This is a genomic window from Aeromicrobium sp. (assembly GCF_050700635.1).
Taxonomy (GTDB): Bacteria; Actinomycetota; Actinomycetes; order Propionibacteriales; family Nocardioidaceae; genus Aeromicrobium.
In genome coordinates this window covers 1-46,821 of the sequence record NZ_JBOHDT010000172.1, presented here as the reverse complement: position 1 = coordinate 46,821, position 46,821 = coordinate 1, and the positions used below count along the sequence as shown (strand labels likewise).

54 protein-coding genes and 1 pseudogene are annotated in these 46,821 nt (G+C 68.1%); 43 read left to right on the top strand and 12 right to left on the bottom strand.

Translation table 11 applies throughout. From position 1 onward, the window contains the following. From ACRDPN_RS13560 to prmC, 4 genes and pseudogenes are all read left to right on the top strand, one after another. A pseudogene (locus ACRDPN_RS13560) lies at positions 1 to 219 on the top strand (glutathione peroxidase); the annotation flags it as partial. A 115-nt stretch (positions 220 to 334) separates the two neighbouring features. Continuing rightward, complete coding sequence (gene rpmE, locus ACRDPN_RS13555; RefSeq protein ID WP_431448955.1) at positions 335 to 541, top strand: 50S ribosomal protein L31; 207 nt, start codon at positions 335 to 337, stop codon at positions 539 to 541. 111 nt (positions 542 to 652) lie between these two features. Next, complete coding sequence (gene prfA / locus ACRDPN_RS13550; RefSeq protein ID WP_431448953.1) at positions 653 to 1,717, top strand: peptide chain release factor 1; 1,065 nt, start codon at positions 653 to 655, stop codon at positions 1,715 to 1,717. After that, positions 1,714 to 2,547 (top strand): peptide chain release factor N(5)-glutamine methyltransferase, encoded by an 834-nt coding sequence (prmC, locus tag ACRDPN_RS13545; RefSeq protein ID WP_431448951.1) that lies wholly within the window; start codon positions 1,714 to 1,716, stop codon positions 2,545 to 2,547. Before prfA ends, prmC begins: the two co-directional genes overlap by 4 nt. Before the next feature lie 3 nt (positions 2,548 to 2,550). Here prmC and ACRDPN_RS13540 read toward each other — a convergent pair whose 3' ends face one another. Then, the gene (locus ACRDPN_RS13540; RefSeq protein WP_431448949.1) at positions 2,551 to 3,189 is read right to left on the bottom strand and encodes a TetR/AcrR family transcriptional regulator; all 639 of its coding nucleotides are present in this window, start codon (positions 3,187 to 3,189) and stop codon (positions 2,551 to 2,553) included. 156 nt (positions 3,190 to 3,345) lie between these two features. On the opposite strand from ACRDPN_RS13540, the gene ACRDPN_RS13535 reads away from it, so the two are divergent. From ACRDPN_RS13535 to ACRDPN_RS13465, 15 genes are all read left to right on the top strand, one after another. Further along, the gene (locus ACRDPN_RS13535) at positions 3,346 to 3,828 is read left to right on the top strand and encodes a hypothetical protein (RefSeq protein ID WP_431448947.1); all 483 of its coding nucleotides are present in this window, start codon (positions 3,346 to 3,348) and stop codon (positions 3,826 to 3,828) included. Between the two features lie 31 nt (positions 3,829 to 3,859). Next, on the top strand, positions 3,860 to 4,501 hold the full coding sequence (locus ACRDPN_RS13530; RefSeq protein ID WP_431448945.1) for an L-threonylcarbamoyladenylate synthase: 642 nt from the start codon (positions 3,860 to 3,862) through the stop codon (positions 4,499 to 4,501). Further along, the gene (locus tag ACRDPN_RS13525; RefSeq protein ID WP_431448943.1) at positions 4,501 to 5,622 is read left to right on the top strand and encodes a glycosyltransferase family 4 protein; all 1,122 of its coding nucleotides are present in this window, start codon (positions 4,501 to 4,503) and stop codon (positions 5,620 to 5,622) included. The genes ACRDPN_RS13530 and ACRDPN_RS13525 overlap by 1 nt, the downstream gene beginning before the upstream one ends. 211 nt (positions 5,623 to 5,833) lie before the next feature. Continuing rightward, on the top strand, positions 5,834 to 6,073 hold the full coding sequence (locus tag ACRDPN_RS13520; RefSeq protein ID WP_431448941.1) for an AtpZ/AtpI family protein: 240 nt from the start codon (positions 5,834 to 5,836) through the stop codon (positions 6,071 to 6,073). Between the two features lie 9 nt (positions 6,074 to 6,082). Continuing rightward, positions 6,083 to 6,517 carry a hypothetical protein gene (locus tag ACRDPN_RS13515; RefSeq protein ID WP_431448939.1) on the top strand — a complete coding sequence of 145 codons (435 nt, stop codon included), beginning with the start codon at positions 6,083 to 6,085 and terminating at the stop codon, positions 6,515 to 6,517. After that, positions 6,514 to 7,344 carry a F0F1 ATP synthase subunit A gene (gene atpB, locus ACRDPN_RS13510; RefSeq protein WP_431448937.1) on the top strand — a complete coding sequence of 277 codons (831 nt, stop codon included), beginning with the start codon at positions 6,514 to 6,516 and terminating at the stop codon, positions 7,342 to 7,344. Before ACRDPN_RS13515 ends, atpB begins: the two co-directional genes overlap by 4 nt. Before the next feature lie 67 nt (positions 7,345 to 7,411). Next, positions 7,412 to 7,663 carry a F0F1 ATP synthase subunit C gene (locus ACRDPN_RS13505; RefSeq protein ID WP_431448936.1) on the top strand — a complete coding sequence of 84 codons (252 nt, stop codon included), beginning with the start codon at positions 7,412 to 7,414 and terminating at the stop codon, positions 7,661 to 7,663. A 12-nt stretch (positions 7,664 to 7,675) separates the two neighbouring features. Then, a complete protein-coding gene (locus tag ACRDPN_RS13500; RefSeq protein WP_431448934.1) occupies positions 7,676 to 8,233 on the top strand; it encodes a F0F1 ATP synthase subunit B in 558 nt (185 codons plus the stop codon). After that, on the top strand, positions 8,233 to 9,033 hold the full coding sequence (locus tag ACRDPN_RS13495; protein WP_431448932.1) for a F0F1 ATP synthase subunit delta: 801 nt from the start codon (positions 8,233 to 8,235) through the stop codon (positions 9,031 to 9,033). The genes ACRDPN_RS13500 and ACRDPN_RS13495 overlap by 1 nt, the downstream gene beginning before the upstream one ends. A gap of 52 nt (positions 9,034 to 9,085) precedes the next feature. Next, positions 9,086 to 10,726 carry a F0F1 ATP synthase subunit alpha gene (gene atpA / locus ACRDPN_RS13490; RefSeq protein WP_431448930.1) on the top strand — a complete coding sequence of 547 codons (1,641 nt, stop codon included), beginning with the start codon at positions 9,086 to 9,088 and terminating at the stop codon, positions 10,724 to 10,726. 163 nt (positions 10,727 to 10,889) lie between these two features. After that, entirely contained in the window at positions 10,890 to 11,831 is a 942-nt protein-coding gene (locus ACRDPN_RS13485) for a F0F1 ATP synthase subunit gamma (protein ID WP_431448928.1), read from the top strand. A 47-nt stretch (positions 11,832 to 11,878) separates the two neighbouring features. Beyond that, entirely contained in the window at positions 11,879 to 13,321 is a 1,443-nt protein-coding gene (gene atpD / locus ACRDPN_RS13480; RefSeq protein ID WP_431448926.1) for a F0F1 ATP synthase subunit beta, read from the top strand. Next, positions 13,321 to 13,698 (top strand): F0F1 ATP synthase subunit epsilon, encoded by a 378-nt coding sequence (locus ACRDPN_RS13475; RefSeq protein WP_431448924.1) that lies wholly within the window; start codon positions 13,321 to 13,323, stop codon positions 13,696 to 13,698. The genes atpD and ACRDPN_RS13475 overlap by 1 nt, the downstream gene beginning before the upstream one ends. Positions 13,699 to 13,727: 29 nt before the next feature. Continuing rightward, positions 13,728 to 14,174, top strand: coding sequence for a DUF2550 domain-containing protein (locus ACRDPN_RS13470; protein WP_431448922.1), 447 nt, complete (start codon positions 13,728 to 13,730; stop codon positions 14,172 to 14,174). Between the two features lie 93 nt (positions 14,175 to 14,267). Continuing rightward, positions 14,268 to 14,396: a hypothetical protein gene (locus tag ACRDPN_RS13465; RefSeq protein WP_431448920.1), complete on the top strand. Its 129-nt coding sequence runs from the start codon at positions 14,268 to 14,270 to the stop codon at positions 14,394 to 14,396. Positions 14,397 to 14,398: 2 nt separating this feature from the next. Here the strand turns inward: ACRDPN_RS13465 and ACRDPN_RS13460 are convergent, their stop codons facing one another. Further along, positions 14,399 to 14,995 carry a cob(I)yrinic acid a,c-diamide adenosyltransferase gene (locus ACRDPN_RS13460; RefSeq protein ID WP_431448918.1) on the bottom strand — a complete coding sequence of 199 codons (597 nt, stop codon included), beginning with the start codon at positions 14,993 to 14,995 and terminating at the stop codon, positions 14,399 to 14,401. Between the two features lie 43 nt (positions 14,996 to 15,038). On the opposite strand from ACRDPN_RS13460, the gene ACRDPN_RS13455 reads away from it, so the two are divergent. Then, on the top strand, positions 15,039 to 17,012 hold the full coding sequence (locus tag ACRDPN_RS13455) for a protein meaA (RefSeq protein WP_431448916.1): 1,974 nt from the start codon (positions 15,039 to 15,041) through the stop codon (positions 17,010 to 17,012). Between the two features lie 10 nt (positions 17,013 to 17,022). On the opposite strand, the gene ACRDPN_RS13450 is transcribed toward ACRDPN_RS13455, so the two are convergent. Continuing rightward, positions 17,023 to 17,802 carry an isocitrate lyase/PEP mutase family protein gene (locus tag ACRDPN_RS13450; RefSeq protein WP_431448914.1) on the bottom strand — a complete coding sequence of 260 codons (780 nt, stop codon included), beginning with the start codon at positions 17,800 to 17,802 and terminating at the stop codon, positions 17,023 to 17,025. A gap of 217 nt (positions 17,803 to 18,019) precedes the next feature. Here ACRDPN_RS13450 and ACRDPN_RS13445 point away from each other — a divergent pair, with 217 nt between their 5' ends. After that, on the top strand, positions 18,020 to 18,436 hold the full coding sequence (locus ACRDPN_RS13445) for a hypothetical protein (RefSeq protein WP_431448912.1): 417 nt from the start codon (positions 18,020 to 18,022) through the stop codon (positions 18,434 to 18,436). On the opposite strand, the gene nucS is transcribed toward ACRDPN_RS13445, so the two are convergent. Together nucS and ACRDPN_RS13435 are read right to left on the bottom strand one after the other, a co-directional pair. Further along, positions 18,433 to 19,107, bottom strand: a complete 675-nt coding sequence (gene nucS, locus ACRDPN_RS13440) for an endonuclease NucS (RefSeq protein WP_431448910.1) — start codon at positions 19,105 to 19,107, stop codon at positions 18,433 to 18,435. The genes ACRDPN_RS13445 and nucS overlap by 4 nt on opposite strands. 1 nt (position 19,108) lies before the next feature. After that, positions 19,109 to 19,516, bottom strand: a complete 408-nt coding sequence (locus ACRDPN_RS13435) for a hypothetical protein (protein ID WP_431448908.1) — start codon at positions 19,514 to 19,516, stop codon at positions 19,109 to 19,111. An 82-nt stretch (positions 19,517 to 19,598) separates the two neighbouring features. Between ACRDPN_RS13435 and ACRDPN_RS13430 the strand changes: the two genes are divergently transcribed. From ACRDPN_RS13430 to ACRDPN_RS13415, 4 genes are all read left to right on the top strand, one after another. After that, positions 19,599 to 20,771, top strand: coding sequence for a 3-hydroxyacyl-CoA dehydrogenase NAD-binding domain-containing protein (locus ACRDPN_RS13430; protein WP_431448906.1), 1,173 nt, complete (start codon positions 19,599 to 19,601; stop codon positions 20,769 to 20,771). 81 nt (positions 20,772 to 20,852) lie between these two features. Further along, entirely contained in the window at positions 20,853 to 21,224 is a 372-nt protein-coding gene (locus ACRDPN_RS13425) for a hypothetical protein (protein ID WP_431448904.1), read from the top strand. A gap of 15 nt (positions 21,225 to 21,239) precedes the next feature. Beyond that, positions 21,240 to 21,509, top strand: a complete 270-nt coding sequence (locus tag ACRDPN_RS13420; RefSeq protein WP_431448902.1) for a hypothetical protein — start codon at positions 21,240 to 21,242, stop codon at positions 21,507 to 21,509. Further along, a complete protein-coding gene (locus ACRDPN_RS13415; protein WP_431448900.1) occupies positions 21,509 to 22,300 on the top strand; it encodes an alpha/beta hydrolase in 792 nt (263 codons plus the stop codon). Before ACRDPN_RS13420 ends, ACRDPN_RS13415 begins: the two co-directional genes overlap by 1 nt. A gap of 3 nt (positions 22,301 to 22,303) precedes the next feature. Here the strand turns inward: ACRDPN_RS13415 and ACRDPN_RS13410 are convergent, their stop codons facing one another. Then, entirely contained in the window at positions 22,304 to 23,533 is a 1,230-nt protein-coding gene (locus tag ACRDPN_RS13410; protein WP_431448898.1) for a DivIVA domain-containing protein, read from the bottom strand. Positions 23,534 to 23,593: 60 nt separating this feature from the next. Further along, positions 23,594 to 24,931: a crotonyl-CoA carboxylase/reductase gene (ccrA, locus tag ACRDPN_RS13405; protein WP_431448896.1), complete on the bottom strand. Its 1,338-nt coding sequence runs from the start codon at positions 24,929 to 24,931 to the stop codon at positions 23,594 to 23,596. A gap of 136 nt (positions 24,932 to 25,067) precedes the next feature. Here ccrA and ACRDPN_RS13400 point away from each other — a divergent pair, with 136 nt between their 5' ends. Continuing rightward, positions 25,068 to 25,892: an alpha/beta fold hydrolase gene (locus tag ACRDPN_RS13400; RefSeq protein ID WP_431448894.1), complete on the top strand. Its 825-nt coding sequence runs from the start codon at positions 25,068 to 25,070 to the stop codon at positions 25,890 to 25,892. A gap of 1 nt (position 25,893) precedes the next feature. Here ACRDPN_RS13400 and mce read toward each other — a convergent pair whose 3' ends face one another. Then, positions 25,894 to 26,334 carry a methylmalonyl-CoA epimerase gene (gene mce, locus ACRDPN_RS13395; protein ID WP_431448892.1) on the bottom strand — a complete coding sequence of 147 codons (441 nt, stop codon included), beginning with the start codon at positions 26,332 to 26,334 and terminating at the stop codon, positions 25,894 to 25,896. A 101-nt stretch (positions 26,335 to 26,435) separates the two neighbouring features. Here mce and ACRDPN_RS13390 point away from each other — a divergent pair, with 101 nt between their 5' ends. The 7 genes from ACRDPN_RS13390 to ACRDPN_RS13360 all read left to right on the top strand — a co-directional run bounded on the left by ACRDPN_RS13390 (position 26,436) and on the right by ACRDPN_RS13360 (position 32,388). Continuing rightward, positions 26,436 to 27,623, top strand: a complete 1,188-nt coding sequence (locus ACRDPN_RS13390) for an acetyl-CoA C-acetyltransferase (protein ID WP_431448890.1) — start codon at positions 26,436 to 26,438, stop codon at positions 27,621 to 27,623. Between the two features lie 4 nt (positions 27,624 to 27,627). After that, entirely contained in the window at positions 27,628 to 28,569 is a 942-nt protein-coding gene (meaB, locus tag ACRDPN_RS13385) for a methylmalonyl Co-A mutase-associated GTPase MeaB (protein WP_431448887.1), read from the top strand. 84 nt (positions 28,570 to 28,653) lie between these two features. Further along, positions 28,654 to 28,812, top strand: a complete 159-nt coding sequence (locus ACRDPN_RS13380) for a hypothetical protein (RefSeq protein WP_431448884.1) — start codon at positions 28,654 to 28,656, stop codon at positions 28,810 to 28,812. 22 nt (positions 28,813 to 28,834) lie between these two features. Next, positions 28,835 to 29,389 (top strand): PH domain-containing protein, encoded by a 555-nt coding sequence (locus ACRDPN_RS13375; RefSeq protein WP_431448881.1) that lies wholly within the window; start codon positions 28,835 to 28,837, stop codon positions 29,387 to 29,389. Between the two features lie 30 nt (positions 29,390 to 29,419). Beyond that, the gene (locus ACRDPN_RS13370; RefSeq protein WP_431448878.1) at positions 29,420 to 30,328 is read left to right on the top strand and encodes a co-chaperone YbbN; all 909 of its coding nucleotides are present in this window, start codon (positions 29,420 to 29,422) and stop codon (positions 30,326 to 30,328) included. A gap of 36 nt (positions 30,329 to 30,364) precedes the next feature. Continuing rightward, positions 30,365 to 31,438 carry a hypothetical protein gene (locus ACRDPN_RS13365; protein ID WP_431448875.1) on the top strand — a complete coding sequence of 358 codons (1,074 nt, stop codon included), beginning with the start codon at positions 30,365 to 30,367 and terminating at the stop codon, positions 31,436 to 31,438. An 8-nt stretch (positions 31,439 to 31,446) separates the two neighbouring features. Next, the gene (locus tag ACRDPN_RS13360; protein ID WP_431448872.1) at positions 31,447 to 32,388 is read left to right on the top strand and encodes a hypothetical protein; all 942 of its coding nucleotides are present in this window, start codon (positions 31,447 to 31,449) and stop codon (positions 32,386 to 32,388) included. 5 nt (positions 32,389 to 32,393) lie between these two features. Here ACRDPN_RS13360 and ACRDPN_RS13355 read toward each other — a convergent pair whose 3' ends face one another. Then, a complete protein-coding gene (locus ACRDPN_RS13355) occupies positions 32,394 to 33,293 on the bottom strand; it encodes an NUDIX hydrolase (protein ID WP_431448869.1) in 900 nt (299 codons plus the stop codon). 44 nt (positions 33,294 to 33,337) lie between these two features. On the opposite strand from ACRDPN_RS13355, the gene ACRDPN_RS13350 reads away from it, so the two are divergent. Together ACRDPN_RS13350 and ACRDPN_RS13345 are read left to right on the top strand one after the other, a co-directional pair. Continuing rightward, positions 33,338 to 34,039: a lytic transglycosylase domain-containing protein gene (locus ACRDPN_RS13350; RefSeq protein ID WP_431448866.1), complete on the top strand. Its 702-nt coding sequence runs from the start codon at positions 33,338 to 33,340 to the stop codon at positions 34,037 to 34,039. A 58-nt stretch (positions 34,040 to 34,097) separates the two neighbouring features. Beyond that, positions 34,098 to 34,370, top strand: a complete 273-nt coding sequence (locus ACRDPN_RS13345; protein ID WP_431448863.1) for a DUF2277 domain-containing protein — start codon at positions 34,098 to 34,100, stop codon at positions 34,368 to 34,370. On the opposite strand, the gene ACRDPN_RS13340 is transcribed toward ACRDPN_RS13345, so the two are convergent. Then, positions 34,355 to 35,686 (bottom strand): DUF222 domain-containing protein, encoded by a 1,332-nt coding sequence (locus tag ACRDPN_RS13340; protein ID WP_431448860.1) that lies wholly within the window; start codon positions 35,684 to 35,686, stop codon positions 34,355 to 34,357. The two genes, ACRDPN_RS13345 and ACRDPN_RS13340, sit on opposite strands and share 16 nt — an antisense overlap. A gap of 217 nt (positions 35,687 to 35,903) precedes the next feature. On the opposite strand from ACRDPN_RS13340, the gene ACRDPN_RS13335 reads away from it, so the two are divergent. From ACRDPN_RS13335 to ACRDPN_RS13320, 4 genes are all read left to right on the top strand, one after another. Then, a complete protein-coding gene (locus tag ACRDPN_RS13335) occupies positions 35,904 to 36,290 on the top strand; it encodes a nuclear transport factor 2 family protein (protein WP_431448857.1) in 387 nt (128 codons plus the stop codon). Between the two features lie 76 nt (positions 36,291 to 36,366). Further along, on the top strand, positions 36,367 to 37,047 hold the full coding sequence (locus ACRDPN_RS13330) for an SDR family oxidoreductase (RefSeq protein ID WP_431448854.1): 681 nt from the start codon (positions 36,367 to 36,369) through the stop codon (positions 37,045 to 37,047). Then, the gene (locus ACRDPN_RS13325) at positions 37,044 to 38,153 is read left to right on the top strand and encodes an S-adenosylmethionine:tRNA ribosyltransferase-isomerase (protein ID WP_431448851.1); all 1,110 of its coding nucleotides are present in this window, start codon (positions 37,044 to 37,046) and stop codon (positions 38,151 to 38,153) included. Before ACRDPN_RS13330 ends, ACRDPN_RS13325 begins: the two co-directional genes overlap by 4 nt. Positions 38,154 to 38,219: 66 nt before the next feature. After that, entirely contained in the window at positions 38,220 to 38,630 is a 411-nt protein-coding gene (locus tag ACRDPN_RS13320) for a hypothetical protein (protein ID WP_431448848.1), read from the top strand. A gap of 27 nt (positions 38,631 to 38,657) precedes the next feature. On the opposite strand, the gene ACRDPN_RS13315 is transcribed toward ACRDPN_RS13320, so the two are convergent. Both ACRDPN_RS13315 and ACRDPN_RS13310 read right to left on the bottom strand, forming a co-directional pair. Then, a complete protein-coding gene (locus tag ACRDPN_RS13315) occupies positions 38,658 to 39,704 on the bottom strand; it encodes a hypothetical protein (RefSeq protein ID WP_431448845.1) in 1,047 nt (348 codons plus the stop codon). 97 nt (positions 39,705 to 39,801) lie between these two features. Further along, the gene (locus ACRDPN_RS13310) at positions 39,802 to 40,542 is read right to left on the bottom strand and encodes a maltotransferase domain-containing protein (RefSeq protein ID WP_431448957.1); all 741 of its coding nucleotides are present in this window, start codon (positions 40,540 to 40,542) and stop codon (positions 39,802 to 39,804) included. Positions 40,543 to 40,670: 128 nt separating this feature from the next. On the opposite strand from ACRDPN_RS13310, the gene ACRDPN_RS13305 reads away from it, so the two are divergent. From ACRDPN_RS13305 to ACRDPN_RS13290, 4 genes are all read left to right on the top strand, one after another. After that, on the top strand, positions 40,671 to 41,450 hold the full coding sequence (locus ACRDPN_RS13305) for an enoyl-CoA hydratase/isomerase family protein (protein ID WP_431448842.1): 780 nt from the start codon (positions 40,671 to 40,673) through the stop codon (positions 41,448 to 41,450). Positions 41,451 to 41,734: 284 nt separating this feature from the next. Next, positions 41,735 to 44,458 carry a hypothetical protein gene (locus ACRDPN_RS13300; RefSeq protein ID WP_431448839.1) on the top strand — a complete coding sequence of 908 codons (2,724 nt, stop codon included), beginning with the start codon at positions 41,735 to 41,737 and terminating at the stop codon, positions 44,456 to 44,458. Between the two features lie 310 nt (positions 44,459 to 44,768). Next, positions 44,769 to 45,854, top strand: coding sequence for a hypothetical protein (locus ACRDPN_RS13295; RefSeq protein ID WP_431448836.1), 1,086 nt, complete (start codon positions 44,769 to 44,771; stop codon positions 45,852 to 45,854). 227 nt (positions 45,855 to 46,081) lie between these two features. Then, on the top strand, positions 46,082 to 46,821 hold a 740-nt coding region (locus ACRDPN_RS13290; RefSeq protein ID WP_431448833.1), incomplete at its 3' end, for an electron transfer flavoprotein subunit beta/FixA family protein.

Below are 46,821 nucleotides of genomic sequence, written 5' to 3'. Positions count from 1 at the left end.
GTCACCTTCCCGCTGTTCGCCAAGGTCGACGTCAACGGCCCCGACGCCCACCCGCTCTACCAGTGGATGCGTTCGGAGCAGAGCGGTCTCGTCGGCGACAAGATCCGGTGGAACTTCACCAAGTTCCTCATCGATCCCGAGGGCAACGTCGTGAAGCGCTACGGCACCACGACCACGCCCGACCAGATCGCCGACGACATCGAGGCCCTGCTGCCGTAGCAGGAATATCGCGGCGCCGGATTTCGCTGTAGCTGGTGCCAGATGGCAGAATGCATCCTTGGTTCTGGTTCACGGTCCGCGACGCGGATCGACCCAGCGCCCACGAGAGGACTCCATGAAGCGCGACATCCATCCTGAGTACATCGAGACCCGGGTCACGTGCACCTGCGGCAACTCGTTCACCACCCGGAGCACCGCCACCGAGGGCGTCATCCACTCCGAGGTGTGCTCCGCCTGCCACCCGTTCTACACGGGCAAGCAGAAGATCCTCGACACCGGCGGCCGCGTGGCCCGGTTCGAGAAGCGGTACGGCAAGAAGTAGCTTCGTCGTCAGTTGAGGCCGATTGCGGCCGAACGCCGACGGCGGGTTGAGCGCCTCACGCCGAAGGCGTCCGCTGCGAAGCCACGGCGGACTGTCACGGAGAGGATGTCCATGTTCGAAGCCGTCGAGTCGCTCGTCGAGGAGCACGCCGCGCTCGAGCAGCGGATGGCCGACCCGGCCGTGCACGCCGATCCCGTGCAGGCCAAGAAGGTCGGGCAGCGGTACGCCGAGCTGACCGCCGTCATCCGCACCTATCTGGAGTGGCAGCAGGCGCAGGGCGACCTCGAAGCCGCGCGTGAGCTGGAGCTGGACGACGAGGTGAGCGCCCTGGCTCTGCGTGTGTCCGAGCTCGCCGAGCGGCTCCAACACCTGCTCGCACCGCGCGACCCGTCCGACAGCAAGGACGTCATCGTCGAGATCAAGGGCGGTGAGGGTGGCGAGGAGTCGGCTCTGTTCGCCGGCGACCTCCTGCGCATGTACACGCGGTTCGCCGAGCAGCGCGGATGGCGCACCGAGATCCTCGACGCCACCGAGTCCGCCCTGGGCGGCTACAAGTCAGTCACCGTCGGCGTGCAGGCGAAAGGCACGCCGGAGCCGGGCGAGGCGCCGTACGCACTCCTGAAGTTCGAGGGCGGCGTGCACCGGGTTCAACGCGTTCCGGTCACCGAGTCGCAGGGCCGGATTCACACGTCCGCCGCCGGCGTCTTCGTGATGCCCGAGGCCGAGGACGTCGAGGTCGCGATCCACGACGCCGACCTGCGGATCGACGTGTTCCGCTCGTCCGGACCGGGCGGCCAGAGCGTCAACACCACCGACTCAGCGGTGCGCATCACGCACGCGCCGACCGGCATCGTCGTCAGCTGCCAGAACGAGAAGAGCCAGCTCCAGAACAAGGAGCAGGCGATGCGGATCCTGCGGGCTCGGCTGCTCGACGCCGCACAAGCCACGGCCGATGCCGAGACCGCCGACGCCCGAAAGTCTCAGGTGCGCACGGTCGATCGCTCCGAGCGGGTCCGCACCTACAACTTCCCCGAGAACCGCATCTCCGACCACCGCACCGGCTTCAAGGCCTACAACCTCGACGCGGTGATGGACGGTGCCCTCGACGACGTCATCGGCTCCCTGGTCGAGGCCGACCTCGTCGAGCGACTGGCGAGCGTCGAGTCGAGTACGTGAGTACTCGCGCACTCTTGGCGGACGCCGAGGCCGTGCTCACCGACGCCGGTGTCGAGTCGGCCCGAGTCGACGCCGAGCTGCTGATGGCGCACGTCACCGGTGTGCCACGCTCCCTGCTGATCACGGCAGCACGGCTCAACGACCTGCAGCGGCGGTCTTTCCTGGAGCTCGTCGATGCGCGAGCCCGGCGCGTGCCGTTGCAGCACCTCACCGGCTCGGCGGCCTTTCGATTCGTCGACCTCGAGGTGGGGTCGGGTGTCTTCGTCCCTCGCCCCGAGACCGAGGTGCTGACCGGGTGGGCGGTCGAGGAGGCGACAAGGAATGCCGATCCACGAGTGGTCGATCTGTGCACCGGCTCCGGAGCGATCGCGCTCGCGATCGTGCACGAGGTGCCCGGCGCTCATGTCCACGCGGTCGAGCTCGATGAGCCGGCGTTCGGGTGGGCCCAGCGCAACCTGTCCGGAACGGGTGTCGATCTACGGCTGGGTGACGCCGCCGAGGCCTTCGGCGACCTCGACGGTCAGGTCGACGTCGTGGTGTCCAACCCGCCGTACATCCCGCTCGACGCATGGGAGAGCGTCGCGCCCGAGGTGCGCGACCACGACCCGGCGCTCGCGCTGTGGTCGGGCGAGGACGGGCTCGACGCCGTGCGGATGATCGAAGCGACCGCGTGGCGGCTCTTGAAGCCCGGGGGAGTGGTCGGCGTCGAGCACGCCGATGCCCAAGGTGAGTCGGCACCTGCTGTCTTCAGCCGGAGATGGGCAGACGTGCGCGACCACGTCGATCTGGCCGGGCGGCCACGATTCGTGGCGGCGCGCAAGCCGCGCTGACGCTCAACCCCACCGGCCGAGCGCGACCCGCGTGACGAGCGCGGCGAGACTGGCCGGCGTCCACGCGTCCGGGCCAGGCTCCTGGCGCAGCAGCAGGGACGCGTTGTCCTCGGCAAGGCTCGCGAAGTTCGACGCCACCACGAGCGCCTCGGCGTCGCTGAGGTCCTTTCCCTGAGGAGAGAGGGCTCGAACCAGTGCGGCAATCTGCTCGACGAACGTCGCACGGGCCGCCTGGTAGCGGCTCTCGATGGCCGGCGGCATGAAGCGCTGGGCATCGACGACGACCCGCCACGACATGGGGTTGCCGAGCACGGCGACGAAGAACGCCTCGTAGGACGCCGCGACCGTCTGCCCCAGGTCCTGCACGTCGTCGATGGACAGCGCGGCCTGTGTGGCAGCCATCAGACGCTGCTCCTCGCGATCGAGCAGGGCGCGCAGCACGTCGTCCTTGTTGGCGTAGCACTCGTACAGCACCGGCTTGCTGACGCCGGCCTTGGCGGCGATCGCCGCCATGGTCGTGCCCCGGTACCCCTCCGAGTCCCACACGGCGAGTGCCGCGTCGAGGACGAGCGGCCGACGGACGGCGGGGCCGAGATGGGCGGCGCGAGCCGGCGTGGTCGCGGGTGCCGAGTCGCGTGACATCGGGTGGTCTCCTTCGTTTGACAGGCCAGGGGTCACTGCCTATCGTTGCTCAATCCTACCCGTGGGTAGGAAAGACGGGCAGCAACGCGGATCGGCCCATGCACCGGGTCCGTGAAGTGACTGATTGTCGCCACCCTCGTACATAGGATGACGGCCATGGGCGATCTGGCACTCATCGGAGCCGCCATCGCCTTCGGCATCGGGTCCGCCATCCTGCCGGTCATCCTCAACGCCGAGGTCTACGTCATCGGCATGGGAGCGTTCGTTCCCGACAACCTGTTGTTCTTCACGATCCTGTCACTCGGCGTGGGCACGGTGCTGGGAAAGGCGTTGGTGTTCGAGCTGGTGCGCCGCGGCTCGACCAAGGTGCGCCAGACCGTCGAGCGCAAGCCACCGCGGAACGCCTTCACGGCAACGATGCGGACCATCGGCGATCGACTGCTGAAGCTCATCGACCGTCCGTACCTGGGCGCCGCCACCGTGCTCGCGTCATCCTTGACCGGCGTTCCGCCACTCGCAGTCGTGACGGTGCTGGCCGGCGCCTCACGCCAGCCGCTCTCGCTGTTCCTCCTGATGGTCTTCGTCGGACGAACCGCCCAGTTCCTGGCGCTCGCCTACCTCGTCCACGGCGTCACCTGAACCTCCCGGGTGACGTGACTAGGGTGTTCAGGTGAGATTCGACAGTGCGGCGGAGTCCGAGCGCCAGGCCGGCCTCGACGCTGCGCAGGAGGCGATCCAGCGAGGAGAGCTCGTCGTCCTTCCCACCGACACCGTGTACGGACTGGCCGCCGACGCGTTCTCGCACGAGGCCGTCCAGCGACTCCTGGATGTCAAGGGACGGTCGCGACAGATGCCGCCGCCCGTGCTCGTGGGCGCCCCCACCACGCTCGAGGCGCTCGCGACCGACATCCCGTCCTGGTTGCGCACCATGACGACGTCGCTGTGGCCCGGCCCGCTCACGGTCGTCTGCCGCCAGCAGCCCTCACTCACCTGGGACCTCGGTGAGACCCACCAGACGGTCGCGGTGCGCATGCCCGACGACGTCACCGCCCTCGCCCTGCTCAAGGTCACCGGTCCGCTTGCGGTGAGCAGTGCGAACATCACCGGCGAGCCGGCAGCCGAGTCGGTCGACGACGCCCAACGCATGCTCGGCGACGAGGTCGCGGTGTACCTCGACGGTGGCCCGAGCCCGTCCGGCGTCCCGTCGACGATCCTCGACACCACGTCGCCCACCCCGCGAGTGCTCCGCCAGGGCGCGGTCGACCTCGAGACACTGCACTCGTTCAACAACACCATCGAGGCCGAGAGCTAGTGCGCGAGTACCTCGTCGTCTTCGGCATCTCCCTCGGTGTCACGTACTTGCTCGCGTCGATAGCCCGCGTGCTCGCGCACACCTTCGGCGCCGTGGCCAAGGTCCGTGACCGCGATGTGCACGCCGTCCCGACGCCGTACTTCGGCGGTCCGGCGATGCTCGGTGGACTCATCGCGGCCTACCTCACCGCCACCCACCTCCCGTTCCTCTCCCGCTCCGAGAGCTCGGTGTTCAGCGATGCCAGGGCGGTGATCATCGGGGGAGTGGTCATCTGTCTGGTCGGCGTCATCGACGATCTCTTCGAGCTCGACGCGCTCAGCAAGTTCGCCGGCCAGGTGCTCGCCGGGGTGGTCGTCGTCGCCCTCGGGGTCAAGTTCTTCTACCTGCCGCTCTACGGCAGCGTCCTCGGCCTCGATCAGGCACAGTCCGCGATCTTCACCGTGCTGCTCATCGTCGCCACCGCCAACGCGGTCAACTTCGTCGACGGCCTCGACGGGCTGGCCGCCGGCATGGTCGCCATCGGCGCGATCGCCTTCTTCGCGTACGCGTTCGTGCTCGCAGTCGAGAACGGTGAGTCCCGCGCCATCGCGGCGGCCCTGCTCACAGCCGCCCTCGCCGGCGCCTGCATCGGTGTGTTGCCGCACAACTTCTTCCCGGCCCGCATGTTCATCGGCGACTCGGGCTCGATGCTGATCGGATTCGTGCTGGCCTGCTCGTCGATCAGCCTCACCGGACAGTTCCCCGCCACCAACATCTCGGAGGGCATCGGCGGTGCGCAGACGACGTTCCTGACGTTCCTGCTCCCGCTGATCCTCCCGGTCGCGATGCTGCTCGTCCCGTTCCTCGACCTGGCGCTCGCCGTGGTGCGGCGAACCCGCGCCGGTCGCTCCCCGTTCAGCCCGGACAAGATGCACATCCACCACCGGCTGCTGGAGATCGGACACTCACACCGCAACGCCGTGCTCGTCATGTACTCGATCGCCGGACTGGTCGCCTTCGGCACCGTGTTCGTGAGCCTCGTGAGTGGCTGGGAATCGATCGTCGGCTTCGTCGTGTTGGCGGCACTGACCGCCGCTTTCGTGTTCCTCCTGCCGCGGTGGCGACCCATCAAGAGGACCTGACCGCCAGACCGGTTTCGGGCGCAGGGGCGGCTGTCAAGAGCCCATGGCGCTCGTGATAGTTTTCACGTACTTCGCGCCACTGCTCATCGACCCCGAATCGCCAAGGACGGCCGCCGAAAATGACGACCGACGCACCCCCTCGTACCGTCGCCACGACGGGCCTTGAGAGCGGAGTCTCGTCGGTCATTCCAGCAGCTACCAGGAGCGCCCGATGGACGACGACCCCTCCGATGGGCAGCAGCCCGAGGACGGTCCGTCCCTCGGCGGTCGCGACCTCCTCACGCTCGGCAGCATGCTCCTCGGTTCCGTCGTCACGGGTGTTGTGGTCGGCCTGCTTCTCGACTCCTGGTTGGGCACCTCACCGGTCCTTGCGTTCGCCGGCACGATGCTCGGCATCGTCGCGGCCGGTGTGGGCTTCTGGCTTCGAGTCCGCACGTTCCTACGGGGCTGAGGCAGCCCCATGAACGACATCACACCGATCCATGACGGCGCCACACCCATGCCGCCCGCGTCGTTCGGTCGCGCCGTTCACAACCAGCGCCGCGCCGGCCTTCTTGCCCTCGGCCTCGTCGTGGCTGCCGTGTGGATCAGCATCCCGCTCGGCGAGTGGCGTATCGGCCTCTTCCTGGCCGGCGGATTCGTACTCGGCCTGCTCAACCACGTGCTCACCGAGTACGCCATGCAGAAGGCCATCGCCTCCGGCAACCCCATCACCCGGCAGGCCTACGCCTCCAGCTCGTTGTGGCGCCTCGCCGTCATCTCGATCATCGCGTTCGGGGTGGGGGCGATCTACTGGCCGGACGGCGCGGCCGTGATGTTCGGCCTGGCGATCTTTCACATGATCGCCCTGATGCTGACTGCCATTCCGCTGCTGAGAGAGGTGCGAAAGGGATGATCCGAAACCCGGTCACCGCCGAGTCCGAAGAGGGCGGCAGTGCCATCGAGATCGGCCACCACTCCACATGGGAGATCGCTGGGTTCACCGTGCATGCCGACACGATCACCTCCACGATCATCGCTGGTGGCGTCGTCATCTTCCTCGGCCTGCTGCTCCGACGGAGCGCTTCGAACGAGGTCCCCGGCAAGCTCCAGCTGGCGTGGGAAGCACTCGTCATCTGGGTGAACGACCAGGTCGAGAGCACTCTCGGCCGACTCAACCCCTTCGTCGTGCCGCTGGCGGCTTCGCTTTTCGTCTTCATCTTCGTGGCCAACCTGCTCGAGGTCATCCCCACCGACCACAAGGCCCCGCCTCCCACGGCTGACGTCAACCTGACGTACGCGCTCGCTCTGATCGTGATCATCGGCGCAACGGTCTACGGCATCCGGGAGCGCGGCGTGAAGGACTATGTGAAGGGCTTCACCGAGCCTTACGCGATCATGACTCCGTTCAACATCCTCGAGGAGATCGCCAAGCCGATCTCCTTGGCGCTTCGACTTTTCGGCAACATCTTCGCGGGCGGCGTCATGCTGAGCATCATCGCCATGCTGCCGTTCTGGCTGACACCGCTTCCGACGGTTCCGTGGAAGCTCTTCGGCATCTTCATCGGTGCGATTCAGGCGCTGATCTTCGCCCTGCTCACCATCTTGTACTTCGGCATGGCGGCACAGGGCCACGGCACCGGCGACCATGACGACTCGCCGTCCGCTGACGAGACCGATGAAGATGCGGACGAGAAGTCGTCCGCTGGGGCCAAGACCGAGAAGCAGCTGCAGCCCGCCTGAAACATCCAACTTCACAGACCTGCACAGTCATCATCGGAGAAACCGGTGGTGGGAGCCAAGGAGAGACATGGCAGTAGACAACACCGCAGTCACGACCGCCGGCGCAATGGTCGGCGGTGGCATCGCCCTCGGCGGCGGCGCCATCGGCGCGGCCATCGGTGACGGTCTGGCCGGCAGTTCGACCATCCAGGGCATTGCTCGTCAGCCGGAGGCTCAAGGCCGCCTGATGACGATCTTCTTCCTGACAGTCGGACTGTGTGAGGCGATGTACTTCATCAACCTGGCCTTCATGGCGCTGTTCGTCTTCGCCCTGGCCTGAGCCGTGAGTCACGTGATCCAATACGTCACTGCCGAGGAAGGCGGTGGCGAGAGCAACTTCCTCGTACCCAACATGACGTTCGTCTTCGAGCTCATCTCGTTCGCGATCATCATGTGGGTGATGTGGAAATACGTCCTGCCGCCGATCAACAAAGCGATGACCGAGCGCCAGGAGAAGATCAAGGCGCAGTTCGACGAGGCCGCCCAGGCGAAGGCCGATGCCGAGAACACCGAGTCCGAGCTGAAGGCGCAGATGGCCGACGCGCGGGCCGATGCCTCACGGATCCGTGAGGAGGCTCGCGAGCAGGGCGCGCAGATCATCGCCCAGCATCGTGAGCAGGCCCAGATCGAGGCCGAGCGCGTCACGTCGAACGCACACGCGCAGATCGAGGTCGACCGTGCGCAGGCGTTGTCACAGCTGAAAGGCGAGGTCGGCACCATCGCCACCACGCTGGCCGGCCGCATCGTCGGGGAGTCCCTCGATGACGACGAGCGTCAGAAGCGATCGGTCGAGCGGTTCATCGCCGAGCTCGAGGACGAGTCCGACACGAAGAACAAGAAGGGCAGCTGATGCGGGGAGCCTCGGCCGGTTCGCTCACGGAGGTGCTCGACGCCGTCGAGCGGTCCTCGGGAACCCTGAGCACGGTCGGCGACGAGTTGTTCTCCGTCGCCGCCGCACTCGACGTCACGCCATCGGTGCGCCGCGTCCTCACCGACCCGGCCACCGAGGCCGACGCCCGCTCCGGTCTGGCCGCCGCGGTGTTCGGCGACAAGATCGATGTCGCAACCCTCGGCGTCGTCGACGTCGCCGCCCAGCATCGCTGGGCGTCCGGGCGGGACCTTCCCGACGCCCTCGAGGTCGCCGGGCTGGCCGCGCACGTTGCCGCGGCCGATCGCGACGGCTCGCTCGACACCCTCGAGAACGAGCTCTTCGAGGCCCAGCGCATCATCGACGACGCCCGCGAGCTGCGCGGCGTGCTCGGCGATCGCACGATCGCCGCCGATCACAAGCGCACGCTCATCGACTCGATCTTCGGCGGCAAGGTCTCAACGGCGGCCCTCGCGCTCATCCAGCAGGCCGGCGCGACGCGTACCGGATCGTTCGACGCCGTGCTGGCCGGGTTCGCCGACGAGGTCGCGGCCCGACGCCGGCGCCTGCTGGCCGAGGTGCGCAGCGCCTACGAGCTCGGCGCTGCCGAGCTCGACCGACTGGCGGCTGCACTCACCGAGAGGTACGGCAGGGAGGTCCACCTCAACGTCATCGTCGACCCGACGATCGTCGGTGGTCTCCGTGTCGCCATCAACGACGACGTCATCGACGGCACGGTCTCCGGCCGCCTCGAGGACGCCCGACGAGAGCTTGCGGGCTGACCCGCACCACAGACACCACTGATACGAACGACACAGAAGGCAGGCAGAACACATGGCGGAACTCACGATCAGTCCGGACGAGATCCGTGACGCGCTGCAGGCGTTCGTGGCCGACTACAAGCCGAGCGCGACCTCGACCGAAGAGGTCGGCCACGTCTCGGACGCGGGCGACGGCATCGCCCACGTCGAGGGGCTGCCCTCGGCGATGGCCAACGAGCTCCTCGAGTTCGAGGACGGCACGCTCGGCCTCGCACTGAACCTCGACGTCCGCGACATCGGCGTGGTCATCCTCGGCGAGTTCTCCGGCATCGAGGAGGGCCAGACGGTCCGCCGCACCGGCGAGGTGCTGTCGGTGCCCGTGGGCGACGCCTACCTCGGCCGCGTCTGCGATCCGCTGGGCAACCCGATCGACGGGCTCGGCGAGATCAAGTCCGAGGAGCGTCGCGCCCTCGAGCTGCAGGCGCCCAGCGTCATCAACCGCAAGAGCGTGCACGAGCCCCTGCAGACCGGCATCAAGGCGATCGACTCGCTGACGCCGATCGGCCGCGGCCAGCGCCAGCTGATCATCGGCGACCGCCAGACCGGCAAGACCGCGATCGCGACCGACACGATCATCAACCAGAAGGAGTACTGGGACACCGGCGATCCTGCGAAGCAGGTCCGATGCATCTACGTCGGCATCGGCCAGAAGGGCTCGACCATCGCCGCCGTACGCGGTGCCCTCGAGGAGGCCGGCGCGCTGGAGTACACCACGATCGTCGCGGCTCCCGCGTCCGACTCCGCGGGCTTCAAGTACCTCGCGCCGTACACCGGCTCGGCCATCGGCCAGCACTGGATGTACCAGGGCAAGCACGTCCTGATCATCTTCGACGACCTGTCGAAGCAGGCCGAGGCCTACCGTGCCGTGTCACTCCTGCTCCGCCGCCCACCGGGCCGCGAGGCCTACCCCGGCGACGTCTTCTACCTGCACAGCAGGTTGCTCGAGCGTTGCGCCAAGCTCAGCGACGACCTCGGCGCAGGCTCGATGACGGGCCTACCGATCGTGGAGACGAAGGCCAACGACGTGTCGGCCTACATCCCGACCAACGTCATCTCGATCACCGACGGTCAGATCTTCCTGCAGTCCGACCTCTTCAACGCCAACCAGCGCCCGGCCGTCGACGTCGGCATCTCGGTCTCGCGCGTGGGCGGTAACGCGATGACCAAGTCGATGAAGTCCGTCACCGGATCGCTCAAGGTCGAGCTCGCGCAGTACCGCGCGATGGAGGCGTTCGCCATGTTCGCCTCCGACCTCGACGCCGCGTCCAAGGCCCAGCTCGCCCGTGGCCAGCGCCTCATGGAGGTGTTCAAGCAGGGTCAGTACAAGCCGTTCCCGGTCGAGCAGCAGGTCGTCTCCATCTGGGCGGCCACCAGCGGCAAGTTCGACCCTGTCCCGGTGCAGGACGTCAGCCGGTTCGAGCAGGAGTTCCTCGAGTACGTCAAGTTCCAGCACGAGGGCATCTTCGACGCCATCCGCGAGTCCGGGAAGTTCGAGGACGACAACGAGAACGCCCTCGAGGATGCCTACAAGTCCTTCCTCAACCAGTTCGAGACGAGCGAGGGCGAGCGCATCAAGGCTGGTCACGAAGAGTTCGACGCCCTCGAGGACGAGGACGTCGAGCAGGAGCAGATCGTCAAGCAGAAGCGGGGCTGAAGTGACCACCACCGAGAACTACGAGGCGCCACCGGCGCCCAGGCACGCGCCTCGCGGCGTTGTCCTCGGTCGCAGGGCGTCCAGCCCAGCTCCCTCGTCCGCCTTGCGATGCACGCACCTGAACGCCGCTGGCATCCACGTCGCTCTCGGTGGTGATCACTGAGTGGCCGTCTCCCTGCGCGAGTACCGCGCCAAGATCAAGTCGACGCAGTCGATGAAGAAGATCACGCGCGCCATGGAGCTGATCGCTGCGTCCCGCATCATCAAGGCTCAGCAGCACGCGGCGGCGGCGGAGCCGTACGCCCGCGAGCTGACCCGGGCCGTGTCGGCGGTGGCCACGTTCGCGGACGTCGATCATCCGCTGACCACCGAGAAGGACGATCCCAAGAAGGCGGCGGTCCTGGTCATCTCCAGCGACCGTGGCCTGGCGGGGGCGTACTCCTCGAGCGTGCTCAAGGAGTCGGAGCGTCTCGCCGAGAAGCTGCACTCCGAGGGCAAGGAGGTGGAGTACTACCTGGCCGGCCGCAAGGCGGAGGGTTACTTCAGGTTCCGCCAGCGCGACTACGTCACGTCCTGGAGCGGTTTCTCCGACCGGCCCGAGTACGCCAACGCCCGCGAGATGGGCGACATGCTCGTGGCGGCCTTCAACGCCGGCCTCGACGAACCGGTCGAGGGCGGCACCGCCGACCAGGAGCGGGCGGTCGACGAGCTGCACATCGTGTTCACCCGGTTCAGGTCGATGCTCACCCAGGAGCCCGACGTCATCCGGCTCCTTCCGCTCGAGGTCGTCGAGGGAACCGAGGAGCCCGACCCTGACGAGGTGCTCCCTCTGTATGAGTTCGAGCCCTCGGAGACCGAGGTGCTGGACGCGCTGCTGCCCAAGTACGTCAACAGCCGTATCTACTACTGCCTCCTGCAGGCGGCCGCCTCCGAGCTGGCGGCCCGCCAAAAGGCGATGAAGTCCGCCACCGACAACGCCCAGGACCTCATCGAGAAGTACACCCGCGTCGCCAACCAGGCCCGTCAGGCCGGCATCACCCAGGAGATCAGCGAGATCGTGGGTGGCGCCAACGCGCTCGCCGACGCCAAAGCCCAATCCGAATAGCCCCGTACGAATAGCCCAGTCCGAATAGCACTGAGTGAGTGAGAGACATGACTGCCACCACCGAAGAGAAGCAGACCACCACCGGCCGCGTGGCCCGCGTGATCGGGCCGGTGCTCGATATCGAGTTCCCCAGCGACGCGATGCCCGACATCTACAACGCGCTGACCGTCGACGTCGAGATCGCGGGTGAGACGGAGACCTTGACCCTCGAGGTGGCGCAGCACATCGGTGACGGCATGGTCCGTGCCATCAGCCTGCGGCCCACCGACGGCGTCGTGCGTGGCACCACCGTCATCGACCTCGGAGGGCCGATCAGCGTCCCCGTGGGCGACCAGACGCTCGGCAAGGTGTTCAACACCACCGGCGAGGTGCTCAACCTCGAGGAGGACGAGACCTTCGAGGTCGAGGAGCGCTGGGGCATCCACCGCAAGGCCCCGGCGTTCGACCAGCTCGAGGCCAAGACCGAGATGTTCGAGACCGGAATCAAGGTCATCGACCTTCTCACCCCCTACGTGCTGGGCGGCAAGATCGGTCTGTTCGGTGGCGCCGGTGTGGGCAAGACCGTGCTCATCCAGGAGATGATCGCCCGCGTCGCCAAGGACCACGGTGGTGTGTCGGTGTTCGCCGGAGTCGGCGAGCGCACCCGCGAGGGCAACGACCTCATCACCGAGATGGACGAGGCCGGCGTGCTCGGTCAGACCGCGCTCGTCTTCGGCCAGATGGACGAGCCGCCGGGAGCGCGCCTGCGCGTGGCGCTGTCGGCCCTGACGATGGCCGAGTACTTCCGCGACGTCCAGAAGCAGGACGTGCTGCTGTTCATCGACAACATCTTCCGGTTCACGCAGGCCGGCTCGGAGGTCTCGACGCTGCTGGGCCGCATGCCTTCGGCCGTGGGATACCAGCCGACGCTGGCCGACGAGATGGGCGTGCTGCAGGAGCGCATCACGTCAACGCGTGGTCACTCGATCACGTCGCTCCAGGCCATCTACGTGCCGGCCGACGACTACACCGATCCGGCTCCGGCCACCACGTTCGCGCACCTCGATGCGACCACCGAGCTGAGCCGTGAGATCGCCTCACTGGGCATCTACCCGGCCGTGGACCCGCTGACGTCGACCTCGCGCATCCTCGACCCGCGCTACATCGGCGACGACCACTACACCACGGCCAACCGGGTGAAGGGGATCCTGCAGCGCAACAAGGAGCTGCAGGACATCATCGCGATCCTCGGTGTCGACGAGCTCAGCGAGGAAGACAAGACGATCGTGTCCCGCGCGCGTCGTCTGCAGCGCTTCCTGTCCCAGAACACCTACGTGGCCAAGCAGTTCACCGGTCTGGAGGGCTCGACCGTCCCGATCGACGAGACCGTCGACGCCTTCACCAAGATCTGTGACGGCGAGTACGATCACGTGGCCGAGCAGGCCTTCTTCATGTGCGGCGGTCTCGACGACGTCGACAAGAAGTGGGACGAGATCCAGAAGGGCCTCTGATGTCAGACCCGCTGCAGGTCGAGCTCGTGGCCGCCGACCGGGTGGTCTGGTCGGGCGAGGCGACGATGATCATCGCCAGGACCGCCGAGGGCGACCTCGGGGCCTTGCCCGGCCACGCGCCGGTCCTGTCGATCCTGCTGCCGAGCGTCGTCGAGATCACCACCACCGACGGCGAGCAGGTGCGGGCGGCGGTCGAGGACGGGTTCCTGTCCATCGCCAACGATCGGGTGTCGATCCTCTCCGAGGACGCCTTCCTCGCTGACGAGATCGACGTGGACGCCGCGCGGGCCGAGGTCGAGAAGCTTCAGGGTGAGGACGACTCGCTGGCTCTGCAGCGCGCCGAGGCCAAGGTACGCGCCGCGGAGAAGACGTCCTGACTCGTTGAGAGCGAAGGGAGGACACCTCAGTGCCGATCTGGCTGTGGCTCGTCGACTCCCTCGCGCTCATCGTCGTTCTCGCCGCACTCCTGGTGCTGGCGCTTGTCGTCCGTAGACGACTGGTCGCCCGGAGGGGTGGCACGTTCGACCTCAGCATCAATCGTCGCGACGAGGCGACCTCCAAGGGATGGACGCTCGGGGTCGGCGCCTTTCGAGGCAACACCCTCGAGTGGTACCGCACCTTCTCGTTCGCGTGGTGGCCGCGCTACCGGTTCGTTCGCGGCGACATCGCGATCGATGGGAGGCGTGATCCGCTCGGACCGGAGGTCTACTCCGTGCACACCGGACACGTGATCGTCACGGTGCGCCACCCGTCTGGTGTGCGGCAGATGGCCATGAGCCCGAGCGCGCTGACCGGTCTTCTCGCGTGGCTTCATTCATCGCCGCCAGGTCACAGCGTCAACAACGTGCTCTGAGAATCCTGAAAGATTGACGCAGAACCCTCAGGCAAGGAAGAATCGGGCCCGGTCGGGGGGTCACGTTGACGCCCCTGGGAATTGGAGTTCATCGTGATCAAGCGCATTGCAGTCGCCGCGTTCGTATCTGTCGTCACTGCGCTCGGTGTGGTTGCCCCAGCAGCCTCCGCGCACTCCGCCAACGCCGCCACCTACTACCACGTGGACATCGACTGGGAGTGACGTCACCCGTCCGACTCGACCGGCGCTGACCTTTCACCGCCGGGTACCCACAGCACGTCCCCGTCCTCGCGGTTCGCATACCGCGCGAGGATGAATAACAGATCACTGAGCCGGTTGAGGTACTTCGCCGTCAGCACATTCATGGTGTCGCCGTACTCGTCGAGTGCGGCCCAGGCCGACCGCTCCGCGCGACGTGTCACCGTGCGGGCCACGTGCAGCTCGGCCGCAGCCTGAGTCCCTCCGGGCAGGATGAACGACCGCAGCTTCGTCAGTGACTCGTTGTAATGGTCGCACCAACCCTCGAGCCGCTCGATGTAGTCGGGCTCCACCCGCAAGGGTGGGTACTTCGGGTCCTCAACCACGGGGCACGACAGGTCGGCGCCCACGTCGAACAGGTCGTTCTGCACGTGCGTGAGCACGCCCACGACGTCGTCGGGCAGGGTACCGAGCGCAAGCGCGACGCCGAGATGGCTGTTCGCCTCGTCGACGTCGGCGTAGGCGCCGATCCGGAGATCCAGCTTCGACGTCGTGCTCATGTCGCCGAGATTCGTCGTGCCGTCGTCGCCCGTACGTGTGTATATGCGGGTGAGGTTGACCATAGTGGCGAGTCTAGGCGGCGCTGAGGCGGGTAATCTGGCCGCTATGCCTGACAAGCCCTGGGTGATGCGCACGTACGCCGGACACAGCTCCGCCGCCGAGTCGAACGCCTTGTACCGCCGCAACCTCGAGAAGGGTCAGACCGGGCTCTCCGTCGCGTTCGACCTTCCCACCCAAACCGGCTACGACCCCGACCACGTGCTCTCCAAGGGAGAGGTCGGCAAGGTCGGTGTCCCGATTCCCCATCTGGGCGCCATGCGCCGGTTGTTCCAGGACATCCCGCTCGACACGATGAACACCTCGATGACCATCAACGCCACCGCGATGTGGCTGCTCGCGATGTACGAGGTCGCAGCCGAGGAGCAGGGTGCTCCGCCGTCGAGCCTGTCGGGGACGACGCAGAACGACATCATCAAGGAGTACCTGTCGCGCGGTACGTACGTGTTCCCCCCGGAGGCGTCGCTGCGCCTCACGACGGACATGATCGCCTACACGGTCAAGGAGATCCCCAAGTGGAACCCCTTGAACATCTGCAGCTACCACCTGCAGGAGGCGGGCGCGACGCCCACGCAGGAGCTCGCCTACGCACTGTGCACCGCGATCGCCGTCCTCGACGCTGTCCGGGACTCCGGCCAGGTGCCCGAGGACGAGTTCGAGCACGTGGTCGGTCGCATCTCGTTCTTCGTCAACGCCGGCGTGCGGTTCATCGAGGAGACCTGCAAGATGCGGGCGTTCGCGCAACTGTGGGACGAGATCACCCGGGAGCGCTACGGCGTCGAGGACCCCAAGATGCGTCGTCTGCGCTACGGCGTGCAGGTCAACTCGCTCGGCCTCACCGAGGCCCAGCCCGAGAACAACGTCCAGCGCATCGTGCTGGAGATGCTCGGTGTCACGCTGAGCAAGAACGCGCGTGCCCGAGCCGTGCAGCTGCCCGCCTGGAACGAGGCGTTGGGTCTGCCGCGCCCGTGGGACCAGCAGTGGTCGCTCCGCCTGCAGCAGGTCCTGGCCTTCGAGTCCGACCTGCTCGAGTACGACGACATCTTCGAGGGCTCCCACGTCATCGAGGCCAAGGTCGCCGAGCTGGTCGAGGGCGCGAAGGCCGAGATCGACCGCGTGCAGGCGATGGGCGGAGCGGTGGCGGCGGTCGAGTCGGGCTACATGAAGGGAGAGCTGGTCGCCTCGCACTCGGAGCGCCGGGCCCGCATCGAGGCCGGCGAGATGAAGGTCATCGGCGTGAACTCCTATACGGAAACTGAACCGTCTCCGCTGACGTCCGACCTCGACACCGCCATCCAAGCGCCTGACCCCGAGGCGGAGCGGGCGGCGATCGCCGACATCGAGACGTGGCGCTCGGAGCGGGACCAGCCAGCCGTCGACAAGGCGCTGAAGCGGCTGCAGTCCGAGGCGAAGACTGACACCAACCTGATGGAGGCGACGCTCGACTGCGTACGAGCCGGCGCCACGGTCGGTGAGTGGGCCGGCGCGCTGCGGGAGGTGTTCGGGGAGTACCGCGCACCTACCGGCATCACCGGCGGTGTCGGCGTCGCCGAGGCCGGCAAGGAGCTCACGGCAGTGCGCGAGCGGGTTGCCGCCACCGGAAAGGAACTGGGCACCCGGCTTCGTTTCCTGGTCGGCAAGCCGGGCCTTGACGGTCACTCCAACGGCGCCGAGCAGATCGCGGTCCGCGCCCGCGATGCCGGCTTCGAGGTCATCTACCAGGGCATCCGGCTCACGGCGGCGCAGATCGTCGCCGCGGCCGTGGCCGAGGACGTCCACTGTGTCGGGCTGTCGATTCTGTCCGGGTCCCACATGGAGCTCGTGCCGGAGGTGCAGAAGGGCCTGGCCGAGGCGGGGATGGGCGACGTGCCGGTCATCGTGGGCGGCATCATCCCCGACTCCGATGCGCGGGCTCTGGAGAGCCAGGGCATCGCCGCCGTGTTCACGCCAAAGGACTTCGGCATGACCGACATCATGGCGCGGATCGTCGAGGAGATCCGCAAGGCCAACGATCTGTCTTAGACCTAGAACGTCAGGACAAGCTGCGGAAGTCGGCCGGCAGGCCGCCGCCACCCGCGACCGACGTTGCGAGGTCCTGCAGAGCCATCAGCGCGACCGACTGGCTGAACGGGCCGAACGAGACGCGGGCGACACCTAGCTCGGCCATGCGCGCCGGCTGGACGCCGCCGGGGACGGCGAGCAGCGACAGCCGGCCGGGTCCGAACGCGTCGACGAGCGTGGTGGTCTCGTGCTCGCTGACTCCGCCCGGGACAAAGACCACCGGTGCCCCGACGTCAAGGAACGCCTGACCCCGCTGCACGGCGTCGCCGAGGACGTCCGCGCGCGGACGGTCGCCGGCGAGCAGGAACGCATCGGTGCGGGCGTTGAGGACGAAGTCGGACAGGCCCTCGTCTACTGCGGCTTTGATGACAGCCTCGACCGCGGCGACGGCCTCGGGCAGCGGATCCATCCGGTCCTCGAGATTCATGCCCACCGCTCCGACGCCGATCGCGTGCCGCGTGGTCTCGGCCGGGTCGCCGTAGCCGGCTTCGAGATCGGCCGTGACAGGAAGTTCGGTTGCGGCCACAACCCGCTGGACGACGTCGAGCATGGCGCCTCGACTGATGTGTTCGCCGTCCTCGAAGCCGAGCGACGCGGCGATCGAGTGGCTGGCGGTCGCAAGCGCCTGGACTCCGGGCACGTTGGCCACCACGCGTGCGCTGGTGACGTCCCAGACATTGACGAGGCGGAGCATGGCGGGAGGGGCATGGAGGCGGCGCAGGGTGGCGGCCTTGTCCTGGGTCGTCGGCACACGGGCCACCCTAGGGCGTACCTCCCCTTCCGGTCCGGGCTCGCGGCACGGCGAATCCCGACCGGCGGCGTTCTCGTCGGTCGCCGCACAACCCCGGTGCGCCTCCCTCCTCCGCCTTGCCGGATTCGGGTCCGCCGCACCGCTCCCTGATCCGAACCCGAAGGGGAGGCACACCCTAGGACCCGTCACTGTCAAGACCGACGGATAGGCTCAGCGTATGCAGGGGACAACCATCGGCGCGCGTCATGTCTCGGCGGTCGTGCTGGGTGTCCTAGCCATCACGATGACTGCCTGTGCGTCGGACGAACCGGCCGACGTAACCGTCAAGCTCGAGATGAGCGTGCAGGCCGACGAGAACGCCAAGGCGCGCACCGGGACGTTGACCTGCCCGGGCGAGACGGCCAAGGAGAGAGACATCTGTGCTGCCCTCGACGTCGTTGCGCCCGCAGTGTTCGAACCCGTTCCCCTCGACGAGGCCTGCACGGCCATCTACGGCGGTCCTCGCACGGCTACCGTGACGGGTTCCTATCAGGACGAGCCCGTCTCCGCGATCTTCAACCAGGAGAACGGCTGCGAGATCGCCCGGTGGAACCAGATCAAGCCGGTCCTGAAGGCCCTCGGCCTCACGACCTAGAACAACCTCAGGCTCGGATCGTCGATGCCGCGCAGCTCGTCGTAGTTGACGACGACGCACTCGATACCCCGGTCCTTGGCCAGCGTGCGCGCCTGCGGCTTGATCTCCTGGGCCGCGAACATGCCCCGCACCGGCGCCAGCAGCGGGTCGCGATTCATCAGGTCGAGGTAGCGGGTCAGCTGCTCGACGCCGTCGATCTCGCCGCGACGCTTGATCTCCACGGCGACCGAGCCGCCAGACGCGTCCTTGCAGAGCAGGTCGACCGGACCGATGGCGGTCATGTATTCGCGGCGCACGAGGCGCATGCCGACCCCCAGCTTGGTCGTGTGCTCGGCGAGCAGCTCCTGCAGGTGCTTCTCGACGCCGTCCTTCTGCAGACCGGGATCGACACCCAGCTCGTGGGCCGAGTCGTGCATCACCTCGTCAAGCCGGATGCGCAGCGTGTCGTCGGACTTCGTGGCCGACACCGTCCATTCGGTGACGCCGTTGATGGTTTCCTCGCGCAAGGTGCACGGAGGACTCATCCAGTTGAGCGGCTTGTACGAGCCACCGTCGGAGTGGACCAGTACCGAACCGTCGGCCTTGACCATGATGACGCGGGTGGCCAGGGGAAGGTGGGCGGTCAGGCGACCGGCGTAGTCGACCTGACACCGCGCGACGACGAGCCGCAACCTACTGTCCCGACGAAGAGGGGACCCGCTCGAGCGTTCCGAGGTTGAAGACCAAGGTCTCGTCCTCGACGGCGCCCTCGTCGGTGTTGCCGTCGTCGCCCTCGAGCGCGACTGTGCCACCGTCGAGCGTGTACTTGCCGACCCGGAAGTTCTCGACGTCCTCGAAGTCCTCGACGAACGTGCCGTCGGCGCGGAAGTGGACCGTCCACTTCGCGTCCGGGTCCTCCCAGTCGCCGACCAGGTCCGATGCCTGCTCGGGCACACCGCTCGTGACCGGGGCCGAGGCGGAGGCGCCCTTCGACGGGCCTGCGGTTTCGGAGGGCGACGACGTGGCTTCGTCAGAGCTTTCGCCGTTAGTGCCGCAGCCCGCGAGAGCGACCAGCAGGGCAGCCGCTGTGGCGATCCTCATACGCATTTCACGGATCTCCCGATGTCGACAGTGACGCTGTGACGATAGTGTGTCACGACCCCCCACCCCAAGGAGTTAAGGCATGCAGGAGATCGTGGACCGATTTTTCGGGACGGATCGGGGGGCCGAGATCGCTCGTATCCTTTTGCTCCCGTACCTGAACCACGCCGCCACGATGTATGCCAGCGAGTACGCCACCCGCGACGACATCGACGCCGCGATGCGCTTCGGATGTGGCTACCCGATCGGGCCCCTCGCACTCATCGAGGCGCTCGGGCCCGACGTCGTGATCTCCGGGCTGGAGAAGCTGCACGCGGACACCGGTGATCCCTTGCACGCTCCCGCGCCGGTTCTCGGCGAGCTGGCTGTCGCTCCGTCGTCCGATGACGCCGCGGTGCCGCAGCTGCGGCACGAGATCTCCACGGTCGGGGTCGTGGGCACCGGCACCATGGCCGCCGGCATCGTCGAGGTGTTCGCCAAGGCCGGCCACGACGTCGTGTTCGTCGGTCGATCCGATGAGAAGGTCGATGGGGTCGTCGCCCTCATCACCAAGAACCTCGACAAGGCCATCGCCAAGGGAAAGCTCGACGACGACGCCAAGGAGGCCGTGCTCGGGCGGCTGACCGGCGCCATCAGCAGGGAGTCGCTGGCCGACGTCGACATCGTCGTCGAGGCCATCGCCGAGGACATGGACGTCAAGTGCGAGTTGTTCACCGACCTCGACCGCATCGCCAAGCCCGGCGCCATCCTCGCGACGACCACGTCGTCCTTGTCGATCTCCGAGCTCGCTGCTGTCACCAGCCGTCCCGAGGACGTCGTGGGCCTTCACTTCTTCAACCCGGCGCCGATCATGAAGCTGGTCGAGGTGGTTTCCGCGCCGACCACGAGTCCCGAGGTCGCCGAGACGGCGAAGGCGCTCAGTGGCAAGGTCGGCAAGCATCCGGTCTCGTGCACCGACCGCGCCGGCTTCATCGTCAACGCCCTGCTGTTCCCGTACCTCAACGACGCCGTCAGGCTGTACGAGGCTGGCAGCGACTCCCTCGACGAGATCGACACGGCCATGAAGCAGACCAAGCTCCCGATGGGCCCGTTCGAGCTGCTCGACGTCGTGGGCAACGACGTCTCGCTGGCCATCCAGCAGACCCTGGTGGGGGTGTTCGGGCACGCCGGATGGGAGCCCGCACCGACTCTCGTCCGGCTTGTCGATGAGGAAAAACTCGGTCGCAAGACCGGCGAAGGCTTCCACACGTACTGAGCTGGATCCCGACGATTCCGGTAACCCCAGGGTTCCGGCCTCGTTATCATGCGAGAGGGAGCATGACAGGAGCAACAGCACATGACCCGAACCGACACCGTGGTGGCCAGCAGCCGCTACGTGCGGATCGCCGTCATCACGTTCTTGGCAGCCGTTCTGCCGATGCTCCTCACGGTCGAGCTCCTCGCCGCACATATCGGCCAGACGACGCGTGAGGTCGTCCAGGCGAGCGAGTGCCGGGGCGATGGATGCGAGCTCTCGGCCGTCGTTGTCCGCACGGTGACCGAGCTCGAGGACCGGGGCCTGAACTGCCGTTCCAAGCCGGCACTCACCGACACCATCGTCTTCGAGTGGAACAACGACGACGTCGAGGTGATCGACTTCGCCGCCGCGCTCGAGGCGTCGTCGAACAGCGCAGGATGGGTCCGTCAGTACTGCCTTCCACCGGGGTAAACGTAGGATCGAGGCATGCCTCGTCGCCGTGCAGTCCATCCCGCGCAGCGTCATCTGCGCCCGACAGCCGAGCGGATCGTCGACAAGCGCGACGGTCAGTGGTACGTCCGGCCCATCACCGGCGCGACGTCCACGAAGACCTACACCTGTCCCGGCTGCCTGCAGGCCATCACGCCGGCCACTCCCCACACGGTCGCCTGGCCGGTTGAGAAGTCGCTGCTCAGCGCCGATCCCATCGACGAGCGCAGGCACTGGCACACAGCCTGCTGGGCGAGGAAGCACTGATGACTGACGCCGACCAGGCCATCCGGGGCAACTCCATCCTTCCCGCGCGTCGCGAGCCACTGACGTTGCAGACCGCCGACGGCGTCGACCTCGTGGGCGAGCTGGCCCTGCCCGCCGACCGCGACCCGGTGGCCACCATGATCTGCCTGCACCCGCTGCCGACCCACGGCGGGATGATGGACAGTCAGCTGTTTCGCAAGGCGGCCTACCGGCTCCCGGCGCTGGCCGGCATTGCGGTCCTGCGGTTCAACACCCGCGGAACGTCGAGTGTCCAGGGCACCAGCGGAGGAGAGTTCGACAACGGGGGAGCGGAGAAGTACGACGTCGCCGCGGCCATCGAGTATGCCGAGTTCGCCGACCTCCCGCATATCTGGTTGGTCGGCTGGTCCTTCGGCACCGACCTGGCGCTCATGCACGGACTCGACCCGGCCGTCGAGGGTCTGGTGCTGTTGTCGCCGCCACTGCGGTTCTCCGCCGACGAGCACCTGGCCGCTTGGGCCGAGTCCGGCAAACCGGTGACGGCTCTCGTGCCCGAGCTGGACGACTATCTGCAACCTGGTGATGCGCGTGACCGCTTCGCGGCGATCCCCCAGGCCGAGGTGATCGGTGTCGACGGCGCCAAGCACCTGTGGGTCGGTGATGCCGAGCGGGCCCTTGACGAGATCACGGCACGGCTCGCACCTCAGGTGACGACGCCGTTGCCGCGCACGTGGGACGGACCCATGGAGCGGGCCGACCCCTCCCCCTACCGCGATCGAACGGTGGCGGCGTTCTCCGACGTGCCCCGCTGACGGTCAGTCGTTGGAGGACGGCTTGGCCGAGACGTCGTCCTTGTCGTCGACAGGCTCCAGCACTGCCGTCGTCTCAGCAGGTGCCGGCTTCTCAGCGGTCCGCGCAACCGGCTTCTCCTCGACCGCGTCCTTGGTCGTCTTCTTCTTGTCCGTCCTGTTCGCGGCCGCCTTGTCGTCGCCCTTGTCCTCCAGCACCGTGCTCGGGGCGAACGAGGCGACGATGTCGCGCAGCTGACCCATCTGGCTGAGGATGCCTTCACGCTTACGCTCGAGGTCCTCGACCTCGGCGCGGAGGTTGCGTGTCTCCCGCTCGACACTGGTGGTGGCGGTGGCTCTCAGGTGGTCGGCCTCGGCATGTGCGTTGGAGACGATGGCACTCGCCTCGGTCTTGGCGCTATCGACGATGCGGGCGGCCTCGGCGCTCGCGGAGTCGCGCGACTTCGTGGCCTGTGACATGAGGTCACGTGCACGCTCGTCGGCCGCGGCGGCGCGAGTCTCGGCGTCGCCCACCAGCTTCGCCGTCTGCTCGCTGGCTGCGACGTGGTTGTCGGAGGCCTCGCGCGCGAGCCGCTCCTTCTCGACGGCGAGCACGCGGCGAGCCTCGGTGACCTCGCGGTCGGCGGCGGCGCGGGCCTGCTCGACCTCGCGGGATGCGCCCAGACGCATGTTCTGCACGTCCTGCTCGGCGGCGAGACGGACCTGGGAGGCCTCGCGCTCGACCTGGGCGCGGAGGTCCTCGGAATAGGCCGTAGCCTCGGCTTTCTTGGCCTCGGCCTCCTCGAGCAGGCTGCGGCGCTTGTCCTCGAGCTCGGTGACCGCCCGTGTGCGCAGCTCCTCGGCGTCCTTGGCGGCCGCCGTGCGCAGCAGGCTCGCCTCCTCCTCGGCCTTCTTGACGAATTCCTCGGCCTCGCGGGCGGCACGCGTGCGGACGTCCTCGGCCTCCCGCTCCGCCAGCTGGAGCAGCTGGGCGGCGTGACCACCCAAGGTGGTGTACGACGGCTTGTCGACGGAGTCGGCTCGCTCCTTGAACTGGCTCACGGTCTCGCGGAGCTCGCTGACCTCGTTTTCCAGGGACTTGACACGATCGGCGGCACCACTGAGCTCACTCGCCTGGTTGCGTACCCAGGCATCGACGGCGTCGCTGTCGTAGCCGCCCCGGCGGGCCAGGGGAAAGGTGGCTTCCGCCGAGTTCTTGGCGGCATCGAAGATGGACAATCCGGACTGCTCGGACATGGGTTACCTCTGCAGGGTGGGTCGGTGTGGGTCAACCATACTCGGCGTCTGAGGCCAGGTTCAGACGCCCCGGAAGCGGTTGATGGCCTCCAGGTGAACAGCCCGCTTTTCCTCGTCCCGCACGCCGAGGCCCTCCTCCGGGGCCAGCGCGAGGACGCCGACCTTGCCTTGGTGGGCGTTCTGGTGGACATCGAGCGCGGCCTGACCGGTCTCGGCCAACGGGTACACGCGCGAAAGCGTCGGATGGATGAGGCCCTTGTCGATCAGTCGGTTGGCCTCCCACGCCTCGCGGTAGTTGGCGAAGTGCGAGCTCTTGATCTGCTTGAGGTTCATCCAGAGGTAGCGGTTGTCGTACTCGTGCATGTAGCCCGAGGTCGACGCGCAGGTGATGATCGTGCCGCCCTTGCGCGCGACGTACACCGAGGCGCCGAAGGTCTCTCGGCCCGGGTGTTCGAAGACGATGTCGGGGTCCTCGCCGCCGGTGAGCTCGCGGATCCTCTTGCCGAAGCGCTGCCACTCTTTGGGGTCCTGGGTGTTCTCGTCCTTCCAGAACTTGTAGCCCTCGGCCGATCGGTCGATGACGTGCTCCGCGCCGAGGGAGTGCACGATCTCGACCTTCTCGGGCGAGGAGACGACGCACACCGGGATGGCGCCGCCGTTGAGGGCCATCTGGGTGGCGTAGGAGCCGAGGCCTCCCGATGCGCCCCAGATCAGCACGACGTCGCCCTGCTTCATGTTGGCGCCGTTCTTGGACACCAGCTGGCGGTAGGCGGTGGAGTTGACCAGGCCGGGGCTGGCCGCCTCCTCCCAGGTGAGGTGGTCAGGCTTGGGCATGAGCTGGTTCGACTTGACGACGGCCAGCTCGGCGAGGCCGCCGAAGTTCGTCTCGAAGCCCCAGATGCGCTGCTGCGGATCCATCATCGTGTCGTCGTGGCCGTCGGGGCTCTCCAGCTCGACCGACAGGCAGTGTGCGACGACCTCGTTACCGGGCTTCCAGGCGTTGACTCCCGGGCCGGTGCGGAGCACGACGCCGGCGAGGTCGGAGCCGACCACGTGGTACGGGAGGTCGTGGCGCTTGCTGTAATCAGACAGGCGCCCGTAGCGCTCGAGGAACCCGAAGGTGGGCACCGGTTCGAAGATCGAGGTCCAGACGGTGTTGTAGTTGATCGCGCTGGCCATCACGGCGACCAGGGCCTCGCCCGGCGCGAGCTCGGGAACCGGGACCTCGTCGAGGTGCAGGCTCTTGCGCGGGTCCTTCTCCTTGGTCGGTATGTCCGCGAACATCTCGGCCTCGTCCTTGTGGACGGTGATGCCTTTGTAGGTCTCGGGGACCTCGATGGCGGCGAACTCGTCGTCGGGGGTGTCGCCGGCCTGGATGGCGTCAAGAATGTTCTGCACGTGGCGTCCTTCGTTCGGGGTCCCAGCGATGTTACTGGGGGTTAACATCAGCGGCTACACAGACCTGTTGTGATTCCGACCTCACCTGACCCGCCTCCAGCGCCCTGCCATTCCAGCGCCCTGCCATCATGGCCCCGTGCAGCTTGACCAGCAATTCACCTGGCGTGAACGACGGATCGCCTGGGGTTGCAGTGGCTCGGGTCCGGCCGTCGTCTTCTGCCATGGCACGCCCTGGTCGTCGGCGTTGTGGGAGCCGTTCGCCAATGCTCTGGCCGACACGTTCACCGTGTACCTCTGGGACATGCCCGGCTACGGCGCCTCCTCCAAGGACGCCGATCATGCCGTCGACCTGGGCGTTCAGAGCGAGGCGTTCGCGGCGCTGGTGAGCCATTGGGAGCTCGAGCGACCCCACGTCATCGCGCACGACTACGGCGGCGCGGTGTCACTGCGAACGCTCCTCCTGCACCAGGCGACGTTTGCGTCGCTGTGCCTCGTCGACGTGGTCGCGCTACGCCCTTGGGGCTCCCCGTTCTTCACCCTCGTCAAGGAGAACGCGGACGTCTTCGGTCAGCAGCCAACAGCGGTGCACCAGGGAGCGCTCGAGGCCTACATCTCCGGCGCGAGCCACCAAGGACTTCGTCCTGAGGAGATGGCCATGCTCGCCGGACCGTGGTTGGACGACGCGGGTCAGGCAGCGTTCTACCGTCAGATCGCCCAGGCCGACGAGCGCTTCACGGCCGAGCTCGAACCGTTCCTCGACGGCATCACCATTCCCACCCACATCGTGTGGGGCGAGGACGACACCTGGATCCCGGTCGATCGGGCACGTCGCCTCCACGAGGCCGTGCCCTCGAGCACACTCACCGTGGTGCCGGACGCCGGCCACCTCATACAGCTCGACGCACCCGTGGCCTTGGCCACCGACCTGCGTCGCTGGTTGTCCGCCGTCACCGGCTCGTGATTCAGTGCGGCGTGGCCGGCTCCACGAGCTCGACGAGCACCCCGCCTGCGTCCTTTGGGTGGACGAAGTTGACGCGGCTGTCGGAGGTGCCGCGCTTCGGGTCGTCGTAAAGCAGTCGCACGCCGCGCTCGCGGAGGGTTGCGGAGACGGCGTCGATGTCGGTGACCCGGTAGGCGAGCTGCTGGATGCCCTGGCCGTTGCGGTCGAGGAACTTGGCGATCGTGGAGTCGTCGCTGAGCGGCGCGAGCAGTTGGATGCACGAGCCGGAGTCGCCGACGGCGAGCATCGCCTCGCGGACACCCTGCTCCTTGTTGACCTCCTCGTGCACGGAATGAAGACCGAACGTGGAGGCGTAGAACTCCAGTGCCTTGTCGAGGTCGGGCACGGCGATGCCCACGTGGTCGATCGCGACGAGGAGGTGCTCGGGGACCTGGTTCATCATGCACAGCAGCGTAGAAGGGGGTAACCGTGCTCACTCCGGGTGGGTGTGCGGCAACCCGCTGAGTACGATGGCCCCCACAGTCTTCGAAGGAGTGTTCCGTCATGTCCCAGTCCGTGATCGTCGCCGGTGCGCGCACCCCCATCGGCCGTCTGCTCGGCGGCCTGAAGTCGCAGTCTGGCTCCGACCTCGGCGGACACGCCATCCAGGGCGCGCTCGAGAAGGCCGGCGTCAGCGGCGACCAGGTCGACTACGTGATCATGGGGCAGGTGCTCCAGGCGGGTGCGGGCCAGATCCCCGCACGTCAGGCGGCCGACAAGGCCGGCATCCCGCTGAACGTCCCGGCACTGACCATCAACAAGGTGTGCTTGTCCGGCCTCAACGCCATCGCGCTCGCCGACCAGCTCATTCGCGCCGGTGAGCACGAGATCATCGTCGCGGGCGGCCAGGAGTCGATGACCCGGGCTCCGCACATGCTGCTCGGCTCCCGCGAGGGCACCAAGTACGGCGACACCGCGCTCACCGACCACATGCAGGCCGACGGCCTGTGGGACGCCATCACCGACCAGGCGATGGGTGGTCTCACCGAGTCGATCAATGCAGAGAAGCAGAAGTTCACCCGCGAGGAGCAGGACGCCTTCAGCGCCCGCTCGCACCAGCTCGCCGCCGAGGCCCAGAAGAACGGCGTGTTCGACGATGAGATCGTGTCGGTCGAGATCCCGCAGCGACGCGGCGACGCGATCGTCGTCAAGGACGATGAGGGCATCCGCGGCGACACCACCGCAGAGTCCCTCGGCAAGCTGCGTCCGGCGTTCTCCAAGGAGGGCACCATCACGGCCGGGTCGGCCAGCCAGATCTCCGACGGCGCGTGTGCTGTCGTGGTCATGAGCAAGGAGAAGGCCGAGTCGCTCGGACTCACGTGGCTCGCCGAGATCGGCGCCAGTGGCCAGGTCGCCGGACCGGACTCGTCGCTGCAGTCGCAGCCGGCCAACGCGATCGCCCAGGCATGCGAGAAGGAGGGCATCTCGCCCTCCGACCTCGATCTCGTCGAGATCAACGAGGCCTTCGCCGCCGTCGGCATCGCCTCGACTCGCGAGCTCGGTGTGAGCGAGGACATCGTCAACGTCAACGGCGGTGCCATCGCGCTCGGTCACCCGATCGGCATGAGCGGCGCCCGCCTCGCGTTGCACCTCGCGCTGGAGCTCAAGCGTCGCGGTGGCGGCGTCGGTGCGGCAGCGTTGTGCGGCGGCGGCGGCCAGGGCGACGCCCTGATCGTCCGCGTCCCGGCCTAGTCGGTTGGCCGTCGACCTGAACGTAGGCGAGCTGGTCGCCGGCGCCCGGCGGGGTGAGGCCAGGGCCGTGGCCCGCCTCATCTCGCTCGTCGAGGACGAGTCTCCGTCTCTGCGTGACGTGAGTGCTGCGCTCGCGCCGCACACTGGCCGGGCCCACATCGTCGGCCTCACCGGCCCCCCGGGTGTGGGCAAGTCGACATCGACGTCGGCTCTGGTCACCGCGCTACGCGCCAAGGAGCGACGGGTCGGGGTGCTGGCGGTCGACCCGACGTCGCCGTTCTCCGGCGGCGCCCTGCTCGGCGACCGCGTCCGCATGCAGGAGCATGCGACCGACGACGACGTCTACATCCGGTCGATGGCCACTCGCGGCCATCTGGGCGGTCTCGCGGGTGCCGCGCCGCAGGCGCTGCGAGTGCTCGACGCCGCCGGGTGCGACGTGATCCTCGTTGAGACGGTGGGGGTCGGTCAGTCGGAGGTCGAGATCGCCGGCCTGGCCGACACCACGCTCGTGCTGGTCGCGCCCGGCACAGGGGATGGCATCCAGGCCGCGAAGGCGGGAATCCTCGAGATCGGCGACATCTTCGTCATCAACAAGTCCGATCGCGAAGGCGCCAACACGACGCGGCGCGAGCTGCGCAACATCGTGGCGATGCGCGAGTCCGACTGGAAGGCACCGATCGTGCTGACGGTGGCGACCACGGGGGAGGGCGTCGCCGAGGTCGTGACCGAGATCGAGCGGCATCGTGAGTACCTGGCCGGCGGTGAGCTCGATCAACGGCGGCTGGCTCGCGTGCGGCGCGAGATCGAGGCGATGGCACTCGCGTCGCTGCATCGGCGGATGGGCGATGTCACCGGGGACGCCCGTCTCGGCACGCTTGCGGCCGACGTACTGGCTGGACGCTCCGATCCGTTCGCCGCGGCCGACTTGCTGGTCGAACATCTCTAGGGCGCGTCTCCCTAGGTCTCGCTGGCGCCACCCCGACGGCGCGCCTTTGGCGCGTACTGGGCCTGATCAGGTAGAACAGAAGGCGTGTTCAAGAAGGTTCTCGGTCTGCTCGTCATCGGTTTCATCGTGTATTACCTCCTGACCGCGCCCGCCGGCGCTGCCGACGCGGTCACCGGAGCGTTCGATGCGGTGATCGAAGCGTTCGGCCAGGTGGGCATCTTCGTCGAGCGGCTCGCCACCTAGGCGACGCCATGATCGAGTACCCGTGATCGGCTTCCTGTTCGACCGTCTGCCCGATCAGGACATCGACAGCCACCTCCTCTCCATCGAGGGCGAAGAGGTCATCGACATCGTCCGGCATCACCAGATCGTCTACGCCCAGCCGTTCGTGGAGGCCCTCGGCATCATTCCGCTCTGGCTGCTGGCCGTGCTGGGTCCGATCGAGCTCGGCTGGCTGTTCATCCTGCTCGGCGTCGCACTCGGCCTGCACGCGCTGTACATCACGATGCGCGAGCGTCGGGACCTGTTCGTGGTCACCAACATGAGAGTCTTCCGGGCGACCGGCGTCTTCTCGGTGCGCATCGCCACCATGCCGATCACGCGCATCCTCGACATCACCGTCGAGAAGCCTCTCATCGGACGCTTTCTCGGCTACGGGCACTTCATCTTCGAGTCCGCCGCCCAGGCGCAGGGTCTGCGCAAGATCCGGTTCATCCCCGATCCGGACCAGCGTGACCTCACCATCCAGCGGGTCGTGCAGCGCTCGGGACTGCGCGGCCCGCGCACGTCCATGGATCGACAGATGATGGAGGGTCGCTGAAGCACTAGGGACGGTTCATAGAATGGCGACATGACCTTCTCGCGTCCTGGCGCCGTTGACCTTTCCGCGCTCTCCCAGCCGAGCGGCGCCCCACAAGCGTCGGCGCAGCCCCCTGGGCAGTACGTCGTCGACATCACCGAGCAGAACTTCCAGTCCGACGCCCTCGAGCCGTCCATGGAGCACGTCGTCGTCCTGAGCCTCTGGTCTCCCCGATCACCGCAGAGCCAGTCGTTCAACGCCCTGCTCGGCCAGATCGTCCACTCCTACGAGGGTCGACTCACCTTGGCGCAGGTCGACGTGGACGCCAACCCGGCCATCGCCCAGGCTCTCGGCGCCCAGGGCGTCCCGCTCGTCGTTGGCCTGGTGAAGGGTCAGCCGGTCCCGTTGTTCCAGGGCACGGCCGACGAGGCGGACGTGCGCCAGTACTTCGACCAGCTCCTCACCGTTGCCGAGCAGAACGGCCTGACCGGACGTGCTGCGGCTCCTGCAGAGGACGACGCATCGACGGCCGAGGAGGAACCTGCCGACGATCCTCGGTTCGCGACCGCGGATGCGGCGTTCGCGGCCGGCGACATCGACGCCGCTGTGGCTGAGTACGAGAAGCTGCTCAACCAGTACCCGGGCGACACCGAGATCGCCGAACGGATGGCCGGCGTGCAGCTCATGGGTCGCACCCGCGACGCCGACCTCACGGCCGCGCGAGCCGCAGCCGCCGACGCACCCGACGACCTCGACGCCCAGCTGCTCGTCGCCGATCTCGACGTGAGCGGCGGACACGTGCAGGACGCGTTCGACCGGCTCATCGAGCTGGTGAAGCGGCTCGACGGCGACGACCGCGAGCGTGTACGTGAGCGGCTGCTCGAGCTCTTCACCGTGGTCGGGGCCGCCGACCCCCGCGTGGCTGGTGCTCGTCGCGCTCTGGCATCGGCACTCTTCTAGCCTGAATCTCTGAACATCCGCGGGTAGGGTCTGGTTGTGCGGAGCAAGGTGGGCTGGGTCGTCACGGTCGTGGGCGTGCTGAGCGCCGTCGCCGGCCTCGCCGTCATGATCGTCCTCGGCCCGGACAGTCGTTTCACCACCGGCCCCCACCAGATCGACACCGAAGGCATCGCCGTCGTCACGGCCCCGAAGGTCATCTCCTGGAAGGGCGTGCAGGTCGACGTCCTCGCCGAGGTTCCCGTCAACAAGCCGGTGTTCGTCGGCCTCGGCAACAGCGTCGACGTAGAGAACTACGTCAAGAGCACCCGCCGCCTGGAGGTCACGTCGTTTTCGACGCCGTGGACGGTGAAGGTCCGGAACGTGGAGGGCCGAGATGGTCTTTCCGGCGCCCCGACCGCCCTCGACTGGTGGATCGCCAGCTCGGCCGGACTCGGGGGTGCTCGGATCAGCGCCCAGCTCCCGGACGAGACGGTCTCGGCGGCGATCTTCTCGGTCGGCGCCTCCAACCTCCAGGGCCTGAAGGTCAGCTATGCGTACGGCGTCAAGGGCGGGTTCGCCAAGGGCCTCGGACTGCTGTTGCTGGGCCTCGGCGGTGTGTGGGGCGGCGGTCTCATCCGTCGCGCCGAGGGATTCTGGGACGAGGTGGAGGAGGAAGGAGTCAGGGTCGTGGCCCGGCGACGGACTCCTGAAGAGCTCGAGGATGGCGGGACGGAATCGGATGTCGAGGAGATCGAGGAAGTCGTCTACCTCTACGTCGACGAGGACGGGGTCGAGCACGAGATCTCCGCCGAGGAGGCCGCCGGGTACGAGGTCGTCGAGGTCGCCGTCCAGGGCGAAGAGCCGGGGCTGGAGCCCGAGCCCGAACCCGAGCCGCCACGTTCACGCGCCACGGCCGGAGTGCTGACCGCAGCCGACATCATCGCTGAGCTCGACGAGCCCGAGAACGAGCCGGAGCCAGAAGCGCCCCCTGCGACCGACCAGCGACGGGTGGTCTACGTCTATGTCGATGAGGCCGGGGTCGAGCACGAGGTCGCGGAGGACGAGCTGGACCAGTTTGAGGTGGTGGACGAGCCGGACAAGCCGGCCGAGCCGGACAGGCGGGACGAATGATGCGGCGCGTGCTCGCAATCGTCCTCGCCGTGACGCTGCTCTCGGCGTGCACGGCGATCCCGGCGGAGCGCAGCGACATGACGCTGTCGAAGCGCGCGGCGGCAGAGTCCGACGTGGACGCGATCTTCGACCGATACCGCGCCGTTCGGAACACCGCGATCGGCCTGCTCGATCCCAAACCGCTGTCCACCGTCGAGAGCGGACCGGTCCTCGCGATCGACAGCGGGTCGTTCGAGGTCGCCCAGCGCCTCTCGACCACGCAGGACGAGGAGTCGCAACAGCTGGTGATCACCGATGTGGAGACGCCGTCGTTCTCGAAGTACCCGCTGTGGTTCATGGCGACGGCCTACGATGCCGCGGCCAAGGTGAACCGCGTCCAGATCTTCCAGCGCGACTCCGCCGTCGACCCTTGGCTGCTGGTGGCAGCACCGCAGACCGTGGTCTCGACGCAGCTGCCCGAGCTACGGAAGGATGGCGATGGGTCGGCACTGGCCGTGGACCCGTCGAGCACCGCCGGGATGGCGATGTCACCGCAGGAGGCCGCCGAGGCGTACGCCCAGGCCCTGGGCAGCACGAGTCCGTCCGAACAGGTCGAGCAGGACGACTTCATCCGCCAGATGCGTGACGCGTTCGATGCCAACAGCGAGCTCGAAGGCGTCTCCGTGACCCAGGACTGGGCCGCCGAGGAGGTCGAGCACGCGCTGCGGACCGACGACGGTGGCGCCCTCGTGTTCGTGACGCTGCTGCGACTCGACACGTACACCGTGGAACCCGGGTCCACCGTGTCGTGGCCGGCCGGGTCACCGCAAGAGGCCTTCCTTGCCGAGGGCATCTCCTCCACCGGCAAGCTGCGCTACTACCACCAGGTGCTCCTGTACTTGCCCGGTGGCGAGAAGCGTCCTCGGGCGCTCGGCCAGTACGGAGGTGTCGTCGGCGCCGACGCCGACTGACGCGCCTACTCCGGAGCGAGGGGCGCCTCGCGGTAGCCCGGGAGGTCGCCGGCCCCGACGGCCGCCAACAGCTCGACGGCAGCAGCGGCGGCATGCTCGCGCACTGCGTCGGGGTCGCACCACTCGACGCCAACGATCTCCGTGGGCTGGAGGTCCATCTGATCGGCAAACGTGGCGTCGACCCGTCCGAGGTCGAACAGGAACACGCAGGCGTCGTCCCAGCCGCGCCACGCCGGCAGCCAGTTGACCGTGAGCAGCTCGCCCACCGTCACCGTGACGCCGAGTTCTTCGTGGAGCTCCCGGACGAGCCCGGCGGAAGGAGCCTCGCCGACCTCGATGACCCCACCGGGCAGGTCCCATTCGCGTTTGTACGTGAGTCGGCAGAGCAGCACGCGGCCGTTCTCGTCGCGCAGCAGACCCTGGGCGATGATGCGCTTGGTCGGCAAGCCGGCGTTGAGCAGGGCGATGAACCCTTCACGGCTCGTGGACGGGGGATCGCCCGCCAGTCTGGCGAGAAGGGCCCGGTCGGGATCGTCGCCGGCACCGCGCACGATGCCCTCGCGACGCAGGCCGCCGATGGACGCCGCGCGGATGTCGTCGATGCGCTCGACCGGGACGCGCGCCTCGATACGGGTGAATCCGCGCTCGTCGAAGGCATGGTCGACGACGAGTCGAAGGGCCCGCGAGGCGGTCCAGAGGGCGTGGTCGCCGCTGCCCGTGTTCCAGCGCACCGAGGTGGTGTGACCGCCCTCGTCGCGCAGGGCGATCGTGCCGACCCGCTCGCCGTCGACGACGACCGCCCAGGCGGGGGGCTCCTCAGAACCGGAGGTCGGCTCGAGGACGAGGTCGTCATCGGTGAGGTTCACCGGGCGGTTCCACACCATGGACGGACGGTTGGCGGGCATGGCCCCGAGCCTAGATGTTGATCCGCAGAGCCACACTGGACGACATGTCGCGTCGTCTGGCAGTCGTGCTCGTGTCGATGGCTGCGCTCGCTGCGTGTGGCAGTCCTGAGCCGCAGCCGAGTCCGCAGCCGTCGCCGCTGCCGGACGTCAATCTGCCGGTTGCAGCGTCGTCTGCACCCGTGAAGGATGCCCGCGTCGACGCCCGCTGGCTGCGCGAGACAGCAGCTGCCACCAGGATCCCGACGCGCGCCCTCCGGGCCTACGCCATCGCGGAGGCGACGATCGGCTCGGACGATCCCGACTGCGGTCTGTCGTGGAACACCCTGGCCGGCATCGGCCGGACGGAGTCGGTCCACGGTGCGGTAAACGGTTCGCGTGTCGGAGACGACGGGGTGGCGCGGCCCGACATCCGCGGCATCCCGCTCGATGGCGACGGCGTGCGGCGGATCACCGATACCGACCGGGGTGAGCTGGACGGCGATCGCCGGTGGGATCGTGCCGTCGGGCCCATGCAGTTCATCCCGACCACGTGGGCCCGTTGGGGCGCCGACGGCGACCGTGACGGGCGCAACAATCCCCAGGACATCGACGACGCCAGCCTCGCGGCCGCTGCCTACCTCTGCGACGCCGGGAAGTCGCTGGATTCCGGCGACGGGTGGGTGCGCGCCGTGATCACCTACAACAACAGCGCGGAGTACGCGCGAACGATCTCCCGCACGGCCACGAGGTATGCCGAGTCGAGGTGACTCAGGCTGGACTTGGATCACGCCGACATCCTGCCAGCCGGGGTTTACGATGGGCTCCATGTGCCGCAACATCAGGACGCTTCACAACTTCGAGCCCCGTGCCGACGCCGACGAGATCGAGGCGGCTGCCCTGCAGTACGTCCGCAAGGTATCCGGTTCCACCAAGCCGTCGAAGGCCAACCAGGAAGCCTTCGACCAGGCCGTGCACGACATCGCCCACGTGACAGAGCATCTAATCGGTGCGCTGGTGACGACCGCCCCGCCGAAGAACCGCGAGGTCGAGGCCGCGAAGGCGAGGGCCCGCTCCGCCCAGCGCTACGCCACCGCCTGACGCACGACGGGGTCGCCCGCCTGCTTCGGCCGCCATCGGTCGTTGTGTCGCGGGGTGCACGTCGGATCGATTGAAGCGGGTGGGATGAACTCCGGTCTGTCGTCCGGCCCCGGTCTGACGTCCCAGCCGGTGTGGTGGATGATCCGGTGGTGTCTGGCGCAGAGCAGCACGCCGTCGGCGAGGTCGGTGCTGCCGCCGGCGGCCCACGGACGCATATGGTGGGCCTCGGTCCAGCCGGGTGGTCGATCGCATCCTGGAAAGGCGCACCCACCGTCTCGTTGCGCGAGCGCGACGCGTTGAGTGGTGGTGAAGAGACGCTTTTGGCGTCCGACGTCGAGGACCTTGCCGTCGCCGCCGAGGACGACGGGGAGGACGCCTGCGTCGCAGACGAGCCGGCGGATGGTGCCGGGGTCGATCCGGGTGCCGTGGGAGTCGGTGCCAGCGCGTTCGACGTCACGCTTGAGGGTTTCGAAGTCGGTGGTGACGACGAGCGTGGCGGCGACTCCACCGTGGTTGCCGTAGCAGTCGGCTGGCAGGTGCCTGACGATGTCGCCGAAGGCGTGACCGAGCTTGTGCCGGTAGGTCGGCTTCTCGTCGAGCAGATCGGTGGACTCGGCGGGCTGGTTCATGCAGTCGTGCCGTGGGCTGGTGTGCGACTCGAGCGCCGAACGGAGACTGTCGGCTTCCAGGACGGGCAGCACGAAGCCGCCCTCGACCATGGCGTCGGCGTCGGCCGGGCGCATCCAGAACTCGGACTGCCGGTGGGCCCGCTTCTCCTCGGCGTCGAGGATGACGGCTTCTTGCCGGTCGGCCCAGTCCCGGCCCATCGCCTCGACCGAGCGCTTCGCCGCCAGGCGCAGGTCTTCGATCGAGTGCTTCTGGGCCTTGGCGACCAGGTCGGCCTCGACAACCGTCCGGTCGCCGTCGTCGAGCTCACGAGGAAGCTTGCCCATCGCGCTGGTGACCACGCGTGCCTTGTCCGGACTCATGCCGGGCCGATCCATGGCAGCCCTCGTCTGCGGCGCTGTCGTGGCCAGGTCCCGAGCCAGCTGCACGTCCCTCGCGGCGTCGCGGTGGGAGATTCCCGCGGTGTGCGCTATCCAAGCCTGTGTCGACGCCGCTCCCTGCTGCCGCGCGGTGTCCGATTCGTGGGCTGCGGCGGCGAGGTCGAGGGTGATCGCCTGCGCGAGCCGAGCCACTTGCTGAATCGCCGTCATGGCGGCTGCCACATCATCTGGTCGGTGTCCGCGCGCCGCGTGTAGGTGCTGGGCCGCCGCGGCGAGATGCCCGGCAACGGTTTCGGGGGGACGGGTCACCGGGCACCTCCTGCTGATGCGTCGAGAATCGGATGTCATCAGCAGCTTTCCCGCGGCGAGCGGGACGACCCGGTGGGCCAAGCTCGGAGTCTCCTGCAAACTCTGACTTCGAACTCATGTTCGAGTCTAGGTTCCGTATCCTGCCTGGTCAAGAGGTTGGGCGGGTTTTTCGAGGGCTTTCGGCCCATGGGTGCCATCGGCCGGGCACGCTGGACCGATGACGGCAACAGACGACGAGCTCATCGACCTGCTGGAGGTCTTCAGCGCCGCGTTCGCCCGCCAGGATGCGGTCGCGCTCGGTGCGCTCTTCGACGAGGACGACGTCTGCTTCATCGCGTCGGAGTCGCTGGTTCTGCATGACCGGGCGCGGATGGAGAGCTTCTTCGACGACTACTCGGCCCATCCGGACCCCGTCTCCTTCGAGTGGGACTCCTGCCAGGTGTCCAGCGATGAACGGTTCGGCTGGGTGAGCGCTTTCGGACGCGAGATTCGGCAGGTCGGAGACACGAGGACGCCGTCGCCGTTCCGGATCACCCTGGTCTGCCGCCGTCGCGCCGACGGCTGGCGGATCTCGCACCTGCACGGGTCGACGCCGACCCGCTGAGACGTGATGCTTGACCTCAACCTTTGTTGAGGTTGCACCGTGGAGGTCGAACACACCGATCCCTCGAAGGAGCATCATGCCCCGCGCACTCATCACCGGCGGTTCCGCCGGCCTCGGCCGCGCTCTGGCCGCAGGTCTTGCCCAGGACGGCTGGGAGGTCGTCATCACTGGACGCCACCAGGAACGGCTGGACGCCGCGTTGGCCGAGCTCGGCTCCGCCGTGTCCGCCGTGGCCGGCGACGTCACTGATCCCGGCCATCGTGACCATCTCGCCGAGATCGTCGCCGACGGTCTCGACCTGCTCGTCAACAACGCGAGCACCCTCGGTATCAGCCCGCTGGTGCCCGTGCAGGAGCTGTCGAGCACCGTGCTGCGTCACGTCTGGGAGACCAACGTCGTCGCGCCGGTCGCGCTCATCCGCACGCTGAGGCCGCTGATGCGCGAGGGTGCCGCGGTCATCGACATCACGTCCGACGCCGCTGCCGAGCACTACGAGACTTGGGGTGCCTACGCTGCGAGCAAAGCAGCGCTCGAGCACCTGACCATCACCCTTGCGGCCGAGGATCCCGACATCCGCTGGTACGCCGTCGACCCCGGCGACCTCCGCACCCAGATGCAGCAGGACGCGTTCCCGGGCGAGGACATCAGCGACCGCCCGCTCCCCGAGACGGTCGTGCCGGCGTTCCTCGCGCTGATCGACCGGCAGCCGCCGAGCGGGCGCTACCGCGCGAACGAGCTGATGGTGGCGGCTGCATGACGTCGATCGGCATCCAGCCCCTCATCACCTTCACACCCCCGGGTGAGCGGACGGCGCCCTCCCCGGCCGAGGCCCGTGGCATCCCGCGCGACGAGGTCAGGCTGCTCGTCGCGGACGGCGACCGGCTCAGGCACACGCACTTCCACGACCTCGCCGATCACCTCGAGGCGGGCGACCTCGTCGTGGTCAACACGTCCCAGACGGTCAACGGTGAGGCCGACGCGCTTTGGTCCGGTGTTGGCCGTGCTGCGCGCGAGGTCGTGGTGCACGTGGCCATGGACCTGCGCGACGACACCTGGGTCGTCGAGGTGCGCACCGCGCCGGATGCCTCGCGTGCCGTGCTCGACGCGATTCCCGGACAAACGGTCACCGTCGCCGGCGTCGCGACCCTGACACTGCTCAGCCCCCACCCACGGACCGGATCTCCCACCGGTGAGGGGAACCGGCTGTGGCGAGCCGCCTACTCCGGTGGCGTCCCGTTGCGCGATGTTCTCGACCGAGTCGGGCGTCCGATCGCGTACGGATACCTCGACCGGCGCTACGAGCTCACCGACTACCAGACGATCTTCGGCACCACCCCCGGCAGCGCCGAGATGCCCAGCGCAGCTCGCCCGTTCACTCCCGAGGTGGTCACTCGTCTTGTCTCGCGCGGGGTCGGCATCGCGCCGGTTCTGCTTCACACCGGCGTCTCGTCGCAGGAGACGGGGGAGGAGCCGCAGCCGGAGTGGTTCGAGGTCGGCGAGTCGACGGCGCGGCTGGTGAACAGCACCCGCGCCGCCGGAGGCCGCGTCGTCGCCGTCGGGACGACGGTGACGAGAGCCCTCGAGTCGGCCGTCGACGGTCCGGCGGGGCGCGCGCTTCTTCGGGCCGGCAGCGGCTGGACCGAGCGGGTTGTGACGCGCGAACAACCGCCGCGGATCGTCGACGGACTCATCACGGGATGGCACGATCCGCAGGCCTCCCACCTGCTGCTCGTAGAGTCGATCGCCGGTGTGGAGCTCGCGCAGTCGGCGTACGACGAGGCTGTCGTCCAGGGGTACCGGTGGCACGAGTTCGGCGACTCCGCTCTGTTCCTGCCGGCCCGTGCCGAGGCGGTTGCGGCCTGACCAGAGTGCGGCGATCGGGGTCCGGCGACCCGGCGGCGAAAGTGCGGATGTGAAACCATGCCACTCGTGAGCCTCGAGAACGCCATCTGGATGTTGACAGCTCTCGCCGCGGTCGTAGTGCTGCTCACCCGCATGAGACTCTCTGCCGAGCACGCACAGGCCGGCCACGCGCAGATCCCGATGGCAACCGTCAACGCCCACACGATCACGGGCGTCGTGGCCCTCGCGCTATGGGTGTACTACCTCTCCTCGCCAGATGACCTGATCGGACTGGTGGCCCTGGCGGCGTGGTGGGTCGAAGTGGTCATCGGAGTGCTCATCCTGGCCCGATGGCTGCCGAGCGGGGGGAAGCACGCCGCAGACTCGGTCGAGGACAGCTGGGCCGACGGTCCGTCGTTGTCGATCCTCGGACACGTCGGGCTCATGTTGGGCGTCATCTTCTTCACTTACGTCGTGCTCGCCGGCAAGATCGCGTAGGCGCGGCTGTCATGGTCGTCGGCGCGGTCAGGGTTGCCGCGGCGTGAGGATCCGCGCCGGCTGGTGGCTGCTCAGCGGCACCCTGTCCGCGCGGCAATGGGTGCCGTCCAGCTCGTCGCGCATCGTCAGGTCGGTGCCCGGCGGCAGTCCGAGGTCCGCGGGCTCGACCTCGATGGTCACGCGCTTTTCGAACGCCGGGAAGAGGTCGACGACGACGAGCACGGAGTCGTCGCCTGTCGCCTTCGAGTACGCGATGACGCCGGTCTGGTTGGTGCGGTGCACGGTGAGATTGCGAAGGCGCTGAAGCGCCGGATGGGTTCGGCGGATCTGGTTGAGGTGGGCGATGAACGGCGCCAAGGACCGCGGATCGTCCCAGTCGCGCACCTTGATCTCGTACTTCTCCGCTTCGAGGTACTCCTCGGTGTCTCGTGCGGCGGGCTCGTGCTCCATCAGCTCATAGCCCGCGTACATGCCCCATGACGACGAACCAGTGGCGGCGAGCACCACCCTGGCCCGGAACATCGACTCGTCGCCGTCCTGGAGGTACCGCGGGAGGATGTCCGGGGTGTTGACGAAGAAGTTCGGACGCATGAAGTCGCTCGTGCGGTTGGAGTCCTCGTCAAGGTAGGCGGCGGTCTCGTCGGCATGCTCACGCCACGTGAAGTACGTGTAGCTCTGTTGGAAGCCGACTGCCGTGAGGGCGTGCGCCATGGCCGGCGACGTGAACGCCTCGGCCAGGAAGATGACGTCGGAGTCGATCTCCCGAACCTCGGCGAGCAGGCGTTCCCAGAACGGAACCGGCTTCGTGTGTGCGGTGTGGACGCGGAAGATGCGGACACCGTGGTCGATCCAGAAGGCGACGATGCGCAGCACCTCGAAGTACAAGCCGTCCGGGTCGTTGTCGAAGTCGAGCGGGACGATGTCCTTGCTCGTCGCGGGCGGGTTGTCGGCATGAGCGATGGAGCCGTCGGCGCGGGTCGTGAACCACTCCGGGTGCTCGGTGACCCACGGGTGGTCGGGGGAGCACTGCAGGGCGAGGGCGAGGGCGACCTCGAGGGCGAGCTGGTGCGCCACTCCACGAAGGCGACGAAGTCGTCGAGGGTGCCCAGCTCTGGGTGCACCGTGTCGTGCCCGCCGTCCTTCGAGCCGATCGCCCACGGCGAGCCCGGGGTCACCGGGGTCGGCGACCAGCGCGTTGTCGCGACCTTGCGATGGGTGGTGCCGATGGGATGGATCGGTGGGAGGCAGACGACGTCGAAGCCCATCGACGCCACCGCCTCCAGGCGCTTCGCGGCGGTGCGGAGCGTGCCCGCCTGCGTCGAGCCGTCCGGTCGCCGCACCGCGCCTTCGGACCGCGGGAACATCTCGTACCAAGCGCCGGCGAGGGCGCGCTCGCGATCCACGGAGAGCGGGAACCGCTCGGTGGCATCGACGTGGTCGCGCACGGTGCTGCGATCGAACGCAGCGAGGAACGCCAAGGCGGTGGCGAGTCTCTCCACGGCGGGAGCGTCCGTGGCGACCAGGTCGTTCGCGACCATCGCGCAGGCCGGATCGGCGTCGGTGCCTCTGCGGAGCAACGTGGCGCCCTCGCAAGGGTCAGCTCGACGTCGATGTCGGCGGCGATGCGGATCTGGGCGTCACGGACCCAACCGGCGATCGGGTCGTGCCACGACTCGATCCGGAACGTCCACAGCCCGACGGCATCGGTCCTGACGACGGCCACCCAGTGGTCGTTGCCGACATGGGTCATCCGTACCGGCGGCCGATCCTGCCCATCGGGGCCGGTCAGGATGACGGCGGCCCGAACGACGTCGCGGCCCTCGCCGAACACGCGGGCCCGCACCGTGAGCTCCTCGCCCGGGACTGCCTTGACGGCGTGTCGTCCGCCATCGACCTGGGGGCGAACCTCCATGACGGGCACCCGCGTGACCATGACGCCAAACGTAGTGCGTGGGCGCGCGCTCCACCTTCGGAAGTGCTGTCCTATGCTCGATGCCGACGTGACGGCGTCACTGTCAACATGCGACCGGAGGAAGTTCAGTGGGAGAGCACGCACGGCTCGAGGTCAGCGACGGCGTCGGCACGATCCGGCTCGACCGTCCGAAGATGAACGCGCTCGACGCCCAGATGCAGACGGAGATCGCCGAGGCGGCACGTGAGGCGGACCGGCGTGACGATGTCGCAGCCGTGGTCGTCTACGGCGGCGATCGGGTCTTCGCAGCCGGCGCCGACGTCAAGCAGATGGCCGCCATGTCGTACCAGGAGATGAGCAGGCACTCGCAGCTCCTGCAGGACTTCACCCGATCGCTGGCGGCGATCGGCAAACCGACTGTCTCGGCCATCACCGGGTTCGCGCTCGGCGGCGGCTGCGAGGTGGCCCTCGCCACGGACGTCCGATTCTGCGCGGACGACGCCAAGCTCGGACAACCGGAGATCCTGCTCGGCATCATGCCCGGTGCCGGCGGCACCCAGCGGCTGGCCCGCCTGGTGGGTCCGGCCCGGGCCAAGGAGCTGATGTTCACCGGCCGGTTCGTCGATGCCGCCGAGGCGCTCGCCATCGGGCTGGTCGACGAGGTGCACCCGGCCGCCGAGGTGTACGAGCGCGCCGTCGAGTGGGCCAAGCAGTTCGTCGGCGGTCCATCGCTGGCCCTGCGAGCCCTCAAGAGTGCCGTCGATCGCGGTCTCGAGGTGGACCTGCAGACCGGTCTCGACATCGAGCGGGTCGAGTTCGCCGCGCTCTTCGCCACCGACGACCAGTCCACCGGCATGCAGTCCTTCGTCGAGAACGGCCCCGGCAAGGCCACCTTCGAGGGCCGCTGACTCGACCGCTGGCGCGCCTTGGGTGACTTCCCGCCGGGTTCGGTCGTTGGTGGGTTACTGGGTCGCGTCATCAGGTCGCGAGCCGGCCTCTACGGTGATCCTGTGGAGGCCGAACGCCGCCGCACCTCGAGCAAACCGACAGACAGCGGCGGACCGTCCCAACCAGGGACTGAGACGCCCCGGAGCCCTGTGACACGAGGTACGCATGGGGCATACTCAGTGACGATGTGACGCAGCGGTGTCGTGAGAGAAAGGACGCCAGCGGTGTCGTGAGAAAGGGAGTCATGACCGACTCAGGTTCGAAGAAGCCATCCGATCGCCGACGCGCTGACCCGTTGCAGGTCGCTGCCGACATGTTCGCTCAAGAAGAGGTCGAGAGCGAAGCCCAGAAGCCTGAGTCTCCGGCCCCCAGCAAGCGGGCGGCGTCCCCAGCTCGCGAGCCCGATCCCGCGCCCAGGTCCAAGCAGCCCGACCCAGCTGCGGAGCAGGACGAGACCGACGAAAGTCACAGATCCCACGCGGTGCGCGGCCGCCGCAAGGACGCCAAATCCGCGCGTCAGGCCGCTGCTGACAAACGTCGTCAGGAGCGAGCCGCAGCCAAGGCGTTCGCTGCTTCCAAGCGGCATTCGCGCGACCAGGACGAACGGGACGAGAAGACCGAGGCAACGCCACCCAAGCAAGCCCCTCCCAAGCAAGCCCCTCCCAAGCAAGCCCCACGCAAGCACGCTCAGCAACCGCCGGTGGTCGAGACCAAACCGGTCGAACCCGTCGACAAGCCCGCGATCGAGGTCCCGGCCGCCGAGGCACAGCCCAAGGCACCCACGCCGGCAGAGACGAGCACTGAGAAAGAGGTCCGTCCCGTGCGGCCTGAGGGCCCGACGGCCAGACAACGCGCCGCACTTCGCGGGTCGGGCTTCACCGCGGCCGACTTTGCCAAGGACGGGGAGGCAGCCGAGCCGCCGAAGTATTCGGAGCCGGCAGCGCACAAGACGCCTGAACCGGAGAATAAGCCCGGACCGGTGTTCGAGAGGACTCCGGAGCCGGAGAAGGCGCCCGAGCCGGTGGCCGAGAAGACGCCGGAGCCACCGCCGCAGCCAGGACCGATCTTCAAGAGAGCTCCGGAGCCGGAGAAGTCACCCGAGCCACAGCCAGAACCGGTCACCGCCAAGGCGCCCGAGCCGGAGGAGAAGAATCCCGAGCCGGAGGAGAAGAAGCCCGAGCCGGTGGTCGAGAAGGCCCCGGAACCGCCCCCTGAGCGGATCTTCGTCAGGTCACGTGAGCCGGAGAAGGCTCCCGAGCGCCGGGCCGAACCAGTCGCCCGTGCCCCAGAGTCGGAACAGAAGCCGGAACCCGCCGCCGACACACAGGAGGAGGCGTCCGAGCCGACCACCTTCGCCGAGAAGCTGGCCGCGGCCAGCGCCGCGGCGCAACAGCGCGTCAGCGCGGCGCGTGCCGAGGCGAACCGGCTGATGGAGGAAGCCGCGCGTGAGCGCGCCGAGGCCGCTCGGCGCATCGAGGCCGACGAGGCCACCCAGCGCGAGGCCGCGGCAGCCAAGCTGAAGGCCGCCGAGCAGGCCGCCGAGGAGAGGGTCAACGCGGCACGCCAGGAGGCGGAGCGGGTCTCTGCCGAGATCCAGCGCGAGCGCGAGGCCGCCGCGGCCAAGATCGCCCAGCTGCAACGCGAGGCCGACGAGCGGGTCGCCCTGGCCAAGACGGAGGCCGAGCGCCAGGCCCAGAAGCGGGTCGACGAGTCGAAGGTCGAGGCGGATCGTCGCCTGGCCGAAGCCGAGGCCCAGGCCAAGGCGGCTTCGGAGAAGCGACTCGCCGAGGCTGAAGCCGAAGCACAGGCGGCCGCGGCCAGACGCGCTGAGGCCGCCGAGTCCGACGCCCAGCGACGCATCGCTGAGGCACAGGAGGAAGCCGCCCAGCTCGCCGCGAAGGCCAAGGGTGAGCGCGAGGCCGCTCTGTCCCAACTTGCGCGTGAGCGGGCGGAGGCCGACGCCAAGCTGGCAGATGTGCAGGCCGAGGCCGAGCGCATCGTCCGAGAGGCCAAGGAGACGTCCGAAAGTCATATCAACGCCGCGAAGGGCGAGGCAGAGAAGCTCGCTCAGGAGACGGCCGCAGAGCGGTTGGCCATTGCCGTACGCCTCAGCGACGCCGAGCGGGCTGCCGAAGAGAAGCTTGCCGCCGCGCAGGCCCAGGCCGAGCGTCTTGCCACTGAAGCTGCCGCACGCCACGAGGAAGCCGCCGCCGAGCTCGAGCGCGAGCGCGACGACGCCCGGGCTCATGTCGAGCGGGCCAACGCCGAGGCCGAGAAGGTCGCCAGAGAGGCCCAGATCGAACGTGCCGAGGCCGCTGAGAAGATCGCCGAGGCCGAGCGGCTCTCGGAGGAGCGGGTACGGGCCGCCAACGTCGAGGCCGAACGGGTGGCTGCTGAGGCATCCGAGGCTGCGCGCGTCGCGGCCATCGAGCGCAAGGAAGCCTCCCGACGTCAATCCGAGGAGATCGAAGCCGCGCGACTCGAGGCAGAACGCCGCGTCTCACAGGCCGAGAAGGATGCCGCCGAGAACGTGGCCAGGGCCGAGGCGAAGGCCAAGCGCGTGGCCGACGAAGCCGACGCCGACGCCAAACGGCGTGTCGCCAATGCGCAATCCGAAGCCGAGCGCGTCACGGCGGAGTCGAAACGTCAGGCTCAGGAGCGGCTCAGCCAAGCCGTCGCAGCTGCGCGGGAGGCCGCTGAGCAGAAGCTCCGCGAGGCCGAGACCACCGCCATGGAGTGGGTCGCCGCCGCCGAGGCCGAAGCCGAGCGCGTCGCGCAGTCCCACATCGTCATGGCAAACCAGACCAACCGCGATGCCCCACTCACCCACGCCGCTTCTCCGCGCGTCGACGAGTTCGTCGACGAGAAGCCGGATCCGGACGCGAAGACCGGGAAGCCCCAGGAGGTGAGCGGGGACGACGGGGCACTCGCACCCACTACCAAAAGGCGAGTGGTTCGGCGCAAGTAAGGTCTTGGCGGCGGGCCAGCTCGCCGACGAGGCCGAGTCCGCGAGCGAACCTGCTCGTCCGTCATTGAGCGCTCCCGCCATTGCGTCGAGCGCGATATCTGGCAACGTGTTCGACACGGACACCGAGTCGGGGCCCGCGAAGCCCAACAGAAGTGAGAAGAAGGAAGCCAATGCCGCGGCGCGTCGCGAACTCAAGCAGGCCAAGGAAGCTGCTCGGAAGGAAAAACACCAGTCCAAGGAGGCGGCGCGTGAGGCACGCGAAGCCGGGAGAGCGGCTCGAGATGCCCAAGACACCAACTGGCGCGAACTCATGAACGTCGTGCCGAGTGGGTTCGACCCACCCGGGGAAGACGAGACCACCGAGGACGAGGCGCAGGCCCGCGCCGAGGAAGAGGAGCGCCGTCGCCGCGCCGACGAGAAGGTCCTCGGGCTTGCCGACACCAAGATTCCCAGCGACGACGGCGGTGGCACAGCATCCAGGTCCGGCCCGATGAGGGCGGCCGACTATGCCAGAGCGGCTGAACAGGCGAGGGCAGCTCGAGCGGCCGAGGAGGGTTGGACGGCCGAGGCAGCCAGGGCGGCCGAGCAGGCCAGAGCCGCCGAGGAAGCCAGGGCAGCCGAGGCCAGGGCGGCCGAGGAGGCCAGGGCAGCCGAGCGGGCCAGAGCAGTCGAAGAGGCCAGGGCCTGGGCAGCCGAGCGGGCCAGGGCGGCCGAGGAGGCCAGGGCGGCCGAGGAAGCCAGGGCAGCTGAGCAGGCCCGGGCGGCCGAGCAGGCCAAGGCGGCCGAGAAAGTCAGAGCCGCCGCCGAGCAGGCCAGGGCCACCGTCGAGCAGGCCAGGGCGGCTGAGCAGGCCAGGGCCGCCGAGGAAGCCAGGGCAGCATCCACAGCGGTCCCGATCGCCGGCATGGGAGAGTCCGCGTTCGGCCGGTCCGACGCAGGCGACCAAGAACAGACCGGGACCACTCACGTGGCCCCGGTCGAGTCCGCTGCGGACGACCAGAAGCATGACTCGGACGAATACGGCGAGCCCGAGGCGACCGATTCGGGTGACTACTACGAGACCGCAGGAGGATCGCGAAAGTCACTCGGGTCGGGTCTTCGTCCCGTGGCGTCGCTGGCAGCCGGAGTGGTCGGGATCCTGGGCTTGGTCGCCTCGGTCGTCCTGGCTGTGGGCGCCTTCACCGTCGCGGTCGGCGCAGGTGAGGGCAACGCGATCTACGACTCGATCTCGGTGGTCTGCAACGCCCTCGTCGGTCCGCTCACGGATGCCTTCAGCTTCTCCGGACCGAACGCCGCCAGCCGACAGGAGTTCCTGGGCTGGGGCGCAGGATCAATTCTCTACCTCGCCCTGAGCTTCGCCGGCCAGGCAGCACAGCGCGCCCTTTCAAGCGACTGAGCAGACCTTGCTCGCCACGCCATCTGAGGAGTCTCGTCCGCGCAGAAACGCCAAAGCGGTGTGACGAAGGGCATGCGCCGTCAGGTCGCCCGCGACGTGACTGGTCGGTAACATCCACCGATGAAGGGCCACTTCCCGCTGCCGTTCAGGCGGTGGCACAGTTGCCTTGAAGCCAGTCTCCAGACTGCCGCGGCACCGCGCCGCGGCACAGACACAGGAGGGTCCTTGTGACCAACATCGTAGTCGCGGTGAAGTACGTGCCGGACGCCACGGCCGACCGCACCTTCAACTCCGACAACACCGTCGACCGCGACAACGTCGATGGACTGTTGTCCGAGCTCGACGAGTACGCGGTCGAGCAGGCTCTCCAGCTCGTCGAGGCCGGCGAGGGCGAAGTCACCGTGGTCACGGTCGGGCCCGAAGACGCCGCCGACGCCGTGCGCAAGGCCCTGCAGATGGGTGTCGACAAGGGTGTTCACATCGTCGACGACGCCATCCACGGCTCAGACGCATTCGCGACCTCGCTCGTGCTCGCCGAGGCCATCAAAAAGCTCGAGTACGACTTCGTCTTCTTCGGCATGGCTTCCACCGATGGTGAGCTCGGCATCGTGCCGACCCTGGTCGCAGAGCGGCTCGGTCTGCCCGCGGTCACGTTCGGATCCCAGGTCACCGTCGACGGCGACACGGTCAAGATCGTCCGCGACGGCGACACCGCCACCCAGGAGATCGAGGCCAGCGGCCCACTCGTGGTCAGTGTCACCGACATGACCGACGAGGCCCGTTACCCCTCGTTCAAGGGCATCATGGCCGCCAAGAAGAAGCCGGTCGAGACCTGGTCGTTGAGCGACCTCGGCGTCGACGCCGGCTCGGTCGGCCTCGACGCCGCCTGGACGAAGGTCGAGTCATTCGAGCCGCGTCCGCCGCGCAGCGCCGGCGAGATCGTCACCGACGAGGGAGACGGCGGCAC

Coding starts and splice junctions, on each gene's coding strand:
- rpmE (WP_431448955.1), top strand. CDS start 335: ATGAAGCGCGACATCCATCCTGAGTACATCGAGACCCGGGTCACGTGC.
- prfA (WP_431448953.1), top strand. CDS start 653: ATGTTCGAAGCCGTCGAGTCGCTCGTCGAGGAGCACGCCGCGCTCGAG.
- ACRDPN_RS13540 (WP_431448949.1), bottom strand. CDS start 3,189: ATGTCACGCGACTCGGCACCCGCGACCACGCCGGCTCGCGCCGCCCAT.
- ACRDPN_RS13535 (WP_431448947.1), top strand. CDS start 3,346: ATGGGCGATCTGGCACTCATCGGAGCCGCCATCGCCTTCGGCATCGGG.
- ACRDPN_RS13520 (WP_431448941.1), top strand. CDS start 5,834: ATGGACGACGACCCCTCCGATGGGCAGCAGCCCGAGGACGGTCCGTCC.
- ACRDPN_RS13515 (WP_431448939.1), top strand. CDS start 6,083: ATGAACGACATCACACCGATCCATGACGGCGCCACACCCATGCCGCCC.
- atpB (WP_431448937.1), top strand. CDS start 6,514: ATGATCCGAAACCCGGTCACCGCCGAGTCCGAAGAGGGCGGCAGTGCC.
- ACRDPN_RS13505 (WP_431448936.1), top strand. CDS start 7,412: ATGGCAGTAGACAACACCGCAGTCACGACCGCCGGCGCAATGGTCGGC.
- ACRDPN_RS13495 (WP_431448932.1), top strand. CDS start 8,233: ATGCGGGGAGCCTCGGCCGGTTCGCTCACGGAGGTGCTCGACGCCGTC.
- atpA (WP_431448930.1), top strand. CDS start 9,086: ATGGCGGAACTCACGATCAGTCCGGACGAGATCCGTGACGCGCTGCAG.
- atpD (WP_431448926.1), top strand. CDS start 11,879: ATGACTGCCACCACCGAAGAGAAGCAGACCACCACCGGCCGCGTGGCC.
- ACRDPN_RS13475 (WP_431448924.1), top strand. CDS start 13,321: ATGTCAGACCCGCTGCAGGTCGAGCTCGTGGCCGCCGACCGGGTGGTC.
- ACRDPN_RS13460 (WP_431448918.1), bottom strand. CDS start 14,995: ATGGTCAACCTCACCCGCATATACACACGTACGGGCGACGACGGCACG.
- ACRDPN_RS13455 (WP_431448916.1), top strand. CDS start 15,039: ATGCCTGACAAGCCCTGGGTGATGCGCACGTACGCCGGACACAGCTCC.
- ACRDPN_RS13445 (WP_431448912.1), top strand. CDS start 18,020: ATGCAGGGGACAACCATCGGCGCGCGTCATGTCTCGGCGGTCGTGCTG.
- ACRDPN_RS13435 (WP_431448908.1), bottom strand. CDS start 19,516: ATGAGGATCGCCACAGCGGCTGCCCTGCTGGTCGCTCTCGCGGGCTGC.
- ACRDPN_RS13430 (WP_431448906.1), top strand. CDS start 19,599: ATGCAGGAGATCGTGGACCGATTTTTCGGGACGGATCGGGGGGCCGAG.
- ACRDPN_RS13425 (WP_431448904.1), top strand. CDS start 20,853: ATGACCCGAACCGACACCGTGGTGGCCAGCAGCCGCTACGTGCGGATC.
- ACRDPN_RS13420 (WP_431448902.1), top strand. CDS start 21,240: ATGCCTCGTCGCCGTGCAGTCCATCCCGCGCAGCGTCATCTGCGCCCG.
- ACRDPN_RS13415 (WP_431448900.1), top strand. CDS start 21,509: ATGACTGACGCCGACCAGGCCATCCGGGGCAACTCCATCCTTCCCGCG.
- ACRDPN_RS13410 (WP_431448898.1), bottom strand. CDS start 23,533: ATGTCCGAGCAGTCCGGATTGTCCATCTTCGATGCCGCCAAGAACTCG.
- mce (WP_431448892.1), bottom strand. CDS start 26,334: ATGATGAACCAGGTCCCCGAGCACCTCCTCGTCGCGATCGACCACGTG.
- ACRDPN_RS13390 (WP_431448890.1), top strand. CDS start 26,436: ATGTCCCAGTCCGTGATCGTCGCCGGTGCGCGCACCCCCATCGGCCGT.
- ACRDPN_RS13370 (WP_431448878.1), top strand. CDS start 29,420: ATGACCTTCTCGCGTCCTGGCGCCGTTGACCTTTCCGCGCTCTCCCAG.
- ACRDPN_RS13355 (WP_431448869.1), bottom strand. CDS start 33,293: ATGCCCGCCAACCGTCCGTCCATGGTGTGGAACCGCCCGGTGAACCTC.
- ACRDPN_RS13350 (WP_431448866.1), top strand. CDS start 33,338: ATGTCGCGTCGTCTGGCAGTCGTGCTCGTGTCGATGGCTGCGCTCGCT.
- ACRDPN_RS13345 (WP_431448863.1), top strand. CDS start 34,098: ATGTGCCGCAACATCAGGACGCTTCACAACTTCGAGCCCCGTGCCGAC.
- ACRDPN_RS13335 (WP_431448857.1), top strand. CDS start 35,904: ATGACGGCAACAGACGACGAGCTCATCGACCTGCTGGAGGTCTTCAGC.
- ACRDPN_RS13330 (WP_431448854.1), top strand. CDS start 36,367: ATGCCCCGCGCACTCATCACCGGCGGTTCCGCCGGCCTCGGCCGCGCT.
- ACRDPN_RS13325 (WP_431448851.1), top strand. CDS start 37,044: ATGACGTCGATCGGCATCCAGCCCCTCATCACCTTCACACCCCCGGGT.
- ACRDPN_RS13310 (WP_431448957.1), bottom strand. CDS start 40,542: ATGGAGGTTCGCCCCCAGGTCGATGGCGGACGACACGCCGTCAAGGCA.
- ACRDPN_RS13300 (WP_431448839.1), top strand. CDS start 41,735: ATGACCGACTCAGGTTCGAAGAAGCCATCCGATCGCCGACGCGCTGAC.
- ACRDPN_RS13295 (WP_431448836.1), top strand. CDS start 44,769: ATGAACGTCGTGCCGAGTGGGTTCGACCCACCCGGGGAAGACGAGACC.